The sequence below is a fragment of the Luteimonas huabeiensis HB2 genome (genome assembly GCF_000559025.1).
GTDB classification, from domain to species: domain Bacteria; phylum Pseudomonadota; class Gammaproteobacteria; order Xanthomonadales; family Xanthomonadaceae; genus Luteimonas; species Luteimonas huabeiensis.
Map to the genome: position 1 here is coordinate 1 of NZ_JAAN01000013.1, position 56,987 is coordinate 56,987.

46 protein-coding genes, 1 other RNA gene, 2 pseudogenes and 1 riboswitch (1 of these 50 running past the window's edge) are annotated in these 56,987 nt (G+C 73.7%); of the genes and pseudogenes, 39 read left to right on the forward strand and 10 right to left on the reverse strand.

From position 1 onward, the window contains the following. Nucleotides 1–403: 403 nt before the first annotated feature. From Z164_RS0103750 to Z164_RS0103770, 5 genes are all read left to right on the forward strand, one after another. The gene (locus Z164_RS0103750; protein ID WP_081770055.1) at nt 404–3,406 is read left to right on the forward strand and encodes a TonB-dependent receptor domain-containing protein; all 3,003 of its coding nucleotides are present in this window, start codon (nt 404–406) and stop codon (nt 3,404–3,406) included. Nucleotides 3,407–3,483: 77 nt separating this feature from the next. Next, nucleotides 3,484–5,574: an amidohydrolase family protein gene (locus Z164_RS19945; protein ID WP_081770056.1), complete on the forward strand. Its 2,091-nt coding sequence runs from the start codon at nt 3,484–3,486 to the stop codon at nt 5,572–5,574. Further along, nucleotides 5,574–6,779 (forward strand): amidohydrolase family protein, encoded by a 1,206-nt coding sequence (locus Z164_RS0103760; protein ID WP_024889405.1) that lies wholly within the window; start codon nt 5,574–5,576, stop codon nt 6,777–6,779. Before Z164_RS19945 ends, Z164_RS0103760 begins: the two co-directional genes overlap by 1 nt. Then, nucleotides 6,776–8,068, forward strand: a complete 1,293-nt coding sequence (locus tag Z164_RS0103765; RefSeq protein WP_024889406.1) for an amidohydrolase family protein — start codon at nt 6,776–6,778, stop codon at nt 8,066–8,068. The genes Z164_RS0103760 and Z164_RS0103765 overlap by 4 nt, the downstream gene beginning before the upstream one ends. Then, nucleotides 8,065–9,582, forward strand: coding sequence for a S10 family serine carboxypeptidase-like protein (locus tag Z164_RS0103770; RefSeq protein WP_024889407.1), 1,518 nt, complete (start codon nt 8,065–8,067; stop codon nt 9,580–9,582). The genes Z164_RS0103765 and Z164_RS0103770 overlap by 4 nt, the downstream gene beginning before the upstream one ends. A 26-nt stretch (nt 9,583–9,608) precedes the next feature. Here Z164_RS0103770 and Z164_RS19950 read toward each other — a convergent pair whose 3' ends face one another. Continuing rightward, on the reverse strand, nt 9,609–10,097 hold the full coding sequence (locus Z164_RS19950; protein WP_043689235.1) for an Lrp/AsnC family transcriptional regulator: 489 nt from the start codon (nt 10,095–10,097) through the stop codon (nt 9,609–9,611). A 62-nt stretch (nt 10,098–10,159) separates the two neighbouring features. On the opposite strand from Z164_RS19950, the gene Z164_RS0103790 reads away from it, so the two are divergent. The 8 genes from Z164_RS0103790 to def all read left to right on the forward strand — a co-directional run bounded on the left by Z164_RS0103790 (nt 10,160) and on the right by def (nt 20,276). After that, complete coding sequence (locus Z164_RS0103790; RefSeq protein ID WP_024889410.1) at nt 10,160–11,296, forward strand: pyridoxal phosphate-dependent aminotransferase; 1,137 nt, start codon at nt 10,160–10,162, stop codon at nt 11,294–11,296. Then, nucleotides 11,293–12,693, forward strand: a complete 1,401-nt coding sequence (locus Z164_RS0103795) for an MFS transporter (RefSeq protein ID WP_024889411.1) — start codon at nt 11,293–11,295, stop codon at nt 12,691–12,693. Before Z164_RS0103790 ends, Z164_RS0103795 begins: the two co-directional genes overlap by 4 nt. Next, the gene (locus tag Z164_RS0103800; protein WP_024889412.1) at nt 12,690–14,150 is read left to right on the forward strand and encodes a S10 family peptidase; all 1,461 of its coding nucleotides are present in this window, start codon (nt 12,690–12,692) and stop codon (nt 14,148–14,150) included. Before Z164_RS0103795 ends, Z164_RS0103800 begins: the two co-directional genes overlap by 4 nt. Beyond that, complete coding sequence (locus Z164_RS0103805; protein WP_024889413.1) at nt 14,147–15,784, forward strand: S10 family peptidase; 1,638 nt, start codon at nt 14,147–14,149, stop codon at nt 15,782–15,784. The genes Z164_RS0103800 and Z164_RS0103805 overlap by 4 nt, the downstream gene beginning before the upstream one ends. Nucleotides 15,785–15,863: 79 nt before the next feature. After that, nucleotides 15,864–16,355 carry a RidA family protein gene (locus Z164_RS0103810; RefSeq protein ID WP_024889414.1) on the forward strand — a complete coding sequence of 164 codons (492 nt, stop codon included), beginning with the start codon at nt 15,864–15,866 and terminating at the stop codon, nt 16,353–16,355. A 63-nt stretch (nt 16,356–16,418) separates the two neighbouring features. After that, on the forward strand, nt 16,419–18,173 hold the full coding sequence (locus Z164_RS0103815; RefSeq protein ID WP_024889415.1) for a M61 metallopeptidase family protein: 1,755 nt from the start codon (nt 16,419–16,421) through the stop codon (nt 18,171–18,173). A gap of 388 nt (nt 18,174–18,561) precedes the next feature. Beyond that, a complete protein-coding gene (gene pncB, locus Z164_RS0103820) occupies nt 18,562–19,749 on the forward strand; it encodes a nicotinate phosphoribosyltransferase (protein ID WP_024889416.1) in 1,188 nt (395 codons plus the stop codon). After that, complete coding sequence (gene def / locus Z164_RS0103825) at nt 19,746–20,276, forward strand: peptide deformylase (protein ID WP_024889417.1); 531 nt, start codon at nt 19,746–19,748, stop codon at nt 20,274–20,276. The genes pncB and def overlap by 4 nt, the downstream gene beginning before the upstream one ends. A 44-nt stretch (nt 20,277–20,320) precedes the next feature. Here def and pyrF read toward each other — a convergent pair whose 3' ends face one another. The 4 genes from pyrF to Z164_RS22335 all read right to left on the reverse strand — a co-directional run bounded on the left by pyrF (nt 20,321) and on the right by Z164_RS22335 (nt 24,021). Then, nucleotides 20,321–21,154 carry an orotidine-5'-phosphate decarboxylase gene (gene pyrF / locus Z164_RS0103830; protein ID WP_024889418.1) on the reverse strand — a complete coding sequence of 278 codons (834 nt, stop codon included), beginning with the start codon at nt 21,152–21,154 and terminating at the stop codon, nt 20,321–20,323. A 10-nt stretch (nt 21,155–21,164) separates the two neighbouring features. Then, nucleotides 21,165–21,752, reverse strand: a complete 588-nt coding sequence (locus Z164_RS0103835; protein ID WP_024889419.1) for an AAA family ATPase — start codon at nt 21,750–21,752, stop codon at nt 21,165–21,167. 44 nt (nt 21,753–21,796) lie between these two features. Continuing rightward, on the reverse strand, nt 21,797–23,458 hold the full coding sequence (gene ettA / locus Z164_RS0103840) for an energy-dependent translational throttle protein EttA (protein ID WP_024889420.1): 1,662 nt from the start codon (nt 23,456–23,458) through the stop codon (nt 21,797–21,799). Nucleotides 23,459–23,565: 107 nt separating this feature from the next. Next, a complete protein-coding gene (locus tag Z164_RS22335; RefSeq protein ID WP_152540850.1) occupies nt 23,566–24,021 on the reverse strand; it encodes a hypothetical protein in 456 nt (151 codons plus the stop codon). Between the two features lie 117 nt (nt 24,022–24,138). Between Z164_RS22335 and glyA the strand changes: the two genes are divergently transcribed. From glyA to thiL, 8 genes and pseudogenes are all read left to right on the forward strand, one after another. Further along, nucleotides 24,139–25,407 (forward strand): serine hydroxymethyltransferase, encoded by a 1,269-nt coding sequence (gene glyA / locus Z164_RS0103850; protein ID WP_024889422.1) that lies wholly within the window; start codon nt 24,139–24,141, stop codon nt 25,405–25,407. Between the two features lie 120 nt (nt 25,408–25,527). Next, complete coding sequence (gene nrdR, locus Z164_RS0103855) at nt 25,528–26,061, forward strand: transcriptional regulator NrdR (RefSeq protein WP_024889423.1); 534 nt, start codon at nt 25,528–25,530, stop codon at nt 26,059–26,061. Nucleotides 26,062–26,092: 31 nt separating this feature from the next. Next, nucleotides 26,093–27,076 (forward strand): annotated as a pseudogene (gene ribD / locus Z164_RS19955) (bifunctional diaminohydroxyphosphoribosylaminopyrimidine deaminase/5-amino-6-(5-phosphoribosylamino)uracil reductase RibD); the annotation flags it as partial. A gap of 117 nt (nt 27,077–27,193) precedes the next feature. Next, a riboswitch (FMN riboswitch) is annotated at nt 27,194–27,341 on the forward strand. 95 nt (nt 27,342–27,436) lie between these two features. Beyond that, nucleotides 27,437–28,054, forward strand: coding sequence for a riboflavin synthase (locus Z164_RS21705; RefSeq protein ID WP_081770057.1), 618 nt, complete (start codon nt 27,437–27,439; stop codon nt 28,052–28,054). Further along, nucleotides 28,051–29,163: a 3,4-dihydroxy-2-butanone-4-phosphate synthase gene (gene ribB, locus Z164_RS19960; protein WP_043689238.1), complete on the forward strand. Its 1,113-nt coding sequence runs from the start codon at nt 28,051–28,053 to the stop codon at nt 29,161–29,163. Before Z164_RS21705 ends, ribB begins: the two co-directional genes overlap by 4 nt. A 52-nt stretch (nt 29,164–29,215) precedes the next feature. Continuing rightward, the gene (gene ribH, locus Z164_RS0103870; protein WP_024889425.1) at nt 29,216–29,683 is read left to right on the forward strand and encodes a 6,7-dimethyl-8-ribityllumazine synthase; all 468 of its coding nucleotides are present in this window, start codon (nt 29,216–29,218) and stop codon (nt 29,681–29,683) included. Further along, nucleotides 29,632–30,141, forward strand: coding sequence for a transcription antitermination factor NusB (nusB, locus tag Z164_RS0103875; RefSeq protein WP_425477209.1), 510 nt, complete (start codon nt 29,632–29,634; stop codon nt 30,139–30,141). Before ribH ends, nusB begins: the two co-directional genes overlap by 52 nt. A 94-nt stretch (nt 30,142–30,235) precedes the next feature. Then, a complete protein-coding gene (gene thiL / locus Z164_RS0103880; RefSeq protein ID WP_024889427.1) occupies nt 30,236–31,192 on the forward strand; it encodes a thiamine-phosphate kinase in 957 nt (318 codons plus the stop codon). A gap of 333 nt (nt 31,193–31,525) precedes the next feature. On the opposite strand, the gene Z164_RS0103885 is transcribed toward thiL, so the two are convergent. The 4 genes from Z164_RS0103885 to Z164_RS0103900 all read right to left on the reverse strand — a co-directional run bounded on the left by Z164_RS0103885 (nt 31,526) and on the right by Z164_RS0103900 (nt 36,033). After that, the gene (locus Z164_RS0103885) at nt 31,526–32,692 is read right to left on the reverse strand and encodes a MalY/PatB family protein (RefSeq protein ID WP_024889428.1); all 1,167 of its coding nucleotides are present in this window, start codon (nt 32,690–32,692) and stop codon (nt 31,526–31,528) included. A gap of 36 nt (nt 32,693–32,728) precedes the next feature. Then, a complete protein-coding gene (locus Z164_RS0103890) occupies nt 32,729–34,045 on the reverse strand; it encodes an APC family permease (protein WP_024889429.1) in 1,317 nt (438 codons plus the stop codon). A 169-nt stretch (nt 34,046–34,214) separates the two neighbouring features. Next, a complete protein-coding gene (locus tag Z164_RS0103895) occupies nt 34,215–34,616 on the reverse strand; it encodes a YraN family protein (protein WP_024889430.1) in 402 nt (133 codons plus the stop codon). Between the two features lie 22 nt (nt 34,617–34,638). Continuing rightward, the gene (locus Z164_RS0103900; protein WP_024889431.1) at nt 34,639–36,033 is read right to left on the reverse strand and encodes a penicillin-binding protein activator; all 1,395 of its coding nucleotides are present in this window, start codon (nt 36,031–36,033) and stop codon (nt 34,639–34,641) included. Nucleotides 36,034–36,127: 94 nt separating this feature from the next. Here Z164_RS0103900 and rsmI point away from each other — a divergent pair, with 94 nt between their 5' ends. The 18 genes and pseudogenes from rsmI to lpxC all read left to right on the forward strand — a co-directional run bounded on the left by rsmI (nt 36,128) and on the right by lpxC (nt 56,425). Then, a complete protein-coding gene (gene rsmI, locus Z164_RS0103905; RefSeq protein WP_024889432.1) occupies nt 36,128–36,934 on the forward strand; it encodes a 16S rRNA (cytidine(1402)-2'-O)-methyltransferase in 807 nt (268 codons plus the stop codon). Between the two features lie 113 nt (nt 36,935–37,047). After that, nucleotides 37,048–37,893 (forward strand): alpha/beta hydrolase, encoded by an 846-nt coding sequence (locus Z164_RS19965; RefSeq protein WP_024889433.1) that lies wholly within the window; start codon nt 37,048–37,050, stop codon nt 37,891–37,893. Between the two features lie 37 nt (nt 37,894–37,930). After that, nucleotides 37,931–38,300: RNase P RNA component class A (gene rnpB / locus Z164_RS21295), an RNA gene on the forward strand. 304 nt (nt 38,301–38,604) lie between these two features. Beyond that, nucleotides 38,605–39,591: an energy transducer TonB gene (locus Z164_RS19970; protein ID WP_024889434.1), complete on the forward strand. Its 987-nt coding sequence runs from the start codon at nt 38,605–38,607 to the stop codon at nt 39,589–39,591. Between the two features lie 427 nt (nt 39,592–40,018). Next, a complete protein-coding gene (mraZ, locus tag Z164_RS0103920) occupies nt 40,019–40,465 on the forward strand; it encodes a division/cell wall cluster transcriptional repressor MraZ (protein ID WP_024889435.1) in 447 nt (148 codons plus the stop codon). Between the two features lie 41 nt (nt 40,466–40,506). Further along, nucleotides 40,507–41,514, forward strand: a complete 1,008-nt coding sequence (rsmH, locus tag Z164_RS0103925) for a 16S rRNA (cytosine(1402)-N(4))-methyltransferase RsmH (protein WP_081770061.1) — start codon at nt 40,507–40,509, stop codon at nt 41,512–41,514. Next, a complete protein-coding gene (gene ftsL, locus Z164_RS0103930; protein ID WP_024889437.1) occupies nt 41,511–41,774 on the forward strand; it encodes a cell division protein FtsL in 264 nt (87 codons plus the stop codon). The genes rsmH and ftsL overlap by 4 nt, the downstream gene beginning before the upstream one ends. After that, nucleotides 41,771–43,591, forward strand: a complete 1,821-nt coding sequence (locus Z164_RS0103935) for a penicillin-binding transpeptidase domain-containing protein (RefSeq protein WP_024889438.1) — start codon at nt 41,771–41,773, stop codon at nt 43,589–43,591. The genes ftsL and Z164_RS0103935 overlap by 4 nt, the downstream gene beginning before the upstream one ends. 5 nt (nt 43,592–43,596) lie before the next feature. Next, a complete protein-coding gene (locus tag Z164_RS19975) occupies nt 43,597–45,057 on the forward strand; it encodes a UDP-N-acetylmuramoyl-L-alanyl-D-glutamate--2,6-diaminopimelate ligase (protein ID WP_425477210.1) in 1,461 nt (486 codons plus the stop codon). A gap of 2 nt (nt 45,058–45,059) precedes the next feature. Then, on the forward strand, nt 45,060–46,478 hold the full coding sequence (locus Z164_RS0103945; RefSeq protein ID WP_024889439.1) for a UDP-N-acetylmuramoyl-tripeptide--D-alanyl-D-alanine ligase: 1,419 nt from the start codon (nt 45,060–45,062) through the stop codon (nt 46,476–46,478). Further along, nucleotides 46,468–47,553 carry a phospho-N-acetylmuramoyl-pentapeptide-transferase gene (mraY, locus tag Z164_RS0103950; protein ID WP_024889440.1) on the forward strand — a complete coding sequence of 362 codons (1,086 nt, stop codon included), beginning with the start codon at nt 46,468–46,470 and terminating at the stop codon, nt 47,551–47,553. The genes Z164_RS0103945 and mraY overlap by 11 nt, the downstream gene beginning before the upstream one ends. Next, nucleotides 47,553–48,860, forward strand: coding sequence for a putative lipid II flippase FtsW (ftsW, locus tag Z164_RS0103955; RefSeq protein ID WP_024889441.1), 1,308 nt, complete (start codon nt 47,553–47,555; stop codon nt 48,858–48,860). Before mraY ends, ftsW begins: the two co-directional genes overlap by 1 nt. Further along, nucleotides 48,857–50,305: a UDP-N-acetylmuramate--L-alanine ligase gene (murC, locus tag Z164_RS0103960; RefSeq protein WP_024889442.1), complete on the forward strand. Its 1,449-nt coding sequence runs from the start codon at nt 48,857–48,859 to the stop codon at nt 50,303–50,305. Before ftsW ends, murC begins: the two co-directional genes overlap by 4 nt. Next, complete coding sequence (locus Z164_RS0103965; RefSeq protein ID WP_024889443.1) at nt 50,302–51,261, forward strand: D-alanine--D-alanine ligase; 960 nt, start codon at nt 50,302–50,304, stop codon at nt 51,259–51,261. Before murC ends, Z164_RS0103965 begins: the two co-directional genes overlap by 4 nt. Before the next feature lie 172 nt (nt 51,262–51,433). Next, a pseudogene (locus Z164_RS23215) lies at nt 51,434–52,273 on the forward strand (cell division protein FtsQ/DivIB); the annotation flags it as partial. Between the two features lie 239 nt (nt 52,274–52,512). Further along, nucleotides 52,513–53,748: a cell division protein FtsA gene (gene ftsA / locus Z164_RS0103975; protein WP_024889445.1), complete on the forward strand. Its 1,236-nt coding sequence runs from the start codon at nt 52,513–52,515 to the stop codon at nt 53,746–53,748. A 209-nt stretch (nt 53,749–53,957) separates the two neighbouring features. After that, entirely contained in the window at nt 53,958–55,202 is a 1,245-nt protein-coding gene (gene ftsZ, locus Z164_RS0103980; protein ID WP_024889446.1) for a cell division protein FtsZ, read from the forward strand. 314 nt (nt 55,203–55,516) lie between these two features. Then, nucleotides 55,517–56,425, forward strand: a complete 909-nt coding sequence (gene lpxC, locus Z164_RS0103985) for a UDP-3-O-acyl-N-acetylglucosamine deacetylase (protein ID WP_024889447.1) — start codon at nt 55,517–55,519, stop codon at nt 56,423–56,425. Nucleotides 56,426–56,644: 219 nt separating this feature from the next. Here lpxC and Z164_RS0103990 read toward each other — a convergent pair whose 3' ends face one another. Beyond that, on the reverse strand, nt 56,645–56,987 hold the 3' portion of the coding sequence (locus Z164_RS0103990; RefSeq protein ID WP_024889448.1) for a DciA family protein. 107 nt of this gene lie beyond the right edge of the window; only the last 343 of its 450 coding nucleotides appear in the window; the start codon falls outside the window, past its right edge; the stop codon is at nt 56,645–56,647.

The following is a 56,987-nucleotide window of genomic DNA, read 5'->3' on the forward strand; positions in this document are numbered from 1 at the left end:
GCGGGAGAAGGGACGATATGGCCCCGCTTGCGGGAGAAGGGACGACATGGGCCCGACCGTGGGAGAGGACGGTTTCGACGTTGCAGGTCGAGTGCCGATACGTCCTGGCCGCCAGCCGCTATCGCCAGCACCGCCGTGGAGGCCCGGCCCCGACAACGCGTATCGGCGAGCCGGCCGGCTCGGCTCATCGCGCATTCAGCATGGCGGGCGTCGCGCCCACCGGCAGCGGATGCGGCGATGGATTTCGCTTGGCGTGAAGAAATCGTCGAAATCACGACGAGCGCGCAAAAAAAGTGTCACCTGACCGCTTGAAGCGTTGTCATTTCGCAACCGATCGCCTCGGAATGCTCAATACCATGCAGGGCGTCCCCCGCTTGCTCCATCACCAAGCCAGGAGTCCCGCATGCCCGCGCCCGTCCACGCCCGCCCCGCACCGCCCGCCGCCCGCCTGTCCCGATCGATCCGCATGGCCCTCGCGCTCGGCGCGTCGTCGCTGGCGGCGCCCGTCCTCGCGCAGGACGCGCCGGCGGCCGGTGCGGCGCACACCCTCGACACCGTGCAGGTCACCGGCTCGCGGATCCAGCGGCAGAGCGCCAACACCGATACAGCGCAGCCGATCGACGTGATCGACGGCGAGGTGTTCCTGGAGCGCGGCTTCACCAACGCGGCCGAGGCGGTGAACCAGTTGCCGCAGGTGATCGGCTCGCTGAGCGATGCCGGCGACCAGGACGGGGCGCAGACGGGCAAGCAGTTCATCAATCTGTTCAACCTGGGGTCCGAGCGCACGCTGACCCTGGTCAACGGGCGCCGCTTCGTCGGCTCCAACGCCGCCGGCGGCGGGCAGGGCGGCAACCAGGTCGATCTCAACAACATCCCGGCCAGCCTGATCGACCGCATCGAGGTGGTACAGGCCACCGGTTCGGCGGTGTACGGCTCGGACGCGGTGGCGGGCGTGGTCAACATCATCCTCAAGACCCGCTTCGACGGCGTGGAGCTCGATGCGCAGACCGGGCTGTCGGATCGCGGCGACTACGAGCGCCACGCCTTCAGCCTGACCGGCGGCACCGAGTTCGCCGACGGCCGCGGCAGCCTGGTCATGAACCTGGACTGGTCCAAGTCCGGCGCGCTGGTGGCCAGCGATCGCCGCTGGACCTCGCGCGGCTTCACCTTCGCGCCCAATCCGGCCAACACCTCCGACAACGACGGCATCCCGGCTTCGATCGGCCGCGAGGACCACCGCATGTCCGAGCACCCGGAGGGCGGCACGCTGTACGTGGCGCCGGCGCCGCTGGCGCAGTTCCGGCTCAACATCGGCGGCGGCCCGGTGCGCTTCGACGGCGCCGGCCAGCTGGTGCCCTACGACGTGGGCGACTACGTCCAGCCGGCCTACGCCTTCGGCGGCGAGGGCCTGAAGATCTCCGAGTTCACCTCGGTGCGCACGCCGGTCGAGCGCCACGTGCTGACCGCGCTGGGCCATTTCGACCTCACCGACCGCATCCGCCTGAGCGCCGAGGCGATGGGCGCGGAGATGAGCGCGTTCGAGCCGATCAACCAGGGCGCCTACAACTCCGCCCTGCTCACCACCCAGCCCAACGGCGCGCTGCGCTTCGGCATCGACAACCCGTTTTTGAGCGATCAGGCGCGGGATCTGCTGGTCGCCAACGGTGTCGAGAGCTTCTGGCTGTCGCGCTTCCACACCGACATCCTGCCCGGCTCCGGCGTCGGCAGCCGCAGCAAGACCCAGCGCGGCGTGCTCGCGCTGGACGGCAACTTCGAGGCCGCCGGCCGCTACTTCTACTGGAACGCGGCGGCGAACTTCGGCCGCAACGAGGGCAGCTTCAACAGCTTCGGCATCCTGCAGAAGAACTGGCTCGAGGCCATCGACGCGGTGCGCGACGACGCCGGCAACATCGTCTGCCGGGTCGCGCTGACCGATCCGGGCAGCGGCTGCGCGCCGCTCAACCTGTTCGGCATCGGCCTGGCCAGCCAGGCGGCGCGCGATTACGTGACCGGCGTGTTCGGCGCCAGCTACGAGACCCGCCAGAACGACTACCAGGCCAACCTCGGCGGCGAGCTGCTCGAACTGCCGGCGGGGCCGCTGAACGTGGTGGCCGGCTGGCAGTACCGCAAGGAGTTCTCCGACTACCGCCCCTACGAGACCTCCGCCCGCGGGCTGGGCCGCAGCGCGCCGGTGGCGGCGATGCGCGGCGAGTACGACACCAACGAGTTCTACGGCGAGGTGCTGGTGCCGGTGTTCGGCGACGGTTTCGGCCTCGGCCCGATCACCGGGCTGGAGTTCGACGCGTCCTACCGCGCGGTGGACAACTCGCTGGCCGGCGACAACGAGGCCGCGTCGGCGGGCCTGCGGCTGACCTTCTTCGACGAGTTCACCGTGCGCGGCACCTGGAACAAGACCTTCCGCGCGCCCAGCCTGTACGAGCTGTTCCTGCCGCGCTCGATGACCACCGGCACCGGCGTGGATCCGTGCGACGCGCGCTACATCAACACCGGCGCCAACGCCGGCACGCGCGCGGCCAACTGCCGCGCCGAGCTCGCCGCGCTGGGCCTGGACCCCAACGCGCCGTTGAACTCGCTGATCACCAACGTGCCGACCGAGATGTACACCGGCGGCAACGCCGAGCTGAAGAACGAGCAGGCCGAATCCTGGACCGCCGGCGTGGTCTGGACCCCGTCGCGCATCCCCGGCCTGTCGCTGGTGGTGGACTACGTGGAGATGAAGATCGAGGACGCGATCTCCTACTTCGATGCCGCATCGACCATGCAGGCCTGCTACGACCAGCCGCAGCCCAACGCGTACTGCGGCAACTTCCAGCGCGGGCCGGACGGGCAGATCGTGCAGGGCTCGATGCAGGTCGGCTACACCAACGCCGGCTACGTCGATTTCGGCGCGACCAGCTTCGCCGCCAACTACCGGCTGCCCATCGGCGAGCGGTTCGGCACCCTGGACCTGGGGCTGAACGTGATGAAGATGCGCAAGCTGATGATCTCGGTCTCCGGCCTGGGCTTCGACGAGTACGACGCGGTCGGCACCGGCCTGCTGTCGAGCTCGCTGGTCGGCCCGACGCCGGAATACCAGGCGCGCTTCAACGCGCGCTGGGAGCGCGGCCCGCTGACGGTCAACTGGAACGCGCAGTGGTACGACGGCATCGTCTACGACCACAGCTACACCCGCGAGACGCGCGACATCCTCGGCGTGCCGAGCACGATCAAGCACGACGCCTCGGTGCAGTACGCCTTCAACGACCGGCTGAGCTTCCGGTTCATCGTCAACAACGTCTTCGACCGCGAGCCGCCGATCAACATCGCGGTGGGCGCGGGCGCCTACAACGACCTGTCCGACGTGATCGGCCGCTACTACTTCGCCGGCCTGAACTACCGCTTCTGACCGCTCGCCGCCCGTGCGGCCCCGCCGCCCGCGCCGGCCGCCGCCGGCGGGCGGCGGGACACATCCCGGAGACACCGATGCGCCCCTTTCCCGCTTTCCGCCGCCTGGCCGGGCCGATCCTGCCGGCGGTCCTGTTCGCCCTGCTGGCCGCGTGCGCGCCCGAGCGCGCGGGCGACGCCGGCGCGTCCGCGCAGCTGGCGCCGGCGCGCTACACGATGGTCGCCAACGGCGAGACGGTCGGCCACCTGCGCGCCGAGGCCGACGGCGACGCGCTGCGCGTCGACTTCCACGTCGACAACAACGGCCGCGGCCCCAAGCACCGCGAGACGCTGCGGCTGTCGGAGGCGGGGGGGCCGCTGGCCTGGGAGATCGACGGCACCTCGCTGATGGGCGGGCCGGTGGAGGAGCGCTACCGCTACGAGGACGGCCGGGCGTCCTGGTACAGCCAGGCCGACAGCGGCGAGACCGCCGCCGAGGCGCCGCCGCTGTACGTGGTCAACGACGCCAGCCCCTGGGCGCTGATCGTCTACGAGCGCCTGCTGCGCGCGCAGCCGGGGCAAGCCATCGACGTCGTGCCCGGCGGCCGCCTGCGGCGCGAGGAGGTGACCGCGCTGCCCGGCATCGGCGAGGGCCTGTCGCTGGTGCGCATCGTCGGCCTCGACCTGGCGCCGGAGTACCTGGTGCTCGATCGCGACGGCGCCGCGTTCGCCGTGCTCGGCAGCAGCGGCACCGCGATCCGCGAAGGCGAGGAGGACCTGGCCGCGGCGCTGCGCGCGGCGGTCGACGACGCCGAGACCGCCCGCAACCTCGCGCTGCAGCGGCGGCTGGCCGCCCGTCACGAGGCCGGGTTCGCGGTGCGCGACGTGCGCCTGCTGGACGCGCGCGCGGGCGCGCTGTCGGCGCCGGCCACCGTGGTCGTGCGCGACGGGCGGATCGACGCGGTCCTGGCCGCCGATGCGCCGCTGGACGAGGCGCTGGCGGTCTACGAGGGCGAGGGCGGCACGTTGCTGCCCGGCCTGCACGACATGCACGCGCACACCTCCATCGAGACCGGCTGGTGGTACCTGGCCGCGGGCGTGACCACGATCCGCGACATGGGCAACGACAACCGCCGCCTCGCGGACCTGATGTGGCGCATCGAGGCCGGCGAGCTGGCCGGCCCGCGCATCGTGCGCAACGGGTTCCTCGAAGGCCGCAGCCCGTACTCGGCGCGCAACGGCGTGGTCGCCGACACGCTCGAGGAGGCGCTGCAGGCGGTGCGCGACTATGCGCGCGACGGGTTCTGGCAGATCAAGATCTACAACTCGATGAACCCGGAGTGGATCCCGGCGATCGCGGACGAGGCGCACCGGCTGGGCCTGGGCGTCACCGGGCACGTGCCCGCCTTCGCCACGCCCGATGCGATGATCGAGGCCGGCTTCGACGAGATCGCGCACTTCAACCAGCTGGCGCTGGGCTGGGTGCTGGAAGACGGCGAGGACACCCGGACCCCGCTGCGGCTGACCGCGATGGCGCGCCTGGCCGATCTCGACCTGCGCAGCTCGCCGCGGGTGGCGCGCACGCTGGCGCTGATGCGCGAGCGCGGCACCGCGCTCGACACCACCGCGGTGATCCTGGAGCGGCTGATGCTCAGCCGCGCCGGCGGCGGCGCGGCCGACCGCGCGCTGGTATCGGGCATGTCCCCGGGCGGCGAGCACTTCCTCGACCACATGCCGGTCAGCTACCGCCGCTTCCGCTACCGCACCTACGTGCCGGAGCTGACCCCGGAGACCGACCGCGCCTACCACGCCGCGCTGGAGAAGATGATCGAGGCGATGGCGCTGCTCCACGCGCACGGCATCCGGCTGCTGCCGGGCACCGACGACGGCACCGGCTTCACCGTGCATCGCGAGATCGAGCTGTACGCGCGCGCGCTGGGCAACGCCGCCGCGCTGCGCGCCGGGACCATCGGCGCGGCCGAGTACCTGGGGCGCGCCGACGAGTACGGCACGCTGGCGCCGGGGCAGGCGGCGGACTTCTTCCTGGTGCCCGGCGACCCGCTGCAGGACATCAACGCCATCCGCCAGGTGCGCCTGGTCTCGCGCGCCGGCCAGGTCTACCAGCCGGCGGCGATCTACGAGGCGCTGGGCGTGCGGCCGTTCGTGGCCGCAGCAGTGCGGGTGCGCTGATGCGCGCGCGCCCACGCGCCGCCGTCGCCGCGCTGCTGCTCGCGCTGGCCGCCGCGCCCGCGGCGGCGCAGGACCTGGTGCTGCGCGGCGCCACGGTGATGACCGCCGGTGAGGCCGGCACGCTGGAGACCGCCGACGTCTGGGTGCGCGACGGGCGCATCGCCGGCGTCGGCACGGCGCTAGCGGTGCCCGAAGGCACCCCGGAGCTGGATGCGCGCGGGCGCTGGCTCACCCCCGGCATCGTCGATCCGCATTCGCACCTGGCCACCGGCGGCCACAACAACGAATCGACCGCGGCGTTCACCCCGGAGGTGCGCATCGTCGACACCCTCGACCCGCGCGACCGCGAGTTCGCGCTGGCCATCGCCGGCGGCATCACCACCCAGCTGATCCTGCCCGGCTCGGCCAACCTGATCGGCGGGCAGGGCGCGGTGGTCAAGAACCGCATCGGCGAGCCGCTGGAGCGCATGGTCGTGGCCGACGCGCCGATGGCGGTGAAGTTCGCGATCGGCGAGAACCCCATCCGCGTCCACGGCGGCCAGGGCCGTGCCCCGGCCTCGCGCATGGGCACGGCCGCGGCGCTGCGCGAACGCTTCGCCGCGCTGCGCACCGCCGGCGAGGACGACCGCGGCGACGAGGCCGACCGCATCCTGCGCGAGCTGCAGGCCGGCCGCGCCTACGCCCACATCCACGCCTACCGCGCCGGCGAGATGGAAGCGCTGATCGCCATCGCGCGCGAGGCGGGCTTCACCATCCGCGCCTTCCACCACGCCACCGAGGCCTACAAGATCGGCCCGCAACTGGCGCAGGCCGGGATCGCGGCGGTGGTGTGGAGCGACTGGTTCGGGGTCAAGGCCGAGGCCTGGGACGCGATCCCGTGGAACGGACCGATGCTGCTGGAGCAGGGCGTGCGCGTGGCCCTGCACAGCGATTCGGTGGACATCACCCGGCGCATGCACCACGAGGCCGCCAAGGCGGTGCGCTACGGCGCCAGCCGCGAGCAGGCGCTGCGCGCGATCACCCGCGAGGCGGCCTGGGTTCTCGGCCTGGAGGACCGCATCGGCTCGATCGAAGCCGGCAAGGAGGCGGACCTGGTGCTGTGGAACGCCGATCCGTTCAGCGCCGCGGCGCGGGTGGAACAGGTCTGGATCGACGGCCGGCGCTACTTCGATCGCGCCAGCGCCGATGCCGAGGTGGGGCCGTGAGCCGGCTGCGCCCGCGATGGGCCGCCGCGCTGCTCGGTCTTGCGTCGGCCGTGGCGACCGCGGGCCTGCCTGCGGCGGCCGCCTCCACCGCGATCGTCGGCGCGCGGATCCTGCCGGTGTCCTCGCCGGCGATCGCATCCGGGACGCTGGTGATCGGCGACGACGGCCGCATCGCGGCGGTGGGCCCGGCCGACGCGGTCGCGGTGCCGGCGGGCGCGCGCCGCATCGACGGCGCCGGGCTCGTCGTCTATCCGGGCCTGATCGACTCCGAGACCAGCCTCGGCCTGGCCGAGCGCGACATGGAGTTCGCCGCCCACGACGTGCTCGAAAGCTCGGCGCCGCTGTTTCCGCAGGGGCGCGTGGCGGATGCCTTCAATCCCGATTCCGCGCACCTGGAGGTCGTGCGCGCCAACGGCATCACCCACGCAGTGGTCGCGCCCGGCGACAGCCTGCCGGCGACCGGCCAGAGCGCGCTGGTGCGGCTGGCGGCCGACGACCGCGGGCACATCGTGCGCTCGCCGCTGGCGCTGCACCTCAACGTGAGCGAGCGCGTGGGCGGCACCGGCGCGCCGGCCACGCGCATGGGCGTGGCCGCGCGGCTGCGGCAGCTGCTCGCCGACGGCCGCGTCCGCCTGGACGACGCGCGCGCCCGCGCCAAGCCGGACCCGAAGCTCGATGCGCTGGCCCCGGCGCTGCGCGGCGAGCAGCCGGTGGTGATCTCGGCCACGTCCTCGCAGGACGTGCGCCTGGCGCTGGCGCTGGCGCGCGAGTTCGGCCTCGCGCTGATCCTGTCCGACGTCCTCGATGCCGAGGACCAGTTCGACGCCATCGCCGCGGCCGGGGTACCGGTGGTGCTCGGCCCAATCCAGCTGCTGCCGCGCCAGGACCAGCGCTACGACGCCCACTTCCGCGTGCCCGCGCAACTGGCCGCGCGCGGCATCCCGTTCGCGTTCTCCTCGGGCGGGGTCTCGCAGATCCGTCGCTTCGGCTACCCGCGCATGGCGCAGATGCGCAACCTGCCGTATCTCGCCGGCCTGGCCACCGGCTACGGCCTCGATCCCGATGCCGCGCTGCAGGCGCTGACGCTGGCGCCGGCACGGATCTGGGGCGTGGACGACGAGATGGGCAGCTTGGAGGCGGGCAAGCGCGCGCACGTGGTGGTGGCCACCGGCGACCCGCTGGAGCCGACCAGCGAGGTGCGCCACGTGTTCGTGGACGGGCGCGAGGTGCCGCTGGACAGCTACCAGAGCCGGCTGCGCGATCGCTACCGCGCTGGAGGCCGGCGGTGAGCGGCGTCGCGGCGAACGGGCATGGCGGGCGCGCGGCGTCGGGCCTGCTGGCGGCGGGTGCGCTGCTGGCGGGCCTGCTGGCCTGCGCGGCCGTTGCCCGTGCGGGCGATGCGCTGCCGGAACCGGCGCGCGCGCGCTGGACCTGGCCGGGGCATGCGAACGCGCCGGCGCGCACGGTCGAGGTCGTCGCCGAGGAACTGCCGATGGCCGCCGCCGACGGCGGCATCGAGGCGACGATGTTCTCCACCGCCTACCTCGCGGCGCCCGACGACGCCGGCGCCGGCGATGCCGGCCGCGCGCGCCCGGTGGCGTTCTTCTGGAACGGCGGGCCGGGCAGCGCCGCGGTCGGCCTGCATGCCACCTTCGCGCCGCGCACGCCCGGCGCCGCGCCGGAGCGGGCCGAGGCGCGCGGCAGCATCGACAATCCCGACAGCCCGATCGACATCGCCGACCTGGTGTTCGTGGACCCGGTGGGCACCGGCTACAGCCGCGTGCTGCGCGAAGGCGCCGGCGCCGGCTATTGGGGCGTGGCGCAGGACGCCGAGGCCGCCGCGCGCTTCGTCGCCGCCTGGCTGCGCCGGCACGGCCGCGAGCGCGATCCGGTGCTGCTGGTCGGCCAGAGCTACGCCGGCATCCGCGTGCCGCTGGCCGCGCAGCGCCTGCTGGAGGCGATGCCGGACCTGGACCTGCGCGGCCTGCTGCTGGTCTCGCCCTCCATTGGCGGCCCGCGCGCGGACGCCGCCGACGCCGCGGCGCAGGCGCGCCGCGACCATGCCCGCTGCCGGGCGCGGCTGGCGGTGTACGCGCAGACCGCCGCGTTCCACGGCATCGGTGCGCAGGCCGGGCGCGCGCCCGCCGAGATCGCGGCCGACGTCGAGGCCTTCCTCGCCGCGCGCGAGCGCTTCGATGCCGACGACCACGCCCGCATCGCCGCCGACATCGGCCTGCCGCGCGAGCAGGTGGCCGAGGCCGGCGGCTGCGTGGCGCCGCTCGCGTTCCAGACCGGCCTGCTGGCCGCGCGCGGCGAGCGCATCGGCACCGCCGATACGCGGCTGCACGCACCGCTGGCGCTGACCCGCACCCGGCAGCCGCCCTACGACGATCCCGCCACCTCCCCCTACACCCTCGGCTACGACCTCGATGCGGCCTGGCGGCACTACCTGCGCCACGAGATCGGCTACCGGCCGGCCGGCGAGGGCGACTACGTGCGCCTGTCGCTGGCCGCGCACGGCGCCTGGGACTGGACCTGGCCGGCGTGGGCGGGCGCGTCCACGGCCACGGTGCTCGACGGTCTGCTGGCGCGCGCGCCCGGGCTGCGGGTGCGGGTGGCGGTGGGCTACTACGACCTGTCGGTGCCCTACCTGGAACCGGTGCGCGCGTTCGAGGCGGCGGGCCTGCCCGGGCCGCGCTTCGCCATCGTGCGCTATCCCGCCGGCCACGCGGTGCACGCCGACCGCGAGGCGCGGCCGCGTTCCTTCGCCGACCTGCGCGCGCTGATCGGAGGCGCGCCGTGAGCGCGGCCGCGCGCGGCCGGCGCCGCTCAGCCGGCGCGGTAGGCCGACAGCGGCAGCGCGGTGCTGGCCTTGAGTTCCTCGACCACGATCGAGCTGCGCATGTCCGAGACCTCGCCGCAGCCGGCCACGCGGCCGAGGATCTCGCGGAAGTGGTCCAGGTCGCGGGTGACGGTCTTGATCAGGAAGTCGCCGTCGCCGGTGACCATCGCGCACTCGAGGATCTCGGGGCATCCCTCCACCAGTTCGCGGAAGGCCGGGGCCGGATCCGCGTTGTGACGCAGACGGACATGCACATAGCACTTCAATCCAAGACCGAGCCGCACCGGCTCCAGCAGCGCGGCGTAGCCGCGGATCAGGCCAGCGGCGCGCAGCTGCTTGATGCGGCGCGAGCACTGCGAGTGCGACAGGTGCACCAGCTCGGCCAGCTCCATCATGGTGATGTCGCCCTGGCGCTGCAGGGCGTCGAGGATGCGCAGGTCGTGCTGGTCGAGACGGACGTCGGCGGACGGGGACATCGCGGGGCGGCTCCTGGCTGCGTCGACGGGATGTTCCGATCATACGAAACCGGAGCCCACGCATGAGCGCGCCGCCGGCCGCGTCCTACGCGCAGTGGGTCCGGGATATGGTGGCGGCCTGCCAGGCCCGCCCCGGAAGCAACCCGTTGTTCGACAGTTCCATCGAGGAGCCCACCGCGCTGCTGCAGGGGCTGGTCGCATCGCTCGACCTCGACCCCGGAGGGCATTACCGCAGCACCTTCCCGCGCGGCAACCCGCGGGTGCTCGACGCGCTCGCGCGCCGCTACGCCATCGAGGCCGAGCGCCTGTTCGCCACCGCGGGGGCCTCGGCCGGCGTGCAGATCGTGTGCGCGGCGCTGCTGGGCCCCGGCGCGCGGGTGCTGGTGGAGCGGCCGTACTTCGAGCTGCTGGCCGACGTGGCGCGCAGCACCGGCGCCGAAGTGGACTGGCTCGACCGCGCTCCCGCGACCGGCGCCATCGCGCCGGAGACGCTCGACGCCGCGATCGGTCCGCAGACCCGGCTGGTGCTGCTGACCAACCCCAACAACCCCACCGGCTTCGTGCTCGACCGCGCCGCGCGCCGGGCGCTGGCGGCGGTGGCCGAGGCGCGCCGGGTGCCGGTGCTGTTCGACGAGGTCTATGCGGGCTTCGGCGACGAGGACGCGCCGCAGACGCTGGCCGCGCACGATTCGCCGTGGTTCGCCAGCGTCGGCAGCCTCAGCAAGCTGTACGGGCTGCATGCGCTCAAGTGCGGCTGGATCGCCACCGGCGCGGCCGTGCACGCGGCGATCGCGCAGGCCTACGGCCGGCTGGAGAACGGCGCGTCGCGGCTGACCCATGCCATCGCCGCCCGGGTGCTGGAAGACCCGGCGCCGTTCGAGGCGCACTGGCGCGGCGTGCTCGCCGCCGCGCGCCCGCAGGTCCAGGCGCGGCTGGCGGAGCTGGAGCGCGCGGGGCTGCTCCACGCGCAGCTCCCGGCCACCGGCTGCATCGGCTTCCCGCGCCTGCCCGAGGGTGGCGGCGACGACGACTTCAGCGTCTTCGCCTGGCAGACCCAGGCGCTGGCGGTGGCGCCGGGCCGCCTGTTCGGCCGGCCCGGCCACCTGCGGATCGGCTTCGGCCGCGGCAGCGCCGACGTGGCCGAGGGCCTGGACCGGCTCGAGGTCGCGCTGCGCGCCTGGCGGGAGCGGCCGCGATGACCCGCGGCTCGCCCGCCCTGGGCGCGGTGCCGAAGTTCGGCTGGGCGTTCGGCCAGTTCGCGCTGGCCTCGCACATGGCCATCGTCAGCATCTACCTGATGTACTACCTCACCGAGGGCCACGGCGTGTCCGCCAGCCTGGCCGGGCTGGTGCTGCTGCTGCCGCGGGTGTGGAACGTGGTCACCGATCCGCTGATGGGCGCGATCTCCGACCGCACGCGTTCGCGCTGGGGCCGGCGGCGGCCCTACCTGCTGGCCGGCGCGCTGCTGTGGGGCGCGGCGTTCGCGGCGATGTTCGCGCTGCCGGTCCGCGCCGATCCCACGGTCACCGCGCTGTGGTTCGTGGCGATCTACCTGGCGGTCAACACCGGCGTCACCCTGTACCACGTGCCGTACTCGGCGATGGCGCCGGAGATGACCCGCGACTACGACGAGCGGCTGAAGCTGATCGGCTACAAGGAGATGGCCGCGCGCATCGCGGTGCTGCTGGCCATCGCCGGCGCGCCCTTGCTGCTGGAGGCGGCCGGCACGCCCGCGCAGGGCTACCGCTGGATCGGGCTGGCGTTCGGCGGGTTGATCCTGGTCTCGGGCGTGGTCGCGTTCTTCGCCACCGCGCGCGCGCCGGCGGTCGATTTCCAGCCGCAGACGATGCGCCTGCGCGAGCAGTGGGAGACGCTCAAGCGCAACCGGCCGCTGGGGGTGCTGGCGCTGGCCTACCTGTTCGGCAACATGGGCAGCGTCGCCTTCAGCGCGCTGCTGATCTACTTCATCACCGTGGTGCACGGGCAGTCGCCGGCGCTGATGGGCGTGCTGTACCCGGTGGGCGCGCTGACCAGCGTGGTGCTGACCCCGGTGTGGGCGCGCATCGGCGCGCGCATCGGCAAGCGCGAGGCCTGCCGCATCGCCTACCTCGGCCTGATCCTGTGCTGGCTGTCGCCCGGGCTGGTGCCGCCGGGCGCGGTGTGGGCGCTGTACCTGCTGATGGTCGCGCACGGCGCGTTCAACGCCGCCGCCGAGCTGCTGCCCAACGCGATGGTGCCCGACACCGTGGAGTACGACGAACTCAACAGCGGCGCGCGCCGCGAGGGCACGATCTACGGCGCCTGGATCTTCGTGCAGCAGACCGGCATGGCGCTGGGCGGCTTCGTCGCCAGCCTGGCGCTGGTGGTGCTGGGCTACCAGGCCGGCGCCGAGCAGCACCCCGAATCCGTGGTGACCGGCCTGCGCTGGGGCTTCGCCGCGCTGCCGGCGGCCTCGCTGCTGGTGGCCTGGTGGCTGGTCGGCCGCTACGACCTCAGCGCCGCGCGTTTCGCCCAGATCCAGCGCGAGCTCGCCGCGCGCCGCGCGACGACGCCTTCCGCCCGCACGCCGCCCGTCCCGGAGGACCCCGCACGATGAAGACGCTCGCCTCGACCTGCCTGCTCCTGCTCGCCGCCTGGCTGCCGGCCGCCGCCCTGCAGGCCGCCACGCCGGCCGACGCGCAGCGCGAACACACCGGCACCTTCGGCGGTACCCCGGTGCGCTACGCGTCGCGGATCGAGACGATCCGCGTGCGCGACGGCGAGGCGGCCGCCGACCTGGTGGTGATGAGCCACGTGGCCGCCGGCGCCGATGCGGCGCGCCCGGTGCTGTTCGCCTTCAACGGCGGGCCGATCTCGGCCTCGCTGTACCTGCACGCCGGCGCGCTCGGGCCGCGGCGCGTGGCCTTCCCCGACGACCTGGGCGCCGACCCGGCCGGCTTCGAGGTGGTGCCCAACCCCTACGCCATCCTCGACGTCGCCGACGTCGTGCTGTTCGACCCGGCCGGCACCGGCTTCAGCCGGGTGGTCGAGGGTACCGATCCCGCGCATTTCCATTCGATCCAGGCCGATGCGCGGCAACTGGTGCTGATGATCGAGGCGTGGTCGCGGCGGCACGGGCGCGAGGCCTCGCCGAAGTACCTGCTGGGCGAGAGCTACGGCACCCTGCGCGCGGCCGCGGCCGCGCACCAGATGCAGGTGCGCGACGCGCCGATGCGCATCGACGGCGTGTTCCTGCTGGGACAGGCGCTCAACATCATCGAGTACGCCCAGCGCGACGCCAACATCGTCAGCTACGTGGTCTCGCTGCCGACGGTGGCGGCGATCGCCTGGCACCACGGCCGCGCCGAGACCGGCGGCCTGGCGTTCGAGCCCTGGCTCGACGAGGTACGCGAATGGGCGCGCACCGAGTACCTGACCGCGCTGTTCCAGGGCCAGTTCCTGCCCGCCGACGAGAAGCGCCGGATCGCCCGCCGGCTGCAGGCCTACACCGGCGTGGACGCCGAGGTGCTGCTGCGCGAGGACCTCAAGCTGACCAAGGACGAGCAGCGGGTGGAACTGCTGCGCGACCAGGGCCTGGTGCTGGGCGTGTACGACGCGCGCTACGCCGGCCCGCCGGACCCGGCGCGGTCCTCGCCGGCGGCGACCGATCCTTCCGGCGTCACCGCGCCGGCCTTCCGCCGCGGGCTGGAGGATCTGCTGCGCACGCAGTTCGGGGTGGAGGACGCGAGCGCCTACCGCAACGCCGCCGACGTCGGCGGCATCGACGCCTGGGACTGGGGCGGCGGCCGCTCGCCGTTCGGCGACTGGCCGTACATGGACTGGATCCGCGAGGTGATGGCGGCCAACCCGGACTTCCGGGTGGTGATGGCGCACGGACACCACGACACCGCCACCACCACCGGCGCCTCCGACTACGCGGTGGCGCACTCGGGCTGGCCGCTGGAGCGGGTGCGCTCGGTGTACTACCTCGGCGGGCACATGCCCTACACGATCGAGGCGAGCCTGGCGCAGTTCGCCGACGACCTGCGCGCCTTCGTGCGCGGGACGCCATGAACCGCGCGCGCAGCGCCCGGCCGCGGTCGCATCGCGTGGCCGGTGCCGGCCGGAGCGCGCCGCCTGCCGCTCGCGCCGGCGCGGCGTCGCGGGCGCTCGCGCTGGCCCTGCTGCTGGGCGCCGCGACCGGCGGGGCCGCGGCCGCCGCCGGCGCGACCGCGCCGGCGCCGCCGCCGGCGCTTGCCGCCGAGGCCGTCGTGGTGCCGCCCGGCAACGCCTTGCTGCCCACCGTGGAGCGCCGCCACCGCGGCCGCTTCGGCGGCCGCGCGCTGCGCTACCGCAGCGTGGTGGAGGAGTGGCCGCTGGTCGGCGACGACGGCGAGACCATCGCCACGGTCGGCGCCATCGCCTACCTGGAAGAAGGCGCCGGCCCGCAGCGCCCGCTGATCTTCGCCTTCAACGGCGGCCCCGGCTCGGCCTCGCTCTGGCTGCACATGGGCCTGCTGGGTCCGAAGCGCCCCGACTACGGCGCGCAGGCCGGCGACGAGGAGATCCGCCCGCCCACCGCGCCGCCGTTCGCCCTGGTCGACAACCCGGAATCGCCGTTGGACGTGGCCGACGTGGTGCTGATCGACCCGCCGGGCACCGGCTTCGCGCGGGTGGTCGGCGAGGCCAACGCGGACCGCGTCTTCGGCGTGCGCGAGGACGCCGAGGCGATCGCCCGCTTCATCGGCGACTGGCTGCGGCGGCACGGCCGCGAGCGCAGCCCGCGCTACCTGATGGGCGAGAGCTACGGCACCGTGCGCGCGGCGGAAGTCGCGCGCCTGCTGGCCGGCGGGCCGACCGCCAGCGGCCGCATGGACGGCATCGCCCTCAACGGGGTGATGCTGCTGGGGCAGGCGATGGACGGCAGCCGGCGCGGCCCGGAGCTGGCCGCCGTGACCGGCCTGCCGAGCTACGCGGCCACCGCCTGGTACCACCGCGCGGTGCCGCGCGCGGACACGCTGGAGGCGCACGTGGCCCGCGCGCGCGCCTTCGCCGAAGGGCCTTACCTGCAGGCGCTGTTCCAGGGCTCGCGGCTGGACGCGTCCGCGCGCGCCGCGGTGGCCGCCGAACTGGCCGCGCTGACCGGCATCCCGGCCGCGCGCTGGCGCGAACTGGACCTGCGCATGGACGCGGCCGCGTTCGGCCGCGAGCTGCTGCGCGCCGACGGCCTGCAGGTCGGCGCCTACGATGCCCGCTTCGTCCTGCCGCTGGCGGCCTCCGGCGGCGACCCGGTCGCCGACGATCCGGCGATGGGCCAGTACGCGCCGCTCTACATCGCCGCCCTGCACACGCACCTGCGCGAGCACCTGGGCGTGGCCGCCGGGCGCGCCTACAACGCCATCGAGTTCCGCCGCGTCAATGCGCGGTTCTGGAAGGGGCAGCCGCCGCTGCAGGACAACCATGCGCTGGCGCTGGCCACCGCGATGCGCCGCAACCCCGCGCTGCGGGTGCTGGTGGCCACCGGCCACTACGATCTGGTCACCACCACCGGCGCGGCCGAGCAGGCGGTGGCGCTGTCGGGCATGGCGCCGGAGCGGGTGACCCTGCGCACCTATGCCTCGGGCCACATGCCCTATGTGGGCGTGGCCAGCCGCGCGCGGCTGGCCGCCGACGTGCGCAACTTCGTCGCCTCGGGAGTATCGCCATGAACTTCGATCGCCGCCGTCGTCTCCGCCTTCCGCGCCGCGAAGGGCCGGCGGCCGGCATCGCGTGGACCGGAGCGCGCCGATGAGCCGCGTCGCCGCGCGCCTGGCCGAACTCGGCCTGCAGTTGCCGCCGCCGCTGGTCGCGCCGCCGGGCGTGGTGCTGCCGTTCGCCTTCGCCCAGCGGGTGGGCACGCGGGTGCTGATCGCCGGGCACGGCCCGCAGGGCCCGGACGGGCGTCTGACCGGGCCGTTCGGCAAGGTCGGCGCCGAGGTGGACGTGGCGGCCGCGCGTCATGCGGCCATGCTGACCGGCTTGTCGATGCTGGCCAGCGTGCAGGCCGAGATCGGCGACCTCGACCGCATCACCGGCTGGCGCCGGGTGTTCGGCATGGTCGCCTCGGCGCCGGGCTTCCAGGACCAGCCGAGCGTGATCAACGGCTTCTCGGACCTGATCCACGCGGTGTTCGGGCCGGTGATCGGCCGCCACGTGCGCAGCGCGGTGGGCATGGCCGAGCTGCCCTGGAACATCCCGGTGGAGATCGAGGGAGAGCTGGCGATCGACGGCGGCGACTGAAGCCGCCGCCGGCGCATCGCCGCGATGCCGCGCATTCGCAACCCAGCAACAGGAGAGCACCCCATGTCCAGGTATCCCCCGATCGTCGCCGCCGTCGTGCTGTCGCTGCTGGCGCTGCCGGCCTGGGCGGCGCCCGTGCAGCCGCCGACGCTGGCCTACCTGCTGCGGCCGCTGCCCTCGGCCGACGGCGCGCGGGTGGAGGCGGTCGAGGTCGAGATGACGCTGGACGGCGTCGTGCCGGCCGCCGACGCGCCGCTGCTGCGGATGCCGCTGGTGGCCAGCAACGTGCCCACGGTGGCGGCGGAACTCGACGGGCTGGAGGCGCACGACGCCCGCGGCCGCCTGCCGCTGCGGCTGGAGCAGACCGGCGAAGACCCCGCCATCGTGCGCCGCTGGTTCGCCGCGCGCGCGCCGGAGGGCGCGGTGCGGCTGCGCTACCGGGCGCCCACCGCGACCGCGCTGGCCGCGCGCGGCGCGGCGCCGCCGATCGAACTGCGCGGCGACGGCGGCGCGGTCTCCGCGGGCGGCGCGACCTTCCTGCTCCGGCCCGAATCCGGCGAGTTCCGCATCCGCGCCGGCTGGGACCTCTCGGCGCTGGCCGCCGGCGCGGTGGGCCTGAGCAGCCTCGACACCCTGGGCCCGGACGAGACCGCGCCGGCCAGCCTGGTCGACAGCGCGTTCTTCATGGCCGGCGCGATCGGGCGCTATCCCGGCGACGGCGCCACCGACCGCTTCTTCGCCGCCTGGCAGGGCACGCCGCCGTTCGATGCCGACGCGCTGATGGCCTGGGGCGGCGCGCTGTACGAACGCTTCCTGGAGGTGTTCGACGCCGCGCCCACGCCCTACGGGGTGTTCATGCGCCGCAACCAGGTCAACCCCGGCGGCGGCATCGGCATGCACCGCTCGTTCGTGCTGACCTACGGCGACACCCGCGGCAGCGACCCGGAGGAACTGCGCTTCACCCTTTCGCACGAGATGTTCCACACCTTCCAGCCGCTGATGGCGCGGGGGCGCGGCATGGACGACAGCCTGGGCGCGGCCTGGTTCAACGAGGGCCTGGCGGTGTTCTACCAGGGCGAGCTGCCGTTCCGCTTCGGCATGGTGACGCCCGAGGCCTACCTGCGCGATCTCAACTTCACGATGGCGCGCTTCTACACCAACCCGTTCGCCGAGACCCCCAACCGCGAGATCGCCGGCCGCTTCTGGGAGGACACCCGGATCCGCACGCTGCCCTACGATCGCGGCTACGTGTACTTCGTCAACGTCGATGCCGCCATCCGCGAGGCCTCCGGCGGCGCGCGCTCGCTCGACGACCTGATGCTGGCGCTGCGCGCGCGCCGCGCGCAGGACCTGCCGGTGGAGCAGGCCGACTGGGAGGCGCTGATCGAGGAGGAACTGGGCGACGCGGGCGTGGCCGCGTTCCACGCGATGCTGGAGGGGCGGGTGGCGGTGCCGGCCTCCGACGCCTTCGGCCCCTGCTTCCGTCGCGTGCAGAAGCCGCTGCGGCGCTACGAGCTCGGCTTCGAGCCGAAGGTGCTGGTGGAGCCGGTGCGCATCGTGCGCGGGCTGGTGGCCGGCTCCGCCGCCGAGGCGGCGGGCTTGCGCGACGGCGACGAGATCCTGCAGCCGGTCGGCCAGGACGCGATCCAGGGCGACCAGGACGGCGTGCTGAGCCTGCAGGTCCGCCGCGACGGCGTGGCGCGCACGATCGCCTACCGCCCGCGCGGCGAGCTGGTGGACACCTGGCAGTGGGAGCGCGTGCCGGGCGTGCCCGACGCCGACTGCGCGCGTCGCACCCCACTCCCGCCTGCGGGGTAAAGCCGGCGCGCGGGCCGAAGGTCGCCCTCATCCGCCCCTTCGGGGCACCTTCTCCCGCAATGCGGGAGAAGGGCACCGGTCGCGGCGTGTCTGGAATCCCTCTTCCGTTTGCGGGAGAGGGGCAGGGGTGAGGGCAGAAAGTAGCGGCGGGGCCGGAAAAGCGCCCTCATCCGCCCCTTCGAGGCACCTTCTCCCGCAATGCGGGAGAAGGACACCGGTCGCGGTGTGTCTGGAACCCCTCTCCCGCTCGCGGGAGAGGGGCAGGGGTGAGGGCCGATGAGCGACCTGTCTCTCCGCGGGCGCAGGCGCGATTGCGCCCGGTGCCGCCGGGGTATGCCCCCGGGGCGCCAGGACGTAGTCTGTTGGCCCCCCGCCCGGATGCCCCCCCATGCCGGTGATCCAGTCGCTGCTCGATACCGACCTGTACAAGTTCACGATGATGCAGGCGGTGCTGCATCAGTACCCGGGCGCGCATGCCGAGTATCGGTTCAAGTGCCGCACGCCGGGCATCGACCTGGCGCGCTGGATCGACCAGATCGACGGCGAGATCGACCGCCTGTGCAGCCTGCGCTTCACCGACGACGAGCTGGCGTACATGCGCGGCCTGCGCTTCGTGAAGTCCGATTTCGCGGATTTCCTCGGCCTGTTCCACCTCGACCGCAAGTACGTCGAGCTGCGGCCCTCGGCGACGGTGCCGGGCGAGATCGAGCTCGACATCCGCGGGCCGTGGCTGCACACGATCCTGTTCGAGGTGCCGCTGCTGGCGATCGTCAACGAGGTGTGGTTCCGCAACACCACCGCGCCGGACTTCGACGAGGGCGAGCGCCGGCTGCGCGCCAAGGCCGCGCTGCTGCGCGAGGCGCCCGGGTTCGAGCAGTGCCGGATCGCCGACTACGGCACCCGCCGGCGCTACTCGCGGCAGTGGCACGGCCACATGCTGCCGCTGCTGCGCGAGGCGCTCGGCGCGCAGTTCGTCGGCACCAGCAACGTGCACTTCGCGCGCCTGTACGGGATGACCCCGCACGGGACCATGGCGCACGAATGGCTGCAGGCGTTCCAGGCGCTGGGCCCGCGGCTGCGCGATTCGCAGGCCGCGGCGCTGGAATCCTGGGCGCGCGAGTACCGCGGCGACCTGGGCATCGCGCTGTCGGACGTGGTCGGGCTGGACGCGTTCCTGCGCGACTTCGACATGTACTTCTGCAAGCTGTTCGACGGCGTGCGCCACGACTCCGGCGACCCGTTCGCCTGGGGCGAGCGCATCCTCGCGCACTACCGCGACAACCGCGTCGATCCGGCGAGCAAGATCCTGGTGTTCAGCGACGGGCTGGACATCGCCAAGGTCATGCGCCTGTACGACCACTTCCGCGGCCGCTGCCAGGTCGCCTTCGGCGTGGGCACCCACCTGACCAACGACCTCGGCCCGACCCCGCTCAACATCGTCATCAAGATGGTCCGCTGCAACGGCCAGCCGGTGGCCAAGCTCAGCGACTCGCCCGGCAAGAGCATGTGCGACGACCCGGGCTACCTGACCTACCTGCGGCAGGTCTTCGGCGTGCCCGCGGAGGCGGCGCCGTGATCCGCCCGATCGTGCGCATGGGCGATCCGGTGCTGGTGCGGCCCGCGGCCCCGGTCGAGGCCTTCGACGACGCGCTGCGCGCGCTGGTCGCCGACATGTGGGAGACGATGGCCGCGGCCGGCGGGGTGGGGCTGGCCGCGCCGCAGGTGGGCGTGGGCCTGCAGGTCATGGTGTTCGGCTTCGACCGCGCCGAGCGCTATCCCGAGGCGCCGCCGGTGCCGCGCACGGTGCTGGTCAACCCCATCGTGGCGCCGCTGGACGAGGCGCGCGAGAGCGGCTGGGAAGGCTGCCTGTCGATCCCCGGCCTGCGCGGCTGGGTGCCGCGCTGGCGGCGCGTGCGCTGGCAGGGCTTCGACGCGGACGGTCGCGCGCTGCACGGCGAGGCCGAGGGCTTCCACGCCCGCGTGATCCAGCACGAGTTCGACCACCTGCAGGGCGTGCTGTACCCGATGCGGATCGAGGACTTCGCCCGCTTCGGCTTCGCCGACGTGCTGTTTCCCGGGCGCGACGCGCAGGCCGCGCGCTGATCGGTTCGCCGGCGCGCGCCGGCCGGCATCCGGCCGGCTGACGCTCAGCGCGCGGCGTTGAGCGTGTCGCGCAGGCTGCGCGCGGCGGCGGCCGCGGCCTCGGCGTAGTCGTCGCCGGCCGAGGCGTACAGGATCGCGCGCGAGGAGCTCACCATCAGGCCGTTGCCGTCGGCGCTGCGCGCGTTGCGCACCACCGCCTCGGCGTCGCCGCCCTGGGCGCCGACGCCCGGCACCAGCAGCGGCAGGTCGCCGACGATCGCGCGCACCTCGCGCAACTGCTCGGGCCAGGTCGCGCCGACCACCAGCGCGCAGTTGCCGTGGCCGTTCCAGTCGCGGGCGACGGTCTCGGCCACGTGCTGGTAGAGCGGGCGGGTGCGGCCGCCGTCGGCGGCCACGGCGAGGTCCTGCAGGTCGCCGGCGCCCGGGTTCGAGGTGCGGCACAGGATCACCACGCCGCGCTCGGCGCGGTCGAGGAAGGGCTGCACCGAATCGCGGCCGAGGTAGGGATTGACCGTCGCCGCGTCGGCGCCGTAGCGGTCGAATGCCTCGATCGCGTAGCGCTGCGCGGTGGAGCCGATGTCGCCGCGCTTGGCGTCCAGGATCACCGGCACGCCAGGGTGCGCGGCGTGCAGGTGGGCGATCAGGCGGGCCAGCGCGTCCTCGGCGCCCAGCGCGGCGAAGTGCGCGATCTGCGGCTTGAACGCGCAGGCGTATTCGGCGGTGGCGTCGGCGATGTCGCGGCAGAACGCGAACACGGCGTCCGGGTCGCCGGCCAGGCGCGCCGGGAACTTTGCCGGTTCCGGATCGAGGCCGACGCAGACCAGGGTGCCGGCGTCGCGCCAGCGCGCGTGCAGCGCCTGCATGAAGGTGGGCGTCATGGGCAATGCCTCAGGTGGCGACGGTGGGTCCGTCGCCGGGCGGAGCCGCCGGCGACGGCGCGCGGAGGGCCTCGACGATGGCATCGACCGACGCATCGACCGGCCGCGCGCCGTCGAGCGCGACCACCGGGCAGGGCAGGGTCTTCAGCCAGCGCTCGTGCATCGCGCGGCTGCGCATCTCCGGGCCGGCGGTCTCGTAGCGGGCGGCCCAGTCCATGAACTCGCGATGGTGCTCGGCCAGGTCGCCGCCGGGGGCGATGCGCTCGCCGTAGCGCGCGCGCTCGCGCGCGCGCAGGCGGCGCATGCGCTCGGCATCGTCGAGCGACAGGAACACCGCCAGGGTGAAGCGGCCGACGAAGACGTCGCCCCAGCTCACCAGCGAACCGGTCAGGATCCAGCCGTCGCGGTCGCGGATCCGCCGCTCGATCGCCGCGATGCGCTCGGCGGGCGTGTGCTTCTGGGTGTAGGGCGGGTCGGTCCGCTTCCAGTAGACGTCGTCGACGTCCACGTGGCGAAGCGCCAGGCGCGCGGCCAGCGCGGCGCCGAGGGTGGTGGTGCCGCTGCCGGACGCGCCGAAGACGTGGATGCGATGGGTCATGGCCGGTACCGGCGGCCCCCGGCGCGCCGGGGGCCGCCCTCGCCTCACTTCAGCGCCTTGAACCGCAGCCGCTTCGGGCCGGCGTCGTCGCCGAGGCGGCGCTTCTTGTCCTCCTCGTACTCGCGGTAGTTGCCCTGGAAGAACTCCACGTGGCTGTCGCCCTCGAAGGCGAGGATGTGGGTGGCGATGCGGTCCAGGAACCAGCGGTCGTGCGAGATCACGAAGGCGTTGCCCGGGAACTCCAGCAGCGCGTCTTCCAGCGCGCGCAGGGTCTCCACGTCCAGGTCGTTGGAGGGCTCGTCGAGCAGCAGCACGTTGCCGCCCTGCAGCAGGGTCTTCGCCAGGTGCAGGCGGCCGCGCTCGCCGCCCGACAGCGAGCCGACGATCTTCTGCTGGTCCTGGCCCTTGAAGTTGAAGCGGCCGATGTAGGCGCGCGACTGGATCTCGACGCCGTTGATGTTGAGGATGTCGGCGCCGCCCGAGATCTCCTGGAAGACGTTGTGGTTGCCTTCCAGCTTGTCGCGGCTCTGGTCGACGTAGGCCAGCTTCACCGTCGGGCCGATGACGATCTCGCCGCGGTCGGGCTGCTCCTTGCCGATGATCATCTTGAACAGCGTCGACTTGCCGGCGCCGTTGGGACCGATGATGCCGACGATCGCGCCGGGCGGCACGATGAAGCTGAGGTCGTCGATCAGCAGGCGGTCGCCGAAGCTCTTGGACACGCCCTTGAACTCGATTACCGAGTTGCCCAGGCGCTCGCCCGGCGGGATGAAGATCTCGTTGGTCTCGTTGCGCTTCTGGTATTCGACCGACTGCAGTTCCTCGATCCGCGCCAGGCGCGCCTTGCCCTTGGAGCGGCCGCCCTTGGCGTTCTGCCGCGCCCACTCCAGCTCCTTCTGGATCGCCTTCTGGCGCGCCTTCTCCTGGCTCTCTTCCTGCTTCAGGCGCTCTTCCTTCTGCACCAGCCAATCGGTGTAGTTGCCCTTCCACGGGATGCCGCGGCCGCGGTCGAGCTCGAGGATCCACTCGGCGGCGTTGTCGAGGAAGTAGCGATCGTGGGTGACCGCCACCACGGTGCCCGGATAGCGCTGCAGGAACTGCTCCAGCCATTCCACCGATTCGGCGTCGAGGTGGTTGGTCGGCTCGTCGAGCAGCAGCATGTCGGGCTTCTGCAGCAGCAGCCGGCACAGCGCCACGCGGCGCTTCTCGCCGCCCGACAGCGGGCCGATCTTGGCGTCCCACGGCGGCAGGCGCAGCGCGTCGGCGGCCACTTCCAGCTGGTTCTCCAGGGTGTGCGCGTCGCCGGCGGCGAGGATCGCCTCCAGCCGCTCCTGTTCCTTGGCCAGGGCGTCGAAATCGGCGCCTTCCTCGGCGTAGGCGGCGTACACCGCCTCCAGCGCGGCCTGGGCCTGCAGCACCTCGCCCACGCCTTCCTCCACCGCCTGGCGCACGGTGTGCTCGGGATCGAGCTGCGGCTCCTGCGGCAGGTAGCCCACCTTGATGCCGGGCTGCGGGCGCGCCTCGCCCTCGAAGTCCTGGTCCACCCCGGCCATGATCCGCAGCACGGTGGACTTGCCGGCGCCGTTGAGGCCGAGCAGGCCGATCTTCGCGCCGGGGAAGAACGACAGCGAGATGTCCTTGATGATCTGCCGTTTCGGCGGGACCACCTTGCTGACGCGGTTCATGGTGTAGATGTATTGCGACATGGGGGCTCCGGAGGGGCGTGGCCTGGGCGCCCGCCGGCCTGGACAGGGGCGGGGAGGGGCAGGCGGGGATGCGCCATTGTAGCGTAGCCGCCGCGTCCGGCCGGCCCTCAGCCGCCGCCGGCGACCACCGCCAGCGCGCCATCGGCGTTGAACGCCAGACCGTAGGAGCCGGGCACCAGGGGGAGTTCCCGTGCGGCCCCGGGCAGCGCGGCGTGCAGCGCCGCGTAGGCTGCCGCCGCCCCCCGCCGCCACGCATCCACCGGCCCGATCAGCAGTGCCGGGCCCGGCGCTCCGGAGACGTACCCGGCCGCGCGCAGCAAGCCGACGGCAGCCTCGATGCCGGAGGGTGAGACCGGGACGAGGGTAGGCGAGGCGCGAGACAGGCAAAGTGCGAATGCGCGCGCACCCGGCAGTGGCGCGGCTAGGCCCAGGCAGGGGCCGAGCCGGGAGAAGCGCAGGCCGACGACTGCGCGGCGCCCGCACGGCGGCGTTAGCGCGGCCACCGCCCACTGGCGCTCCCCGATCGCCAGTGGATCCGTGGCGGGGGCGAAGGCGTAGGGCATGGGATCTTCTCGATGGGCGACGCGAAATGTTGGCATGGCTGGCCGAGCGGTCCGCCGCTGTCAGCGGCGCGCTAGAATCGCGGTCTTTCCCGGCCCTGCCGTCTTCTGGAGCGAGCGATGTTCCCGCGCGATGCCCGTATCGAAGGTTACGACCCTGAACTGGCTGCGGCCATCGCCTCGGAGGCCCGCCGCCAGGAGGACCACGTCGAGCTGATCGCCTCGGAGAACTACGCCAGCCCCCGGGTCATGGAAGCGCAGGGCAGCCAGCTGACCAACAAGTACGCGGAAGGCTACCCGGGCAAGCGCTACTACGGCGGCTGCGAGTACGTGGACGTGGCCGAGCAGCTGGCCATCGACCGCGCGAAGCGGCTGTTCGGCGCCGACTACGCCAACGTGCAGCCGCACTCCGGCTCGCAGGCCAACCAGGCCGTGTACCTGGCCCTGCTGCAGCCGGGCGACAAGATCCTCGGCATGTCGCTGGCCCACGGCGGGCACCTCACCCACGGCGCCCGGGTCAACGCCTCGGGCAAGCTGTTCGAGGCGGTCCAGTACGGGGTGAACGACCAGGGTCTGATCGACTACGACGAAGTCGAGCGGCTGGCGCTGGAGCACAGGCCGAAGATGGTGGTCGCCGGTTTCTCGGCCTACTCGCGCCACGTCGACTGGGCGCGCTTCCGCGCCATCGCCGACCAGGTCGGCGCCTGGCTGTTCGTGGACATGGCGCACGTGGCCGGCCTGGTCGCCGCCGGCGTCTACCCGGACCCGGTGCCGCACGCGCACGTGGTCACCTCGACCACCCACAAGACCCTGCGTGGCCCGCGCGGCGGGATCATCGTGGCTGGCCGCGCGGGCGCTGGCGAGGCGTTCGACGAGATCGTCAAGAAGCTGCAGTCGGTCGTGTTCCCCGGCATCCAGGGCGGCCCGCTGATGCACGTCATCGCCGCTAAGGCGGTGGCCTTCAAGGAAGCGCTGGAGCCGGAGTTCAAGACCTACCAGGCGCAGGTGGTGGCCAACGCGCGGGCGATGGCGAAGACCATCGTCGAGCGCGGCTACCGGATCGTCTCCGGCGGCACCGACAACCACCTGATGCTGGTGGACATGATCGGCAAGGGGGTGACCGGCAAGGCGGCCGAGGAAGCGCTGGGCCGCGCCCACATCACCGTCAACAAGAACGCCGTGCCCAACGACCCGCAGAAGCCGTTCGTGACCTCCGGCCTGCGCATCGGCACCCCGGCGGTGACCACCCGCGGCTACCTCGAAGCCGACTGCGTGGAACTGGCTGACTGGATCTGCGACGTGCTCGACGCGCCCGAGGACGAGGCGGTCATCGCCCGCGTCCGCGAGGCAGTGACCGCGCAGTGCCGCAAGTATCCGGTGTATGGCTAAGACCACGGGACTCGGGACTCGGGACTCGGGACTCGGCGAAGCGCCGGGTCCGCGCCGCGTCGCCGAGGCTGCGCTTTTTCCCGAGTCCCGAGTCCCGGGTCCCGAGTCCCGGAAGCGCTGATGCACTGCCCCTTCTGCCAGCACACCGACACCCGCGTGATCGATTCGCGCGTGTCCGAGGACGGCGCCACCATCCGCCGCCGGCGCGAGTGCGAGGCCTGCGGGGAGCGCTTCTCGACCCTCGAGACCATCGAGCTGAAGCTGCCGGCGATCATCAAGTCCGACGGCCGTCGCGAGCAGTTCGACGCCCGGAAGCTGCGGGTCGGCTTCGACCGCGCGCTGCAGAAGCGGCCGGTGTCGGAGGAACAGATCGAGGCGGCGGTGCGCGCGGTGGTGCACGCGGTGCGCATGAGCGGCGAGCGCGAGCTGCCCTCGATCCGGGTCGGCGAGTTCGTGATGGCCGAGCTGCGCAAGCTCGACCACGTCGCCTACGTGCGCTTCGCCTCGGTGTACCGCGCGTTCGAGGACGTGGCCGACTTCCGCGAGGAGCTCGACCGGCTCGAGCGCGACCTGCCCGGCGAGGCGCAGCTGCCGCTGCTCGGCGGCGAGCTGGTGCCCTTCGCCAAGCCGCCGGACCGGCGCGGGCGCCGGTGAGGTGCGGCATCCGCGCGAGGCGGGACGCGCGATGAGCGCGTTCGCCTTCTCCGCCGCCGACCATGCCCGCATGGCCCGGGCCCTGGCGCTCGCCGAGCGCGGCGCCTGGACCACCCGGCCGAACCCGATGGTGGGCTGCGTGCTGGTCCGCGACGGCGAGGTCGTGGGCGAAGGCTGGCACCAGCGCCAGGGCGGGCCGCACGCGGAGGTGTTCGCGCTGCGCGAGGCCGGCGAGCGCGCGCGCGGCGCGACCGCCTACGTGACCCTGGAACCCTGCGCCCATACCGGCCGCACCGGCCCGTGCGCGGACGCGCTGCTCGAGGCGGGGGTGGCGCGCGTGGTCGCGGCCATGCGCGATCCGTTCCCGCAGGTCGACGGCGCCGGCTTCGAGCGCCTGCGCGCGGCCGGGGTGGAGGTCGCCTGGGGGCTGATGGAGGCGCAGGCGCGCGCGCTGAACCGCGCCTACCTGTCGCGGCTGGAGCGCGGCCGGCCGTGGCTGCGGCTCAAGCTGGCCTGCAGCCTCGACGGCCGCACCGCGATGGCCGACGGCGATTCCAAGTGGATCAGCGGCGCCGCCTCGCGCGCCGACGTGATGCGCTGGCGCGCGCGCAGCGGGGCGATCCTGACCGGTCGCGGCACCGTGCTCGCCGACGATCCCGCGCTGACCGTGCGGCTGGCGCCGGAGGCGCCGTTCGTGCCGCCGCTGCGCGTGGTGATGGATGCCCGGCTGTCGTCGCTGTCGCGCGCGCGCATCCGCGATGCCTCGGCGCCCACCCTGTACCTGCACGCCGGGGACGCGGCGGTGCCGGAGGGCGTGGCCATCGAGCACGCCGCGCTGCCTGTCCGCGACGGCGGACTGGACCTGCATGCCGCGCTCGCGCTGCTGGCCGCGCGCGGCATCGGCGAGGTCCAGGTCGAGGCCGGCCCGGTGCTGTCCGGGGCCTGGCTGCGCGCGGGCCTGGTCGACGAACTGCTGCTCTACATGGCGCCGGTGCTGCTGGGCGAGCGCCGGCGGGAGCGCCGGCGCCGGGCCGCGGATGAACCGCCGCAACGCATCGTCCCGCCGGGCGTCGGGCGCGGGCGCGCGGCGTTGCTAGAATGCGCGCGCCGGTTCGCCGGCGGTTTTCCCAACGAATGTCTTCAGGGCGGGGTGGAAGTCCCCACCGGCGGTAGGCGCGGCGACGCGCGAGCCCGCGAGCGCTGCCGGCGACGCCGGCAGGTCAGCAGACCCGGTCGGAGTCCGGGGCCGACGGTCACAGTCCGGATGCGAGAAGACGACCAGCGCGCGGCGCGGACCGCGCGCGCCGTCGCGTCCGGACGCATTCCCCACCGATCGTTGACCGTGCGGGCATTCCCGCCGGAGGGAGTAGGACGGATGTTCACCGGATTGATCGAAGGCGTCGGCCGGCTGCTGGCCGTGGAGCCGCGCGGCGGCGACGCGCGGCTGCGCATCGCCGTCGGCACGCTGCCGTTCGCCGACGCGGCGCTGGGCGAGAGCATCGCCGTCAACGGCGTCTGCCTCACCGTGGTCGCCTTCGACGCCGGCGCCTTCGAGGCCGATGCCTCCAGCGAGACCCTGGCGCTGACCACGCTCGGCGCGCTGGCGCCCGGGCGGCCGCTGAACCTGGAGCGCGCGATGCGGCCCACCGACCGCCTCGGCGGGCATCTGGTCAGCGGCCACGTCGACGGCGTCGGCCGGGTGGAATCGGTGCGCGAGGACGCGCGCGCGCAGCGCTGGCGCTTCGCCGCGCCGCCCGGGCTGCTGCGTTACGTCGCCCACAAGGGCTCGATCTGCGTCGATGGCGTGAGCCTGACCGTCAACGCGGTCGATGCCGGCGGCTTCGAGGTCGCGCTGGTGCCGCACACGCTCGCCCACACCGCCTTCTTCGCGACCGCGATCGGCGATCCGGTCAACCTGGAGGCGGACCTGGTGGCGCGCTACGTCGAGCGCCTGCTGGCGGCGCGGCAGGATGCGGCGGAGGACGCGGCATGAGCTTCGCGACGATCCCCGAACTGCTGGAGGAGATCCGCGCCGGCCGCATGGTGGTCATCGTCGACGACGAGGACCGCGAGAACGAGGGCGACCTGATCATGGCCGCGGAGCTGGTGCGGCCGTCCGACATCAACTTCATGGTCACCCACGCGCGCGGGCTGGTCTGCCTGTCGCTCACCCGCGAGCGCTGCGCCCAGCTCGGCCTGCCGCCGATGGTGCGCGACAACACCTCGCCCCACCACACCAACTTCACCGTCAGCATCGAGGCCGCCGAGGGCGTCACCACCGGCATTTCCGCCTACGACCGCGCCCATACCATCCGCACCGCGGTGCGGCCCAACGCCGGCCCGTCCGATCTGGCCCAGCCGGGCCACATCTTCCCGCTGGCCGCGCAGCCGGGCGGGGTGCTGGCGCGCGCCGGCCATACCGAGGCCGGCACCGATCTGGCCCTGCTGGCGGGGCTGGAGCCGGCCGCCGTGCTGGTGGAGGTGCTCAATCCCGACGGCAGCATGGCCCGGCGCCAGGAGCTGGAAGCCTTCGCCCGCGAGCACGGCCTGAAGATCGGCTCGATCGAGGACCTGATCCGCTACCGGCTGGAGACCGAGCACACCGTCGAGCGCGTGGACGCGCGGCCGATCGAGACCGACCACGGCCCGTTCGAGCTGGTGACCTACCGCGACCGCCTCAGCCACGGCCTGCACTTCGCGCTGGTGCGCGGCACGCCCGCGCCGGAGCGCGAGGCGCTGGTGCGGGTGCAGCCGCTGAACCCGCTGGCCGACGCGCTGCACTGGCGCCGCCCCGACCTGGGCCCGCTCAGCGGCGACGTGCTGGCGCGGCTGGCGCGCGAAGAGACCGGCGCCCTGGTGCTGCTCGGCGAGGCGCCCGACGCCGACGCGCTGCTGGCGCGCCTGCGCGCCGCCCCGGAGCCGGCGCAGGGCGGTCGCGCCGGCGCGCTCGCCGAGTGGCGCCGCAACGGCGCCGGCAGCCAGATCCTGGCCGACCTCGGCTTCGGCCGCATCCGCGTGCTGGGCACCCCGCGCCGCCAGGTGGCGGTGGCCGGCTTCGGCCTGGAGGTGGTCGGCTACGCGGAACCGCCGGCGGCCGGCTGATGCGCGCGCGCCATGCTCTAAACTGTGCGGCCCCCTCTCGTCCGGCCTCCGCATGACCCACTACGAAGGCGACCTGCGTCCCGCCGAAGGCGCGCGCTTCGCGATCATCGCCAGCCGCTGGAACCCGCGCATCACCGATGCGCTGGTGGCCGGCGCGCGCAAGGCCTTCGCCGAGCACGGCGTGGCCGAGGACGCGGTGGACGTGATCCGCGTGCCCGGCGCCTGGGAGATCCCCGCCGTGGCCGCGCGCGTGGCCGCCGCCGGCGGGCATGCCGCGCTGGTCGCGCTGGGCTGCGTGATCCGCGGCGACACCCGCCACTTCGAGCAGGTCGCCGACAACTGCGCCGAGGGGCTGATGCAGGTCTCGCTGGAGTTCGGCCTGCCGGTGGCCAACGGCGTGCTGGCGGTGGACGACGTGGTGGACGCCGAGCGCCGCGCCGGCGGCAGCCACGGCAACAAGGGCGAGGAGTGCGCGCTGGTGGCGATCGAGATGAGCGACCTGGTGGAGAAGCTGCCGTGAGCCGGCCGCACCGCACGGGCGTGGACCCGGTGCTGCGCACGCGCGCGCGGCGGCGCGCGCTGCAGGCGGTGTACGCCTGGCAGGTCAGCGGCGGCGACGCGCGCGGCATCGTCGCCCAGTTCGCCCACGAGCAGGCCAACGAGGTCGCCGACCTCGAGTACTTCGAGGACCTGGTGCGCGGCGTGCTGGGTCATCACGCCGCGCTGGACGCCTCGCTGCAGCCCTTCCTCGACCGCCCGATCGGCGAGGTCGACCAGATCGAGCGCGCGATGCTGCGCATCGCCGCCTACGAATTGCAGCACCGCATCGACGTGCCGTACCGCGTGGTCATCGACGAGGCGCTGAAGACGGTCAAGCGCTTCGGTTCCGAGCACGGCCACACCTACGTCAACGGCGTGCTCGACCGCGCGAGCGCGGACTGGCGCGCGGCCGAGGTGGAGGCCGCGCGGCGCGGATGAGCGCCACGCGGGCGGCCGGCGGCGGGATCGGCGCCGTGTTCCTCCGCATGGCCCGGCGCCCGCATCCCGCGAACCTTTCGCAAGGAGCCGCCCGATGGCCGAGTTCGACCTGATCGAGCGCATCCGCCGCCGCGCCGCCGCCCGCGACGACGTGGCGCTGGGCATCGGCGACGATGCCGCCCTGCTGCGCCCGCCGCCGGGCCGCGAGCTCGCCGTCGCCACCGACACCCTCAACGCCGGCGTGCACTTTCCCGCCGACACCCCGCCCGAGGCCATCGGCTGGAAGGCGCTGGCGGTGAACCTGTCGGACCTGGCCGCGATGGGCGCCACGCCCGCCTGGTGCACGCTGTCGCTCTCCGCGCCGGCGCCGGAACCCGTGTGGGTCGAGGCGCTCGCCGAGGGTCTGCTCGCGCTGGCCGACCGGCACGGGGTGAGCCTGGTCGGCGGCGACACCACGCGCGGCCCGTTGTCGCTGTGCGTGACCGCGATCGGCCACGTGGCGCCGGGCCGCGCCCTGCGCCGCGACGGCGCCCGGGTCGGCGACGACGTCTGGGTCAGCGGCACCCTGGGCGACGCCGCGGCCGCGCTGCGCGCCTGGCAACGCGGCGAGCCGGTGCCGGAGGCGCTGCGCGAGCGGCTGTGGCGGCCCACGCCGCGGATCGCGCTCGGCGCGGCGCTGGCCGGCCGCGCGCACGCCGCGATCGACGTCTCCGACGGCCTGCTGGCCGACCTCGGCCACGTGCTGCGCGCCAGCGGCGTCGGCGCCGAGCTCGCCATCGACGCGCTGCCGGCCTCGGACGCGCTGCGCGCCGCCCTGCCCGCGGCGCAGGCGCGGCGCGCGCTGCAGGCCGCCGGTGGCGACGACTACGAGCTGTGCTTCACCGCGCCGGCGGGCATGCGCGCCGGCATCGAGGCCGCCGCGCGCGAAGCCGGCGTCGCCGTGACCCGCATCGGCCGCATCGTCGCCGGCGAAGGCATCGCCTGTCGCGACGCCGATGGCGCCGCCTGGCTCCCGCCGGCCACCGGCTACGAGCATTTCGGCGGGCGCTAGCCGCGACCGGCCGCGGGGAGGCGGGTCCGACGGGGAGCATCGACGCTCGGCGTGTTTTTCCCTTCCCCCGCAAGCGGGGAGCACGCCGTTTTTCCCTTCCCCCGCAAGCGGGGGAAGGTGCCGAAGGCGGATGGGGGCACGCCGCAGGCGTGCAAAAGTGGCCCTCATCCGGCGCTGCGCGCCACCTTCTCCCGCTTGCGGGAGAAGGGAGGGCATGTCCCCGCTTGCGGGAGAAGGGAGGGCACGTCCCCGCTTGCGGGAGAAGGGAGGGCACATCCCCGCTTGCGGGAGAAGGGACTGCCTGCACCCGCTTGCGGGGGAGGGCGCGCGCCTCTACGCGGGCGCGGTGCCGACGGCGCGCGCCATGCGCGTGAGCGCCTCGTCCAGCAGCGGGCGCGGCATGGCGAAGTTCATCCGCACGAAGCCGGCGCCGCCGTCGCCGCATTCGGCGCCGTCGGTCAGCGCCAGGCCGGCCTCGCGGAAGCGTCGCGCCGGCTGCGCGTCGCCGAGCGCGCGGCAGTCGAACCAGGCCAGGTAGGTGCCTTCCGGCGCCCGGTAGCCGAGTTGCGGCAGTTCGCGGCGCACGCGCGCGTCGATCAGCGCGCGGTTGCCGGCCAGGTAGTCGAGCACGCGGTCGAGCCAGCCGCCGCCCTCGCGGTAGGCGACGGTGTTGGCGATCACGCCCAGCGTCGCGGTGGCGTGGCCGGCCAGCGGCGCCATGCGCCGCCAGCGCGCCTGGTCCTCGTCGCAGGTCAGGATCAGCTGCGCGCACTTCAGCCCGGGCAGGTTCCAGCCTTTGGACGCGGAGGTCGCCGTGATCGCCTGCGCCGCGGCGACCGGGCCGAGCGAGGCGTAGGGCACGTGGCGGTGCGGCGCGAAGACCAAGGGTGCATGGATCTCGTCGCAGAACACCCGCGCGCCGTGGCGGGCGGCGATCTCCGAGAAGCGCGCCAGCTCCTGCGCGGTGTACGCGCGGCCCAGCGGGTTGTGCGGGTTGCACAGGATCGCCAGCTTCGCGCCGCGGGCGAAGGCGGCGTCGAGCGCGTCCTCGTCGAAGCGCCAGCCGTCGCCGTCCTCGCGCATCGGCACCTGCAGCACCGGGTGGCCCAGCAGCCGCAGCAGCGGCACGAAGGGCATGTAGTTCGGCGTGGGCAGCACCACCGGCGTGCGTTCGGGTAGCAGGTGGCGCAGCGCCAGTTCCAGCCCGGTCAGCACGTCGGGCAGCGGGTGGATGCGCGCGGGATCGGGCGACCAGCCGTAGCGCTCGGCGTGCCAGTCGGCGCAGGCGGCGGCGAGCGCGTCGGTCAGCGGCGTGGAGAGATAGCCGGTGCGGCCGCCGGCGATCGCGGCGTGCAGCGCGGCCTCGATCTCCGGCGCGATGCCGAAGTCCATCTCGGCCACGAACGCGCCGATGCAGTCCGGGAACGCGGTCCATTTCAGGCCGCCGCCGGCGCGCAGGTCGTCGAGGGTCAGCGCGTCGAGTCGGGCGGCGAAGTCCACGGGCGTGCGTGCGTTCGGAGCGGGCGAAGCGCCAGTCTACGCATCCGCCGGGCGCGCGTCGCGGCGGCGGAAGCGGTAGATCAGCGTGCCGACCGCGATCGCCGCCGCCACCGCCAGCAGGTTGGCGGCGCTGGCGGCCAGCAGCAGCGCCAGCGACAGCAGCAGCGCGGCCACCGGGATCAGCGGCCCGCCGGGCAGGCGCATGCTCCCTGGCGGATCGCCGTAGCGCTGCCGCAGCACCAGTACGCTGCCGGCGGTGGTGATGTAGCCGATCAGGCGGGTCACCATCGACAGCACCGCCAGTTGCACGAACGAGCCGGTCAGCGCCAGCGCCAGGGCGATCGCGGCCTGCACGCCGATGGCGATCGCCGGCGTGCGGAAGCGCGGATGCACCCGCGCCAGCGCGGCCGGCCCGTAGCCGTCGGCCGCCAGCGCGTGCAGGAAGCGCGGGCCCAGCATCATGGTGTTGTTGTTGGTGCCCAGGATCGACAGCGCCGCGCCCACGGTGAGCAGCAGCGCCAGCCCTTCGCCGCCGAAGCCGGCCGCGGCGTCGGCCAGCGGCGTCTTCGAGTCCGCCAGCCCCGGCAGGGTGCCCTGGGCGACCAACTGCGTGGCCCCGTAGACCAGGGTCACCAGCGCGATCATGGTCAGCATCGCGAACGGCACGTTGCGGCGCGGGTCCTTGTACTCGCCCGCGGCCACCGGCAGGTTCTCGAAGCCGGCGTAGGCGAACAGCAGCAGCAGCGCGGCCTCGGCGGCGTCGCCGGCCGACAGCGGCGGCGCGGGCGCGCCGAAGGCCAGGCCCCAGTCCATGTGGAACAGGCCGATGAAGACGAACAGCAGCAGCGGCACCAGCTTGCCGAACACCAGCGCCCCGGCCGCGTGCGCCGCCCAGCGCACGCCGACCACGTTGATCGCGGTCAGCAGCAGCAGCGAACCGGCCACCACGAACGCGCGCCCGCCGCCGGCCGATGCCGCCGGCCAGAACCGCGCCACCGCGTCGGCCAGCCCGTTCGACAGCGACGCCGCCACGCTGATCCGGGTCAGCCAGATCGTCCAGCCGACCTGGAAGCCGACGAACGGCCCGAACGCTTCGCGCGCATAGAGATAGCTGCCGCCCTGGCGCTCGAAGTAGCTCGCGGCCTTGGCGTAGCACAGCACCAGCAGGCCCACGGTGGCGCCGGCCAGCAGCGTCGCCCAGACGCTGAAGGGCCCGAGCAGCGCGAACGCCGCGGCCGGCAGCAGGTAGATGCCGCTGCCGATGACGTCGTTCACCGACAGCCCGACCAGTTGCCAGCGGCCCACCGCGCGCAGCAGGCCGCCCTCGGCGGTCGTCGGTTGCGGCTGGTTCAAGGCGCACTCCCCGTGGCGGACCGGTCGATGGTAGCGAAAGTCCGGCGCGGCGAGGGCGGCGGCCGAGCGGCGACGCGATCGCCGCGACGCCGCGCCGAGGCTCCCGGCGGGCCGCCCTCGTGGGCCCGGCTTCGGTCGCGCCGCCCGCGCGCCGGCGGCGGCGCGGATTTCAGTCGTCGGCGCGGAAGGCGTCGCGGATCCAGCGCAGCCGCGGCGGTTCGCCCTCGGCCTCGACCACGTCGAAGCGGCACGGCGCCTGCGCCCAGCGCGGGTGCGCGGCCAGGAACGCCTGCGCGGCGCGCAGCAGCCGCGCGCGCTTGCCGGCATGGACCGAGGCCGCGCCGCCGCCGAACGCCGCGCTGCGGCGGTAGCGCACTTCGACGAACACCAGGCTGCCGTCGGCCTCGCGCATCACCAGGTCCAGTTCGCCGAAGCGGTAGCCGGCGTTGGCGGCCACCGGCCGCAGGCCGTGCGCCTGCAGGTACTCGTGCGCCATGCGCTCGACCGCACGGCCGCGTTCGCGGTTGCTGGCGGCCCGCGCATGCGAAGCGCGGGGCGGGGGCGGCGGCATCCTTGCCGGCATCGGCTGCGCGTCAGCCGCCGTCGGCGAGCGGCACCACGTGGCCGCCGCTGAAGGTGGCCCACGACGGCGTGCGCACGATGTTGCCCAGCGCGTCGATGCGCAGCAGGCCGGTCGCGCCGCGCAGCTCCGCCTCGCTGCCGGTGACCAGCCGCTCCATGAAGGCGGTCAGCAGCCAGGCGTCGTAGCCGAACGCGAACAGGCGCGCGGCGGGGCCGCGCGCGGTCGGCAGGCCGGCGGCGACGCTGGAGGCCATCGGCAGGCCGGCGACGCCCGAGGCGGCCCAGCGCTCGGTCGGGAACACGATGCCGTCGAGCGCGGCGTCCTGTTCGCTGCGTCCGCTCGCGTACAGCTGCGACGTGCCCACCCGCGGACGCGTGGCGTAGCCGGCCGCGACGAGCTGCGGCGCGATCGCGCGCGCCTGCGCGCCGCGCAGGGCGATGAACACCGCCTGCGCGCCGTCGTCCTTCAGCATCGCGTTGCGGAAGGCCTCGGTCATGTCGGGCGGGGTGTCGCCGGTCACCACCAGCAGGTCGCTGACCGCGCCGCCGCCGGCCTCCAGCCGCTTGCGGAAGGCGTCCACGCTGCGCCGCGCGTTGTCGTCGCCGCCGTTGAGCACCAGCACCTGGCGCACGTTGCGCGCGAGCAGGTAGTCGGCCGCGGCGGTGCCGTCGTCCTCCGGCGCCAGCGCGAAGCTGAAGGAGCCGGTGGGCGCGCCGTCGCCGGCGCGGTTGAGCGCCAGCACCGGCACCCGCAGCGCCTCGGGCCGCGCCAGCAGCGCGGCCACCTCGTCGCGGCCCAGCGGGCCGAGCACGTAGTCCGCGCCCTCGCTCACCGCGCGCTGGTAGGCCGCCGAGGCGCCGCCGGCGGCGGTGTCGTAGAACACCACCTCGGGGCGCTGGCGCTGCTCGCCGTAGTAGCCCGCCAGCAGGCCGTCGCGCACCGGCGCCGCCGCCGTGGCCAGGCTGCCCGACAGCGGCAGCAGCACGCCCAGCTTCAGCGGCGGCCGGTAGCCGTCGCGATCGGCGGGGCCGCGGTTGCCGGCATGCGCGGCCCACAGCGCGCGCAGGTCGAACGGCCGCGGCAGCGGCAGCCCGCGCGCCAGCAGCGCGCGGCCGACGTAGGCGTACATCGGATCGCCTTCGGGCAGGGCGGCGGCGTAGTCGGCGAGGGTCTGGTCGTCCACGGTCGACAGCAGGCGCTCGACCTCCTGCGCCGCCTGCGCGCGCTCGGCGCCGGACAGGGTGTCGTGGTAGCGGACCATCTCCACCGCCGCCGCCAGCCCCGGATCGCTCGGGCCGGTCGGGGCCGCGACCGGGGTCACCCCCACGGTGGCGCAGCCGGCCAGGATCAGCGCGGCCAGCAGCAGCGCGAGCGTGCAGGAAGGGCGTCTTGCCAGGTTGCGCATGGGGCGGTCCGGTGGAAGAAACGGCTAGGATTCTACCGAGCCCCGCGTGGAGACACGATTGTCCAGTTCCGCACCCGCCGCCGGCGTCCTGTACGTGGTGGCGACTCCGATCGGCAACCTGGGCGATCTGTCCGCCCGCGCCGGCCAGACCCTGCGCGAGGTGGCGGCGATCTGCGCCGAGGACACCCGCCGCACCCGCACCTTGCTGGCGCACCTGGGCATCGACACGCCCACGCTGCCCCTGCACGAGCACAACGAGGAGGCGATGGCCGCGCGGCTGGTGGCGCGGCTGGCGGCCGGCGAGTCGCTGGCCCTGGTCAGCGACGCCGGCACGCCGCTGGTCAGCGATCCGGGTTTCCGCCTGGTGCGCGCCGCGCGCCAGGCCGGGATCCGGGTCAGCCCGGTGCCGGGGCCGAGCGCGCTGGTCGCCGCGCTGAGCGCGGCCGGCCTGCCCAGCGACCGCTTCGTCTTCGAGGGCTTCCTGCCGGCCAAGGCCGCCGCGCGGCGCGAGCGGCTGGCGGCGCTGGCCGGCGAGTCGCGCACGCTGATCTTCTACGAGTCCGCGCACCGCATCGTCGAGTCGCTGGCCGACCTGCGTGCGGCCTTCGGCGACGCACGCCGGGCGGTGCTGGCGCGCGAGCTGACCAAGCTGTTCGAGACCGTGCTCGACGGCAGTCTCTCGGCGCTGCAGGCCGCCGTGGAGGCCGATGCCGACCAGCGCAAGGGCGAGTTCGTGCTGCTGGTGGAAGGCGCCGGCGAGGACGCCGGCGCGGTGCTGGCCGAGGGCCGCCGGGTCTACGCGCTGCTGAGCGCGCACCTGCCGCCGTCCAGCGCCGCGCGGCTGGCCGCGGAGATCACCGGCGCGCCGCGCAAGGCGCTGTACCGGGTGGGAACCGATTGACCCGGAGCCGGGTCGAAGCGGGGGTTGGTTCGGCCAGGGGGTGCGCGATGGCAGCGGGGAACGGGAAACGCGGCGCTCGCCGCGCACGGACGCTGGCGGCGTGGGGGTGCGCATTGCTGCTGGCAGGCTGCACCTATCCGATCCGCGAGCACAACATCGTGATCCCGCGCACGGCGGCACCGGTGGATCTGGCGGCGCTGCGCGGGCGCTTCCCCGACCACCGGATCGAGGCGATGACCATCGACGCGGCCGGCGGGGCGTTGCTGCACGGGCTGCGGTTCACGCGCGAGGACGCGCTCGCGACGTTGCTCTACTTCGGCGGGAACGGCTACACGGTCGCGCGCTTCGCGGAGCGCAGCGCGCGCGCCTACGCAGAGGTGCCGGTCAACATCGTGCTCGTCGACCATCGCGGCTACGGGGCGAGCACCGGCACGGCCGGCCTCGATGCGCTGCTGGCCGATGCGCTGACCGTTCACGACCACGTGCGCGACGACGCCCGGCTGGGCGGGCTGCCGCTGATCGTGCACGGCCATTCGCTGGGCAGCTTCATGGCCGGCCACGTCGCGGCCGCGCGCCGGCTCGATGGGTTGGTGCTGGAAGGCTCGGTGACCACCACCGAGGACTGGGCCACGCACCTGCGGTCCCGGCAGCCCCTGTGGGCGCGGATGCTGGTGCGCCGGGTGGCGCCGGAAGGCGCGTTGGCGGGCAAGGGCAACCTCGGCGTCGTCGCGGCGCTGGACGAGCCGGTGCTGATCGTCGCCGGTGCCGACGATGCGGTCACGCCGCCGCGTTTCGCGCAGGCGCTGTTCGATGCCGCCTCGCCGCCCGGCGGGCGCAAGCGGCTGCTGATCGTCTCCGGCCGCGATCACATGAGCGCCACCGATTCGCCGGCGTTCCGCCGCGCGCTGGCCGCGTTCGTCGCCTCGGACGTCGTCGCCGCCGGTCGCGCCGCGAATTGAGTCCCGGGGTGCTTCGCCGTGCGACAATGCGCGCGGCGGAGTCGGCCGGACAGCCGCGTCATCGCTTGCGATGCCGAGGAAAGTCCGGGCTCCACAGGGCACGGTGCCAGGTAATGCCTGGGCGGCGCGAGCCGACGGAAAGTGCAACAGAGAGCAGACCGCCGATGGCCGTCCTGTCCGCTCCGGCGGATGCGGCGGCACAGGCAAGGGTGAAACGGTGCGGTAAGAGCGCACCGCGAGTCCGGCAACGGACCGGCACGGCAAACCCCACCGGGAGCAAGACCAAATAGGGACCTCATGGCGCGGCCCGCGTCGGGTCCGGGTAGGTCGCTCGAGCGTATCGGCGACGATGCGCCTAGAGGAATGGCTGTCCACGACAGAACCCGGCTTACAGGCCGACTCCGCCCCCCCCAAAAAACAGAAGCCACCGCAGCCCATTCGCCTCGGCACCCGCTGCCTTCCCGAAGCCGAACCCGCACGGCCCCATCGCCCCTCTCCCGCGAGCGGGAGAGGGGTTGGGGTGAAACGCGCCAGCGCCTTCGCCGAAGCCCGTTTCTCCGGTCGTCGCCTCCTGCCCGCACGGCCCCATCGCCCCTCTCGCACGTACGGAAGAAGCGTTGGCGCGAGGCAGCCCATCCAGGCGCCGTCCCGCTGACCCGTTCATGTCATCTGCGCTGCCGAGAATCGCGCCTCGCACGACAGGGGGTGCGCATGAGCATGTGGCGGCGGCGCGCGGGCGCCGCCCTGTTGGGGACCATCGTCGGGCTCGGGGGATGCGACCGCGCCGATCCGCCGGCGCCGGCGTTGCCGGAAGGGAGCGGCGCGGCAGATGCGGCCGGCCGTGCCGGCGCGATCGGGCCGGCGGCGGAGGTCGAGGCGCTGCGGCGTCGCGCGCAGGCCGCGCTGCAGGCGCGGAGGTTGCATGCGCCGGCCGGCGACAACGCCGCCGAGCATTTCCTCGCCCTGCGGGCCCGGGCGCCGGCCGACGCGGCGGCGCGCGAGGCGCTGCTGGGGCTGCAGCCCTACGTCCTGATCGCGGCCGAGCAGGCGCTGGCCCGTGCCGATGCGGACGAGGCGGCGCGGCTGGCGGCCCTGCTGGCGCGCATCGATCCGGCCGCGCCCGCGTTGCCGCGCCTGCGCGGAGCGCTGGCCGCGCTCGACGCGGCGCCCGCCGCGCCCGCCGATCCCGGCCGCGACGTCGCGCTGTCTCCGGCCGGCGCGGCGGACGCACCCGCCGTGCCCGCGCCGGACCGGTCGTCGGCCGCGATGCCCGCGCGGGACGTGGCGGCGAGCGTGCCGGCGCTGCCGTCCCCCGCGGCCCCGGTTCCCGAACCGGGCCCGGGGCCGGTCGTGGCGGCGCCCGAGGCGCCCGCCCCCCGTGCGGATGCGCGGGCCGCGTCGGCCCCGCCGGCGTCCGCCCGGCCGCCGGCCCTGGTCCAGGACGCCGCGCCGCGCTACCCGACCGTCGCGCTCAACCGGCGGCTGGAGGGGCAGGTGGTGCTGGCGTTCTCGATCGGCCCCGACGGCCGGGTCGCCCAGGCGCGCGTCGTCTCCGCCGAGCCGGCCGGGGTGTTCGACCGCGCCGCGCTGGCCGCGGCGGCGCAGTGGCGCTTCGAGGCCACCGGGCGCATCCACGCCACCACGCGCACGCTGCGCTTCTCGCTCGACGAGGCCGGCGCGTCCGCCGCCGGCGGCTGAGCCGCCGCTCGCGCGCCGCAGCGCCCGCGCCCCGAGAGGCGCCACGGCGTGCGCGGGCCCCGCCAGGCCACGTCCACCTTCCGGAAACCGGGCCTTCGAGCGCCGTGGGACGTCGCGTCCTGCGCATCCAGCGGCCGCCTGCAAGCCAAGCCTCGCGGGCCGGCGCGCGCCTTCACATGCCCTGCAAGACCCTGAACTGCGTCTCGAATCTCAAAATTTGAGACGAAACAGTCGCTTGTGGATAAAGCTTGAACAAGTCTGTGAACTTCTCCGCAAGTCATTGACCCGCCTAGTGAAAATTTGTCGCAGGAGTTGTTGACAACCCCTGGGGTGGGTCATAAGGTGGCGTTGCGTGGAATAACCGGGAAATTTGTGGTTTTCCGCGGCATCGAAGCCCGCCGCAGACGGGCATACCGGGCAGACAGCAGTGTTCCAGGGCGAGACCGCCATCACCATCGACGACAAGGGCCGGTTGGCGATCCCGACCGCGTTCCGCGAGCTCGTCGGCAAGGCGTGCGGCGGTCGCCTGGTCATCACCTACAACCCCTTCGAGGCCGGCTGCCTGTTCATCTACCCCCAGGCCGAGTGGGAGCGCGTGCGCGATGCGGTCAACAAGCTGCCCGGCTCGTTGTCCGCGCACCGCCGCATGCAGCGCAACCTGGTCGGCTCCGCGGCGCACGTGGAGATGGACGGCAGCGGCCGCATCGGCGTGCCGGCCAGCCACCGCGCGGCGGTCGGCATCGAGCGCAAGGCGGTGCTGCTCGGCATGGGCGACAAGTTCGAACTCTGGAGCGAGCAGGCGCATCACGCGCAGATCCGTCAGGTGATCACCGACGAGGATCTGAGCGAGCAAATGCTCGAATTGAAGCTGTGAGCGCGGGTGGCGCGGACGCCCGGTCCGGCCACCTCCCGGTCATGGTCGCGCAGGTCATGGAGGGGCTGCGGGTGGTGGAGGACGGAACGTATCTGGACGGCACGTTCGGGCGCGGCGGGCATGCGCGGCGCGTGCTGGAACGCTTGGGCGAGAGAGGCCGGCTGCTGCTGATGGACAAGGACCCCGAAGCGATCGCCGCGGCCGAACGCGAGTTCGGCGCGGACCCGCGCGTGGCCATCCGTCGCGGCAGCTTCGCCGGGCTCGGCGACTGGCCGGCCGCGGCCGGCGGGCTGGACGGGGTGCTGCTGGACCTGGGCGTGTCGTCGCCGCAGCTCGACGTGGCCGAACGCGGCTTCTCCTTCGGCAAGGACGGTCCGCTCGACATGCGCATGGACCCGGAGGCCGGCCGCAGCGCCGCCGACTGGCTGGCCACCGCCGAGGAGCGCGAGATCGCCGACGTGCTGTGGACCTACGGCGAAGAGCGCCACAGCCGCCGCATCGCCCGCGCGATCGTGGCGCAGCGCGCGCTCGCGCCGATCGTGCGCACCGCGCAGCTGGCGGAGCTGGTCGCCTCGGCGACGCCGCGCGGCAGCGACCGCATCCACCCGGCCACCCGGACCTTCCAGGCCATCCGCATCCACGTCAACCGCGAGCTGGCCGATCTCGAGGCCGGGCTCGACGCGGCGCTGGAGGCCCTGCGGCCCGGCGGGCGGCTGGCGGTGATCAGCTTCCACTCGCTCGAGGACCGGATCGTCAAGCGCTTCGTCGCCCGCCACGCCAAGGCCCCCCCGGCCAACCGCCGCCTGCCCGAGGCGGCCCCGTTCGTGCCGCGCCTGCGCGCGATCGGCGACGCCCGCAAGGCCGAGGCCGACGAGACCGCCGCCAACCCGCGCGCCCGCAGCGCGGTGCTGCGGGTGGCCGAGAAACTGGGGCCAGGGGCCGGAGGCCAGGGGCCGGAAAACACGACGAGCCAACGAGGCGACCGCGTTTCCCCGACCCCTGGCCCCTGGTCCCCGGCCTCCGGGCTCCGCAGGAGCCCCACGCCATGACCCGCTTCCTGCTCGCCGTGGTGATCCTGGCCTGCGTGGTCACCGCGATCGGGGTGGTGCATGCGCGCCACCAGCACCGGTTGCTGTTCGTCGAGCTGACCCGGCTGGAGAACGCGCGCGACGAACTCAACATCGAGTTCGGCCGGCTGCAGCTGGAGCAGGCGACCTGGGCGGAGAGCAACCGCATCGACCAGGTCGCGCGCGAGCGGCTGGGGATGCAGTTCCCCGAGACCGCCGACATCGTGGTGATCCGGCCATGAGGTTCGGGCGCATCCCCGGTGGGCACGCCAAGCGCCCGCGCACGCGCGCGCAGTTCAACCTGCGCGGCCGCCTGGCGCTGGTCGGTGGCGCGCTCGGGCTGTGCGCGCTGACCCTGGTCGGGCGCGCGGTCGACCTGCAGCTGATCGACAACGCCTACTACCAGCAGAAGGCGGATTCGCGCTTCCTGCGCGAGCTGCCGATCGCCACCTCGCGCGGCATGATCACCGACCGCAACGGCGAGCCGCTGGCGATCTCGACGCCAGTGGCCTCGCTGTGGGCCAATCCGCAGGAATTGTCCAAGCACCCGGACCGCATCGCCGAGCTGGCCGAGGCCATCGGCCAGGATCCGGACCAGCTCGCGCGCGCGGTCGCCCAGCGCGCGGACAAGGAATTCATGTACCTGCCGGGGCAGCGGCGCATCCACCCGGCCAACGCGCAGAAGGTGCTGGCGCTCAACGTGCCCGGCGTCTTCAGCCAGCGCGAGTACCGACGCTTCTACCCCCAGGGCGAGGCGCTGGCGCACGTGCTGGGCTTCACCAACATCGACGACCGCGGCCAGGAGGGCATCGAGCTGGCGTTCGACGACTGGCTGCGCGGCCAGCCCGGCGCGCAGCGGGTGATCCGCGACCGCCGCGGCCGCATCGTCGAGAACGTGGACCTGGTGCGGCCGGCGCAGCCCGGCAAGGACCTGACGCTGTCGATCGACCGCCGGATCCAGTACCTGGCGCACCGCGAGCTGCGCAACGCCATCGTCGCCTCCGGCGCCAGCGCGGGGTCGTCGGTGATCCTGGACGTGGCCACCGGCGAGGTGCTGGCGATGGCCAACCTACCGGCCTACAACCCGCACGTGCTCGGCAGCGCCGACCGCGAGGCGCGCCGCAACCGCGCGGTGACCGACCTGATCGAGCCGGGTTCGACGATCAAGCCGCTGACGGTCGCCGCCGCGCTCGAGGCCGGCACCATCCGCCCGGACACCCGCATCGACACCAATCCGGGCTGGATCCCCAACGGCCGCTACCGCACCACCGATTTCCGCAACTACGGTGTGCTCGACGTCACCGGCGTCATCACCAAGAGCTCCAACGTGGGCGTGTCGAAGATCGTCCAGGGGCTGCCGGACGAGCGCTTCTACCAGTTCCTGCGCCGCTTCGGCTACGGGCAGAGCACCGGCAGCGGCTTCCCGGGCGAGGCCGCCGGCCTGTTCCCGGAGCCGGCGCGCTGGAGCGGCACCACCAAGCAGACCATGTCCTACGGCTACGGCCTGTCGGTCACGCCGCTGCAGATCGCCACCGCCTACGCTGCGCTCGGCAACGGCGGCCGGCTGATCGCGCCGACCTTCATCAAGGGCCAGCACAACGAGCCGCGGCAGGTGCTGGACCCCGACATCGCGCGCGAGATCGTGCGGATGATGCAGACGGTGACCGAACCGGGCGGCACCGCCACCCGCGCCGCGATCCTGGGCTACCACGTCGCCGGCAAGACCGGCACCGCGCGCAAGGCCAGCGCCGGCGGCTACGCGCGCCGCTACGTGGCCTTCTTCGCCGGCCTGGTGCCGGTGGAGAACCCGCGCTTCTCGATGGTGATCGTGATCGACGATCCGGACACCTCGCGCGGCGGCTCCACCTACGGCGGGGGCTACATCTCGGCGCCGGTGTTCCGCGCCACCATGGAAGGTGCGCTGCGGCTGATGGACGTGCCGCCGGACGACATCGAGACCTGGCTGGCGGCGCAGGCAGAGGCCGAGCGCAAGCGCCGCGCCGCGGCGCCGCGCCCGGCCGCCACGGTGGCGGCGAACGCCCCGGGAGCGCCGCGATGACCCGCATGGCGCTGGCCGAACTGCTGCCCGACGTCCCCGGCATCCCCGCCGGCCTGATCGTGTCCGGGCTGGCCCAGGACAGCCGCGAGGCCGGGCCGGGCGACGCCTTCCTGGCCATCCCGGGCTTCGGCACCCACGGCCTGCGCTTCGCCGCGCGCGCCCTGGACGCCGGCGCGGCGGCGGTGCTGTACGAGCCGCCGGCGCCGGCCGACGCCGCGCCGCCCGAGGGCGCGATCGCGGTCCCCGGCCTGCGCGCGCGCATCGGTGCGATGGCCGACCGCCTGTACGGCGCGCCCTCGCGGGCGATGACGATGGTCGGGGTGACCGGCACCAGCGGCAAGACCTCCTGCGTGCAGCTCATCGCGCAGGCGCTGGAGGCGCTGGGCACGCGCGCGGGCACCATCGGCACCCTCGGTGCCGGCCTGCTCGGCGCGGTGGCGCCGACCGGCTTCACCACCCCGCAGGTCGCGCAGGTGCATGCGCTGCTGGCGCGGCTGCGCGACGACGGCGCCCGGGCGGTGGCGATGGAAGTCAGCTCGCACGCGCTCGACCAGGGACGGGTGGACGCGGTGCATTACGACGTGGCCGTGTTCACCAACCTCAGCCGCGACCATCTCGACTACCACGGCGACATGGCCGCCTACGGCGAGGCCAAGGCGCGGCTGTTCGCGCGCGAGGGCCTGCGCGCGGCGGTGCTGAACGTGGACGACGCCTTCGGTGCCGCCCTGCCGGGGCGGCTGCACCGCGGCGTGCGCGCGATCGCGTTCAGCGCGCAGGGCCGCGACGGCGCCGACCTGTCCGCGCACGACGTCGTGCTGGACGATCGCGGCCTCGCGTTCGTCCTGCGCGCTGGCGGCTTCGAGGCCCGGGTGCGCTCGCCGCTGCTGGGCCGCTTCAACGTGGACAACCTGCTGGCCGTGGCCGGGGTGCTGCTGGCGCTGGGCCGCGCGCCGGCGGAGATCGCGCCGGTGCTGGGCGCGCTGCAGCCGATCCCGGGGCGGATGAACCGCTACGGCGGCGGCGACGCGCTGCCGCTGGTGGTGGTGGACTACTCGCACAAGCCCGATGCGCTGCGGCAGGCGCTGCAATCGCTGCGCGGCCACTTGCGCGGCGAGCTGACCTGCGTGTTCGGCTGCGGCGGCGAGCGCGACCGCGGCAAGCGTCCGCAGATGGCGGCGATCGCCGAGGCCAACGCCGAGCGGGTGATCGTCACCGACGACAACCCCCGCGGCGAGGACGGCGACGCGATCGTGGCCGAGATCGTGGCCGGCTTCGCGGAGCCCGCGCGGGTGCGGGTCGAGCGCGACCGCGGCCGCGCGATCGCGCTCGCGGTGGGCGAGGCCGGTCCGGGCGACATCGTGCTGATCGCCGGCAAGGGCCACGAGCCCTACCAGGAGATCGCCGGCGTGCGCCATCCCTTCGACGACGGCGAGGCGGCCAGCCGCGCCCTGGAGGCGCGCGCATGAGCCTGCCCATCGCCCCGGTGGCCTTGTCGGAGATCGCCCGCCTGGCGCAGGGCCGGCTGGAGCGCGCCGGCGGCCAGGACCCGCGCATCGACGCGGTGGAGACCGATACCCGCACGCTCGGCGGCCAGCCGGGCGCCGCGGCCTTGTTCGTCGCCCTGCGCGGGCCGCGATTCGACGGCCACGACCACGTCGCCGCCGCCGCGGCGCAGGGCGCGCGCGCGGCGCTGGTGGCGCGCCCGGTCGAGGCGGAGATCGCCCAGATCGTGGTCGACGACACCCAGGCCGCGCTGGCGCGCTGGGCCGGCGCCGTGCAGCGCGCGCGCCCGGCCACGGTGGTGGGCATCACCGGCAGCAACGGCAAGACCAGCGTCAAGTCGATGGCGCTGGCGGTGCTGTCGCGCGTGGGCAGCGCCTATGCCAACCCGGGCAACCGCAACAACGAGATCGGCCTGCCGCTGTCGGTGCTGTCGGCGCCGGCCGACGCGCGCTTCGCGGTGTACGAGATGGGGGCCGGCAAGCCCGGCGACATCGCCTGGCTGACGGCCGTGGCGCGCCCGCAGGTGGCGCTGGTCAACAACGTCGCCCCGGCGCACCTGGAGCGCATGGGCAGCCTGTACGGCGTGGCCGAGACCAAGGGCGCGATCTACGACGCGCTGCCGGCCGACGGCACCGCGGTGATCAACGCCGACGACGCCTTCGCGCCGTACTTCGCCGAGCGCGCCCACGGGCGCCGCCTGCTGCGCTTCGGCATCGAGGCCAGCGCCGACGTCGCCGCGCATGCCATCCGCGGCAGCGATGCCGGTTCCACCTTCGTGCTGGCGCTGCCCGATGCCGAGGTCGCGGTGGAACTGCCGCTGCCGGGCCGCCACAGCGTGCGCAACGCACTGGCCGCGGCGGCGATCGGCTGGGCGCTCGGCGCCAGCGCCGACGCCATCGCCGCGGCACTGGCATCGGCGCAGCCGGTGGCCGGCCGCCTGGCCCGCCATCGCCTGCGCGGCGGCGGGCTGCTGATCGACGACACCTACAACGCCAACCCGGGCTCGATGGCCGCGGCGATCGACACCCTGGCGGTCGCGCCGGGCCGGCGCTGGCTGGTGCTGGGCGACATGGGCGAGCTGGGCGCGGACGCGCAGGCGCTGCACGCCGAGATCGGCCGCCGCGCCCGCCAGGCCGGCGTCGAGCGCCTGTTCGCGCTGGGCCGGTTGAGCGCGGCGGCGGCGGACGCCTTCGGCGCCGGCGCCGCCCATTACGCGAACCACGCGGCGCTGACCGAAGCGCTCGCCGCCGAGGCGGCCGCCGTGACGGCGGCCGGGGAGGGCGCGCGGCTGCGCGTGCTGATCAAGGGGTCGCGCAGCAGCGCGATGGAGCGGGTGGCGTCCGCATTGCTCGAATCGATGGGAGACGCGGCCGATGCTGCTTGAGCTGGCCCGCTGGCTGCAGGGTCTGGAGGATTTCTTCGGACTGTTCAACTACCTCACCTTCCGCGGCATCCTGGCCGCGCTGACGGCGCTGTTCCTGTCGCTGTGGTGGGGGCCTGCGCTGATCCGCAAGCTGGCGCAGTACAAGGGCGGCCAGCCGATCCGCCAGGACGGCCCGCAGACGCACTTCTCCAAGGCCGGCACGCCGACCATGGGCGGCGCGCTGATCCTGTTCACCGTGCTCGCCTCGGTGCTGCTGTGGGGCGACCTGCGCAACAAGTACGTGTGGGTGGTGCTGGCGGTGATGATCGCCTTCGGCGCGATCGGCTGGTACGACGACTGGATCAAGATCGTCAGGCGCGATCCCAACGGCCTGAAGTCGCGCTGGAAGTACCTGCTGCAGTCGGTGTTCGGGCTGATCGTGGGCCTGTACCTGTTCCACACCGCCGACGTGCCGGCCGCGACCACGTTCTACATCCCGCTGTTCAAGGCGGTGGCGCTGCCGCTGGTGTCGGTGACCTTCGTGGCCATCGCCTACTTCTGGATCGTCGGCTTCTCCAACGCGGTCAACCTCACCGACGGCCTCGACGGCCTGGCGATCATGCCCACCGTGCTGGTGGCCTGCGCGCTGGGCGTGTTCGCCTACGCCTCGGGCAACGCGGTGTTCTCCAACTACCTGCAGATCCCGCAGATCCCGGGCGCGGGCGAGCTGATCATCATCTGCGCGGCGATCGCCGGCGCCGGCCTCGGCTTCCTGTGGTTCAACACCTACCCGGCGATGGTGTTCATGGGCGACATCGGCGCGCTGGCGCTGGGGGCGGTGCTGGGCACGATCGCGGTCATCGTGCGCCAGGAGCTGGTGCTGGTGATCATGGGCGGCATCTTCGTCATCGAGACGCTCTCGGTGATGATCCAGGTGGCCTCGTTCAAGCTGACCGGCAAGCGCGTGTTCCGGATGGCGCCGATCCACCACCACTTCGAGCTGAAGGGCTGGCCGGAGCCGCGGGTGATCGTGCGCTTCTGGATCATCTCGGTGATCCTGGTCCTGGTCGGCCTGGCGACGTTGAAGGTGCGCTGATGAACCCGCACTTCGACCCCGCCAGACAGGCCACGCCGCTGGATGCGATCCAGGGGCGCTTCGACCCGTGGCTGGTCGGCGCGGCGATCGCGCTGGCGGTGCTGGGCGTGGTGATGGTCGCCTCCAGCTCGATCGCCATCGGCGAGGAGCTGCACGTCGGGCCGTTCTACTTCCTGACCCGGCACCTGATGTTCCTCGGGCTCGGCGCGGTGCTGTGCATGGTGGTGGCGCGCACCGAGCTGCGCAGCATCGAGAAGTACGACCGCCTGCTGCTGCTGGGCTGCTTCGTGGCGCTGCTGCTGGTGTTCGTGCCGGGGCTGGGCTACAGCGTCAACGGCGCGCGGCGCTGGATCAACCTCGGGGTCTCCAACTTCCAGGTCGTCGAGGCGGTGAAGCTGATGTACATCGTCTGGCTGGCGAGCTACCTGGTCCGCTTCCGCGACGAGGTCAACGCGACCTGGGGCGCGATGCTCAAGCCGATCGGCGTGGCGGTGGGGCTGATGGGGCTGCTGGTGCTGCAGCCGGACTTCGGTTCCCTGGCGCTGATCCTGGCGATCACCGCCGGCATGCTGGTGCTGGGCGGCGTGCACCTGCCGCGCATGGCCGCGCCGGTGATCGTCGGCCTGCCGGTGCTGGCGGTCGTGGCGATCGCCGAACCCTACCGCATGCGCCGGCTGACCTCGTTCATGGACCCGTTCGCGGATCCCTTCAACAGCGGCTACCAGCTGGCCAACGCGCTGATGGCGGTCGGGCGCGGCGAATTCGCCGGGGTGGGTCTGGGCGCCTCGATCCAGAAGCTCAACTACCTGCCCGAGGCGCATACCGACTTCATCCTCGCGGTGATCGCCGAGGAACTCGGCTTCCTGGGCGTGTGCCTGGTGGTCGGGCTGTACGCGCTGCTGGTCGGGCGCGCGCTGTGGATCGGCCTGAAGTGCGTGGAGATGCGCCGCCACTTCGCCGGCTACTGCGCGTTCGGCGTGGCGCTGTCGATCGGCCTGCAGAGCCTGGTCTCGATCGGCGTCAATCTGGGCCTGCTGCCGACCAAGGGCCTGACCCTGCCGCTGGTGTCCTCCGGCGGCTCCAGCGTGCTGATGACCTGCGTGGCGGTGGGCCTGCTGCTGCGCGTGTCCTACGAACTCGACCGCGCGCAGCGCCAGGTCGCGCGCCTGCGCGGCGAGGGCCCGGCTGCGGCCGCGGCGGCGCCTGCGGCGACGTCCACCGCCGCGCCCGCGGCGCCGGCGGCCGCGGCGCGCGGGACCGGCCGCCTGCGCCAGCGCGTCGATCCGACCTTCGGGAGAACCGCATGATCCGCCGCCTGCTCGACGCTCATGCACTGTCCGGCGCCGACCTCGCGCGGGCCTTCGACCGCGTGCACTTCGTCGGCGTCGGCGGCGCCGGCATGAGCGGCATCGCCGAGGTGCTCAACACGCTCGGCTACCGCGTCTCGGGCTCCGATCTCGCCGACAACGCCGTCACCCGACGCCTGCAGGCGCTGGGCATCCGCGTGCAGCGCGGCCATGCCGCGGCCAACGTGCTCGGCGCCGACTGCGTGGTGGTGTCGAGCGCGATCCGCGCCGACAACCCGGAACTGATGGAGGCGCGCGCGCAGCGCATCCCGGTGGTGCCGCGCGCGGAGATGCTGGCCGAGCTGATGCGCTTCCGTCGCGGCATCGCGGTGGCCGGCACCCACGGCAAGACCACCACCACCTCGCTCACCGCCAGCGTGCTGGCCGAAGGCGACCTGGACCCCACCTTCGTGATCGGCGGCCAGCTGCTCGCCGCCGGTGCCAATGCGCGCCTGGGCGGCAGCGACTGGCTGGTGGCCGAGGCCGACGAGAGCGACGGCAGCTTCCTGCGCCTGAACCCGCTGATGGCGGTGGTGACCAACATCGACGCCGACCACCTGGAGAACTACGGCGGCGACTTCGCCCGCGTGCAGGCGGCGTTCTCGGAGTTCCTGCACCGGCTGCCGTTCTACGGGCTGGCGGTGCTGTGCATCGACGATCCCGAGGTCGCGCGGCTGGCCGCCGACACCCCGCGCCACGTCACCACCTACGGCTTCGCCGCCGGGGCCGACGTGCGCGCCGAGGACGTCGGCCAGGACGGTGCGCGCATGCGCTTCGTGCTGTGCCTGCCCGACGGCAGCCGCACGCCGGTGTCGCTGGCGCTGCCCGGCCGGCACAACGTGCAGAACGCGCTGGCCGCGGCCTCGATCGGCTGGCAGCTCGGCGTATCGCCGCAGCAGATCGCAGCCGCGCTGGACAAGTTCCAGGGCATCGGCCGCCGCTTCAACCTGCTGGCCGAGCTGACCACGCCGCAGGGCGCGCGGGTGCAGCTGGTGGACGACTACGGCCACCACCCGAAGGAGCTGAAGGCGGTGTTCGAGGCGGCGCGCGGCGGCTGGCCCGACCGCCGGCTGGCGGTGGCGTTCCAGCCGCATCGCTACAGCCGCACCCGCGACCTGCTGGACGACTTCGCCGGCGTGCTGTCGGAGGTGGACGTGCTGGTGCTGACCGAGGTCTACGCCGCCGGCGAGGCGCCGATCGCCAACGCCGACGCCAAGGCGCTGGCGCGCGCGATCCGCGCGCGCGGCCGCCTGGACCCGGTGGTGGTGGCCGACGTGGACGAACTGCGCGCGGTGCTGCCCGACGTGCTGGAGGACGGCGACCTGCTGCTGGTCATGGGCGCCGGCGACATCGGCCAGGCCGCCCAGCGGCTGGCGCAGGAAGGCTTCGCGGAGGCGGTGCGATGAGCGCGGTCGCGACCTTCCCGCCGCCGCGGCTGCGCGATCCCGCCGGGTTCGGCCGGGTGGCGGTGCTGATGGGCGGCAACGGCTCCGAGCGTACGGTGTCGCTGGATTCCGGCCGCAACGTGCTCGCCGCGCTGCGCGCCGGCGGCGTCGATGCGCATCCGGTGGACGGCATCCCCGCGCTGCTGGACGGGCTGGCCGCGGGGCGCTTCGATCGCGTGTTCAACATCCTGCATGGCGGCGACGGCGAGAACGGCGTGCTGCAGGGCCTGCTGGAGGCGCTGCGGGTGCCGTACACCGGCTCCGGCGTGCTGGGCTCGGCGCTGACCCTGGACAAGATCCGCACCAAGCAGGTGTGGGCGAGCCTGGGCCTGCCGACGCCGGCCTACGCGCGGCTGGCGCCGGGCGAGGACGTGCATGCCGCGGCGCGCGCGCTGGGACTGCCGGTGATCGTGAAGCCGTCGCAGGAAGGTTCCAGCGTCGGCGTCAGCCGCGTGTTCGACGAGGCGGGGCTCGACGAGGCGGTGCGCCTGGCCGCGCGCTACCCCGGCGAGCTGCTGGTCGAGCGGATGGTGGTCGGCGACGAGCTGACCGTCGGCATCCTCGACGCCGGCGACGGCCCGCGCGCGCTGCCGTCGATCCGCATCGTGCCCAAGGGCGCCTGGTACGACTACGAGGCCAAGTACGTCTCCGACGAGACCCAGTACCTGTGCCCGGGCCTGGAGGGCGAGGACGAGCGCCTGCTCGGCGAACTGGCGCTGCGCGCGTTCGTCGCCGCCGGCTGCCGCGGCTGGGGCCGGGTGGACGTGATGCGCGAGCGCGCCAGCGGCGCGTTCCAGCTGCTCGAGGTCAACACCGCGCCCGGCATGACCAGCCATTCGCTGGTGCCCAAGGCCGCGGGCGTGGCCGGCATGGACTTCGAGGCGCTGTGCTGGCGCATCCTGGAGGGCACGCTGTGAGGCGGGCAATGGGACAGCAGGGGCCGGGGGCCAGGGGCCAGGGGCCTTGGAACAGCGGGGCAGCGTGCGCCGTTGGGCCGGGCGTGCGCCCTTCGTGGCCATGCCGCGTCTCCCGCTCTTTCTCTGGCCTCTGGCCCCTGGCCCCCGGCCCCCGCTCCACAGGAGCGCGTCCATGAACGCGCTGCTGCGCATCCTGGCCTGGTCGATCGCGGTGGCGCTGGTGGCGCTGCCGGTGGTCGCCGTGGTGCAGGGCTGGATCGGCGCCGAGCGCTGGCCGCTGCGCACCCTGCGGGTGACCGGCGCGCTGGAGCGGGTGAGCGACGACGCGCTGCGCGCGGCGGTGCTGCCCTACGCGCGGCAAGGCTTCTTCGCGGTCGATCTGGCCGGCGCGCAGGACGCCGTTTCGCGGCTGGCCTGGGTCGAGCGCGCCGAGGTGCGCAAGCGCTGGCCGGACGTGCTGGAGGTGCGCATCAGCGAGCACCGGCCGTTCGCGCGCTGGGGCGAGGACCGGCTGCTGTCCGACCGGGGGCGCCTGTTCCCGGCCGCCGGCGTCGGGCCGCAGCCGCAGCTGCCGCGCTTCGACGGTCCCGAGGCGCGCATCGCCGACGTCGTCGCGCTCTACAACGAGTCGCGCGCGCTGTTCGGGCCGACCGGACACGACGTCGGACGTCTGGCGATCGACACCCGCGGCAGCTGGACGATGACGCTGTCCAACGGCACCGAGGTCATCGTCGGCAGCCAGCAGGCGCGCCCGCGGCTGGAGCGCTTCGCCCGCCTGCTGCCGCGGCTGGTGCACGAGCGCGCCGGGCAGCGGCTGGCGCGCGCGGACCTGCGCTACACCAACGGGTTCGCGCTGACCTGGGAAGAAGAGCAGGGGCCAGGGGCCGGGGGCCAGGGGCCAGGGAGCGAACCCGCCACGTCCCCGGCGCCGCGCAGCGCCGCCGCGCCCCGGTCCGTCTCCGCCGCCGCCCTCGCGTCGCAGCGTCCCGCTTCTCCCTGGCCCCCGGCCCCCGGTCTCCGGCTCCTGGAACCCGCGAGCAGCGTGGCGACGTATCGACCTTTCCCTGCCGCCGCCCTCGCGTCGCAGCGTCCCGCTTCTCCCTGGCCCCTGGCCCCCGGCCTCCGGCCCCTGGAACCCGCGAGCAGCGTGGCGACGCATCGACCTTTCCCCGCCGCCGCCCTCGCGTCGCAGCGTCCCGCTTCTCCCTGGCCCCTGGCCCCCGGCCCCTGGCCCCTGGAACTCCTACGCACATGAACCGAAAAGGCGACAAGGCCCTCATCGTCGGCCTCGACATCGGCACCTCCAAGGTGGTGGCGCTGGTCGGCGAGTATTCCCCCGGCAACCCGATCGAGGTGATCGGCATCGGCAGCCACGAATCGCGCGGGCTCAAGCGCGGCGTGGTGGTGGACATCGAGTCCACGGTGCAGTCGATCCAGCGCGCGATCGAGGAAGCCGAGCTGATGGCCGGCTGCGAGATCCGCTCGGTCTACGCGTCCATCTCCGGCAACCACGTGCAGTGCAAGAACTCGCCCGGCATCGTGCCGATCCGCGACGGCGAGGTGACCTGGGCCGACCTGGACCGCGTGCTCGACGCGGCCAAGGCGGTGGCGATCCCGGCCGACCAGAAGATCCTGCACGCGATCCCGCGCGAGTACGTGCTCGACGATTCGCAGGAAGGCATCCGCAATCCGGTCGGCATGACCGGCGTGCGCCTGGAGGTGCACGCGCACCTGGTGGTGTGCGCGCAGTCGGCCGCGGCCAACATCAGCAAGTGCGTGCAGCGCTGCGGTCTCTCGATCGACGATCTGGTGCTGTCCTCGCTGGCCTCCAGCACCGCGGTGCTGACCGCCGACGAGCGCGAGCTGGGCGTGGTGCTGGTGGACATCGGCGCCGGCACCACGGATCTCGCGGTGTTCGTGCAGGGTGCGATCTGCCACACCGCCTCGCTGCCGATCGCCGGCGACAAGGTCACCGAGGACATCGCGCACATGCTGCGCACGCCCACCCCGGAGGCCGAGCAGATCAAGGTGCGCTACGCCTGCGCGCTGGCGCAGCTGGCCACTAGCGAGGAATCGATCCAGGTGCCCAGCGTCGGCGACCGCCCGCCGCGGCGGTTGCCGCGGCAGTCGCTGGCGCAGGCGGTGCAGGCGCGCTACGAGGAGATCTTCGAGATGGTGCAGGCGGAGCTGCGCCGTTCGGGCTTCGAGCAGCACGTGCGCGCCGGCATGGTGCTGACCGGCGGCGCCTCGAAGATGGAAGGCGTGGTCGAACTGGCCGAGGAAATGCTGCAGATGCCGGTGCGCGTGGGCATCCCGCAGCACGTCACCGGCCTGGGCGAAGTGGTCGGCAACCCGGTGCACGCCACCGGCATCGGCCTGCTGCTGATGGGCAGCCAGATCGAACATCCCCGGCGCCCGGTGATCCCGACCGGGCGCGCGGGCAGTTTCTTCAAGAAGTTGAAGGAGTGGTATCGCGGCGAGTTCTGACGAACTCGCCGGGATCAGGGGCCGGAGGCCAGGGATCAGGGACGGCACGGGCTTCACGGGACTGGACACAGGAGCGGCACAGGCAAGCGGAGCGACAAGGCGGCAAGCGACTTCAAAAACTAGAAATCGCCGGTGGAACCGACGGCCTGCCAGGGGCTTTCCCTGGCCCCTGGCCTCCGGTCCCCGGCCCCCAAACAGAGGACACGGACATGGCGCATTTCGAACTGGTGGAAAAGATGGCTCCCAACGCCGTCATCAAGGTGATCGGCGTGGGCGGCGGCGGCGGCAACGCGGTCTCGCACATGGTCAGCAGCAGCGTGGACGGGGTGGAATTCATCACCGCCAACACCGACGCGCAGGCGATCAAGAACTGCGGCTCCAAGCTGCAGCTGCAACTGGGCAGCAGCGTGACCAAGGGCCTGGGCGCGGGCGCGAACCCCGAGGTCGGCCGGCAGGCCGCGCTCGAGGACCGCGAGATCATCATGGACGCGCTGCAGGGCGCGGACATGGTGTTCATCACCGCCGGCATGGGCGGCGGCACCGGCACCGGCGCGGCGCCGGTGGTGGCGCAGCTGGCCAAGGAGATGGGCATCCTGACGGTGGCGGTGGTCACCAAGCCGTTCCCGTTCGAGGGCCGCCGCCGCATGCAGGTGGCGCTCAAGGGCATCGAGGACCTGTCGCAGCATTGCGACTCGCTGATCACCATCCCCAACGAGAAGCTGATCACCGTGCTCGGCCGCAACGCGACCATGATCCAGGCCTTCCGCGCCGCCAACGACGTGCTGCTGGGGGCGGTGCAGGGCATCGCCGACCTGATCGTGCGCCCGGGCCTGATCAACGTCGACTTCGCCGACGTGCGCACCGTCATGTCCGAGATGGGCCTGGCGATGATGGGCACCGGCCACGCCCGCGGCGACGACCGCGCGCAGGCCGCTGCCGAGGCCGCGATCCAGAACCCGCTGCTCGACGACGTCAACCTGGCCGGCGCCAACGGCATCCTGGTCAACATCACCGCCGGTCCCGACTTCACCATGGCGGAGTTCGACGAGGTCGGCCGCACGATCGAGAACTTCTCCAGCGAGGACGCGACCGTCGTCATCGGTACCGTGCTCGATCCGGACATGCAGGACGAGGTCCGCGTCACCGTGGTCGCCACCGGCCTCAACCGCGCCGCGGCCCGTCCGGGCGTGCGCGGCGGCGAGTACGGCAGCGAGCGCGCCGCGCGTCCGCAGGTGCAGCTCATCCACACCCAGGTGCGCCGCGACGGCACCACCGGGCTGCCGATCGACGAGGTGGTCTCCGGCGGCGCCGGCCAGGCGCCGAGCATCGCCTCGGCCCTGCGCGGCCGCAGCGGCGGCGAGGACAGCGCGGCTTCCAAGCCGGCGGTGGCCGACTTCGGCAACGACAGCAGCTACCTGGACATTCCGGCGTTCCTGCGCCGCCAGGCGGACTGAGTCCGTCCGGCGGCATCCGCGCCTGCGCCACGGCCATCCGGCCCTGGCGCGCAGCGGTGCGTCGCGTTCGCGGTACCGGTTCGCCGGTGCCGGTCCTCTTGCCACCGGGCCCGCGCCGGGCCCGGTGGGTTTTTCCGCGCAACGCAGCGGTTCTGCACCGGCGCTTGCCGCGCAGTCGCCGCGTCCCCACGCTCGCCCGTATCCCGGGCCGCCGGCCGCCGCCGCTTCCGTCCGGTTCAGCGGGCCGCGTGCTAATCTTCCGCCGTTCTGCGTCGGCTTCGCGCGTTCTTCACGTCCCCCAGATTCCCCACCCGATGCCCAAGCAACGCACTCTCAAGAACACGATCCGCGCCACCGGGGTGGGTCTGCACAGCGGCGAGAAGGTCTACCTGACCCTGCGCCCGGCGCCGGTCGACACCGGCATCGTGTTCCGCCGCGTGGACCTGGACCCGGTGGTGGAGATCCCCGCCTCGGGCGAACTGGTGACCGAGACCATGCTGTGCACCGGGCTCACGCGCGGCGAGGGCAAGGTGATGACGGTCGAGCACCTGATGTCGGCGCTCGCCGGCCTGGGCGTGGACAACGTCTACGTCGAGCTGTCCGCCGCCGAGGTGCCGATCATGGACGGCTCCTCCGGCCCGTTCGTGTTCCTGCTGCAGTCGGCCGGCATCGTGACCCAGGACGCGCCCAAGCGCTTCATCCGCATCCTGCGCCCGATCGAGGTGCGCGACGGCGACAAGCTCGCCCGCTTCAGCCCCTACGACGGCTTCCGCCTCGACTTCACCATCGAGTTCGACCACCCCGCCATCCCGACCCAGCAATCGCGCGCCACCGTGGAGTTCTCCACCGAGAACTACATCCGCGAGGTCAGCCGCGCCCGCACCTTCGGTTTCATGCGCGACCTGGAGTTCATGCGCGAGCGCAACCTGGGCCTGGGCGGCTCGATGGACAACGCCATCGTGCTCGACGAGTTCCGCGTGCTCAACGACGACGGCCTGCGCTACGCCAACGAGTTCGTGCGGCACAAGATCCTCGACGCCATCGGCGACCTCTATCTCGTCGGCCATCCGGTGCTGGGCGCCTTCGAGGGCCACAAGTCCGGCCACGCGCTCAACAACAAGCTGGTGCGTGCGCTGCTGGCCGAGCGCTCGGCGTGGGAGGAGGTCACCTTCGCGGTGGACGCGCCTTCGCCGCTCGCCTACGGCGTGCCCGTCGCGGCCTGAGCCCCGGCCGCGGTTGCGGCCTGTTTCCTGCGCTTCCGATCCCGGAGACCGTCCGTCGGACCGTCCGCGCGCGTGCGTTTCGCGGATGAGCGCACAGTGAAGCCATAACGAAAATCTAACATCCGCCTAGCGATTTCTTATCGAGGCGTTAACCCCTCGCGAAGGCCGTGCCGCTAGGATGCCCGCTCCCCCTGCGTGGACGCGGTGTGAAGCCGAAGCTCAGGGGGCGCTGTCGTCGTCGGCCCGATCCGGCGACAGCAGCGCGGCGGCTTCGCGCAGGGCCTGCTCGGCGCGGGGCGTCAGACGACGTGGAGCCGGTGTCGCGCGGGGAGGCGGCGTCGCCGCCCGCGTGGCGGTCCTGACCGTCAGTTCAGCGACATCCAGCCCGATGGATCGGGCCGCCTCGAGGATCTCCGGCCCGGCCAGCCTGACCCGGGCATGCCAGACCGGAGCTTCCACGAGCAAGACGAGCCTGCGGCCGTCGACGTTGCCCAGCCGCGCATGCGCGGCCAACGCCGGAGGCAACAGGGGGCGCAATTGCCGATCCAGCCCGTCGAGCCAC

Excerpts from the sequence above, each read along its gene's own strand:
- Z164_RS0103750 (WP_081770055.1), top strand. The coding sequence starts at position 404 with ATGCCCGCGCCCGTCCACGCCCGCCCCGCACCGCCCGCCGCCCGCCTG.
- Z164_RS19945 (WP_081770056.1), top strand. The coding sequence starts at position 3,484 with ATGCGCCCCTTTCCCGCTTTCCGCCGCCTGGCCGGGCCGATCCTGCCG.
- Z164_RS0103760 (WP_024889405.1), top strand. The coding sequence starts at position 5,574 with ATGCGCGCGCGCCCACGCGCCGCCGTCGCCGCGCTGCTGCTCGCGCTG.
- Z164_RS19950 (WP_043689235.1), bottom strand. The coding sequence starts at position 10,097 with ATGTCCCCGTCCGCCGACGTCCGTCTCGACCAGCACGACCTGCGCATC.
- Z164_RS0103790 (WP_024889410.1), top strand. The coding sequence starts at position 10,160 with ATGAGCGCGCCGCCGGCCGCGTCCTACGCGCAGTGGGTCCGGGATATG.
- Z164_RS0103795 (WP_024889411.1), top strand. The coding sequence starts at position 11,293 with ATGACCCGCGGCTCGCCCGCCCTGGGCGCGGTGCCGAAGTTCGGCTGG.
- Z164_RS0103800 (WP_024889412.1), top strand. The coding sequence starts at position 12,690 with ATGAAGACGCTCGCCTCGACCTGCCTGCTCCTGCTCGCCGCCTGGCTG.
- Z164_RS0103805 (WP_024889413.1), top strand. The coding sequence starts at position 14,147 with ATGAACCGCGCGCGCAGCGCCCGGCCGCGGTCGCATCGCGTGGCCGGT.
- Z164_RS0103810 (WP_024889414.1), top strand. The coding sequence starts at position 15,864 with ATGAGCCGCGTCGCCGCGCGCCTGGCCGAACTCGGCCTGCAGTTGCCG.
- Z164_RS0103815 (WP_024889415.1), top strand. The coding sequence starts at position 16,419 with ATGTCCAGGTATCCCCCGATCGTCGCCGCCGTCGTGCTGTCGCTGCTG.
- pncB (WP_024889416.1), top strand. The coding sequence starts at position 18,562 with ATGCCGGTGATCCAGTCGCTGCTCGATACCGACCTGTACAAGTTCACG.
- pyrF (WP_024889418.1), bottom strand. The coding sequence starts at position 21,154 with ATGACGCCCACCTTCATGCAGGCGCTGCACGCGCGCTGGCGCGACGCC.
- Z164_RS0103835 (WP_024889419.1), bottom strand. The coding sequence starts at position 21,752 with ATGACCCATCGCATCCACGTCTTCGGCGCGTCCGGCAGCGGCACCACC.
- ettA (WP_024889420.1), bottom strand. The coding sequence starts at position 23,458 with ATGTCGCAATACATCTACACCATGAACCGCGTCAGCAAGGTGGTCCCG.
- Z164_RS22335 (WP_152540850.1), bottom strand. The coding sequence starts at position 24,021 with ATGCCCTACGCCTTCGCCCCCGCCACGGATCCACTGGCGATCGGGGAG.
- glyA (WP_024889422.1), top strand. The coding sequence starts at position 24,139 with ATGTTCCCGCGCGATGCCCGTATCGAAGGTTACGACCCTGAACTGGCT.
- nrdR (WP_024889423.1), top strand. The coding sequence starts at position 25,528 with ATGCACTGCCCCTTCTGCCAGCACACCGACACCCGCGTGATCGATTCG.
- Z164_RS21705 (WP_081770057.1), top strand. The coding sequence starts at position 27,437 with ATGTTCACCGGATTGATCGAAGGCGTCGGCCGGCTGCTGGCCGTGGAG.
- ribB (WP_043689238.1), top strand. The coding sequence starts at position 28,051 with ATGAGCTTCGCGACGATCCCCGAACTGCTGGAGGAGATCCGCGCCGGC.
- ribH (WP_024889425.1), top strand. The coding sequence starts at position 29,216 with ATGACCCACTACGAAGGCGACCTGCGTCCCGCCGAAGGCGCGCGCTTC.
- thiL (WP_024889427.1), top strand. The coding sequence starts at position 30,236 with ATGGCCGAGTTCGACCTGATCGAGCGCATCCGCCGCCGCGCCGCCGCC.
- Z164_RS0103895 (WP_024889430.1), bottom strand. The coding sequence starts at position 34,616 with ATGCCGCCGCCCCCGCCCCGCGCTTCGCATGCGCGGGCCGCCAGCAAC.
- Z164_RS0103900 (WP_024889431.1), bottom strand. The coding sequence starts at position 36,033 with ATGCGCAACCTGGCAAGACGCCCTTCCTGCACGCTCGCGCTGCTGCTG.
- Z164_RS19970 (WP_024889434.1), top strand. The coding sequence starts at position 38,605 with ATGAGCATGTGGCGGCGGCGCGCGGGCGCCGCCCTGTTGGGGACCATC.
- rsmH (WP_081770061.1), top strand. The coding sequence starts at position 40,507 with ATGGTCGCGCAGGTCATGGAGGGGCTGCGGGTGGTGGAGGACGGAACG.
- ftsL (WP_024889437.1), top strand. The coding sequence starts at position 41,511 with ATGACCCGCTTCCTGCTCGCCGTGGTGATCCTGGCCTGCGTGGTCACC.
- Z164_RS0103935 (WP_024889438.1), top strand. The coding sequence starts at position 41,771 with ATGAGGTTCGGGCGCATCCCCGGTGGGCACGCCAAGCGCCCGCGCACG.
- Z164_RS19975 (WP_425477210.1), top strand. The coding sequence starts at position 43,597 with ATGGCGCTGGCCGAACTGCTGCCCGACGTCCCCGGCATCCCCGCCGGC.
- mraY (WP_024889440.1), top strand. The coding sequence starts at position 46,468 with ATGCTGCTTGAGCTGGCCCGCTGGCTGCAGGGTCTGGAGGATTTCTTC.
- ftsW (WP_024889441.1), top strand. The coding sequence starts at position 47,553 with ATGAACCCGCACTTCGACCCCGCCAGACAGGCCACGCCGCTGGATGCG.
- murC (WP_024889442.1), top strand. The coding sequence starts at position 48,857 with ATGATCCGCCGCCTGCTCGACGCTCATGCACTGTCCGGCGCCGACCTC.
- Z164_RS0103965 (WP_024889443.1), top strand. The coding sequence starts at position 50,302 with ATGAGCGCGGTCGCGACCTTCCCGCCGCCGCGGCTGCGCGATCCCGCC.
- ftsA (WP_024889445.1), top strand. The coding sequence starts at position 52,513 with ATGAACCGAAAAGGCGACAAGGCCCTCATCGTCGGCCTCGACATCGGC.
- ftsZ (WP_024889446.1), top strand. The coding sequence starts at position 53,958 with ATGGCGCATTTCGAACTGGTGGAAAAGATGGCTCCCAACGCCGTCATC.
- lpxC (WP_024889447.1), top strand. The coding sequence starts at position 55,517 with ATGCCCAAGCAACGCACTCTCAAGAACACGATCCGCGCCACCGGGGTG.